We start from the raw sequence: 57,671 nt of genomic DNA on the forward strand, positions 1-57,671 counted from the left end.
CTGATGATGCAAAGTCAAACCTACTGAACAGCTTTGCCAGACTAAAAGATACAGGAAAGGCTTTCACAGCACTTTTTGAAAACTGGAAATCTGAGAAAATTACAGAATCTGAAGACCTTCAAATCCTATCATCGAAGGACTTAATCAGAAATGCAGGCGCATCTTCACTTCTGTACTTTTGGCTTCGCCCTTACGGATTCAATTCTGATCAAGCCCAGGATATTTTGGAAACCTGCCAATTCGGCGAATCTGGAAAGCTATTCGAAAGCAGCACTCATCTGCTCAATATTGATCGTGATCACCTGATATTAGCACCTATCCCGGCAGAATTTGATCCTATTTCTATCACTAAAAATGACATTGAGTTTTTCTTACCTGAAGGCAAGTATGACCTCCTTAAATTAGAAGCCCAAGAAGCTATAGACAAAAGCCGTCAAAACGCCATGCTTGACTTGGAACGTTTGAGTTTTCCACTTGAGGTTAGGACTTGGCAAGAGGGTGATAGATTTATTCCCTTGGGCATGAAAAATGCAAAGAAAATCTCTGACTTTTTGATAGATTTGAAGGTACCTGTGGTGAAAAAGCGGGGAATAAAAGTATTAATTTCAGAAGATCAAATAGTCTGGGTAATTGGGTATAGAATTGCTGATTGGGCAAAATCAACAGCAGCTACACGTAAATTACTTTATCTAAAAAAGCAATAAGCAATGCGGAATCCATTTTCTAAAACATACACTGAAGCTGAGGAAAATATGTTCCATTTTCTTGGACAGATCAAGTTTTTTGAAAATTTGAAGGATAAAGAAATGGCTCGATTTATCCCTGCTATGCATCATAGAAAGTATGTTAAAGATGAGGTGGTGTTCTTCAGCAAAGATCCAAGCCAAGCGCTTTATTTGGTCAAAAGCGGTGATATATCCTTAACCATCGACGTCAAGGATAATTTTGAAACTATTCTTGAAATCAAAAGAGGTGAGGCATTTGGAGAAAACTCATTAATTGAAAATGCAAAGAGAACTTATACTGCGCTAATTGTGTCAGATGAGGCTGAATTAATAGTTATCCCTCATTTTGCCATACAGGAAATTTTTGATAGTAACCCAAAGATCAAGGCAAAAATGATGACATCACTGGCGGAGTATTATAACCAAAACAATCAAAGACTTTTCCGCTCTTACAGAGAATCCTTTGGCTTCTTCAGCCTCCGTCAAATGTTTGAATAAGACAGTTCAAACATTAAGCTTACACTTTTGTCAAAAAACCTTAATTCCTTCCAAAGTATTTGAGTCTCAGTTTCGATTCCTAGGCATTGTTTAATAACTTAGCGCCGCTTTTTAACGCAATATATATTCATATAAAAATCTATAAATCTAATGAGCAAAGTAACCGTAGTAGGAGCTGGTAATGTAGGCGCAACTTGTGCAGACGTTTTAGCTTATCGCGAAATCGCTGAGGAAATCGTACTAGTTGATATCAAAGAAGGCGTTGCTGAAGGTAAAGCACTTGATATTTTCCAAAAAGCACCTATCAACCAGTACGATAGCCGTACCACTGGAAGCACGAATGATTACACCAAAACTGCTAATTCAGATGTAGTAGTGATCACTTCTGGACTTCCTCGTAAGCCAGGTATGACTCGTGATGATTTGATCGAAACCAATGCTGGCATCGTGAAGTCTGTGACTGAAAACGTGATCAAACATTCTCCTAATGCAATCATCATCGTGGTTTCTAACCCACTAGATGTAATGACTTATCAGGCACACATCACTGCAGGTACTTCTAGAAACAAGGTGATCGGTATGGCTGGTATCTTGGATACAGCTCGTTACAGAGCTTTCCTTGCTGAGGAGCTGAACGTATCTCCAAAAGAAATCCAGGCTATCCTAATGGGCGGACATGGTGACACCATGGTCCCACTTCCTCGTTACACTACAGTAGCTGGAATCCCGGTAACGGAATTGGTAGCTAAAGATAAGCTTGATGCAATCATCGAAAGAACCAAATTCGGTGGTGGTGAGCTAGTGAAGCTGATGGGTACTTCTGCTTGGTATGCTCCAGGATCTGCAGCTGCGCAAATGGTAGAAGCTATCTTGAAAAATCAAAGAAGAGTATTCCCAGTTTGTATCAAACTTGAAGGTGAATACGGAATCGATGATTGTTACCTTGGAGTACCAGTAATTCTTGGCAAAAACGGTGTTGAGAAAGTATTGGAACTAGACCTGAACGTTGAAGAAAAAGCGCTTCTTGAAACTTCTCGAGGTCATGTGAAGGAAGTAATGGAAGTTTTGAACAAACTAGGTAAGTAATACTAGTTCTTTTATATATCAGACCTGAGATTCTCTTGCTTGTGCAAAGGTTTCTTAGGTCTGATTTTTGTAATATGCCGTCTGAACCATCGCTGAGCCTGTGAAGATCTGGAAAAGCCTACTTATACTTTTTACCACCCTACTCCTCGCTGCTGGAGGTTTTTGGATTTACAAATCCTACTTTTCTTCTCGCAATGTCAATAGCCTAGAAGTAATCAGTCAGAATGCCGTTTTTGTGTTTGAAACCTACGAAGGTGCAAACCAATGGAATACCCTAGTAAATGACCCTGTTTGGGATATTTTAAAAGCATTTCCAGCTTTTCAAAGACTATCTGATCAACTCATCACCTTAGATAGCCTAAATGGAGGAACAGGCGAAATAGCAAAATCTCTAAACGGACAACAAGCCACCGTCAGCCTTCATTCCACAGGGATTGAGACATTCGAACTACTTTTTACTATAAATCTCACCCCATCCACCACTACAGATTTCATCGAAGAAATCAAATCACGTCTCCCTGCAGGGTCAAGATTCCAATCAAGAAAATACTCTGATCAAGATGTATTGGAATACTACAATGCAGATAATAACCGACTTTGGAGTATTTCACTTCTAGGAGATTTGGCAGTGGTATCATCTTCCTCCTTCTTAGTGGAAGAAGCCATTCGCTTTTATGTAAATGAGGATCAATTAAGTTTTTACTCGCTGGCAAAAGCTATCCCGTATAATTCTGATGCGCAAGGTCGACTGATCATCGATGGTAAAGGATTATCCAGCCTCCTGAAGGGTGTAGGTGGATTGAGAGAAAGCCCGACAATTGCTGCTTTGGAAATTATGCCTGGGGTAGCGTCTTTGGACCTTACTTTGGAAGAAAATCAGCTGGTTTTCAAAGGACCGGTAGTGTATGGAGAGGAGGTTAATTTCACCCCCTCTATTCAGGCAAATCTTGCATCTATTGAGGATGTTATCTCTATTAGAACGCTTGCGCTGACCCAGATTAACCTGGAGAGCATCTATGAAACACAGAAAATCACTAATCGCGCTTTTATAGCCAGAGCAACATTCAGTGGAGATATTCAGAGAAAACTGCTAGACAAGGGGTTTTTAGACTCATTTACAGGGGAATTATATTTATTGGATCTAGAAAATACTGGTGGGGCAGATCAAAATCTGGCTCTATTGGCTCGGACTAGAGATGCTGATCTTGCTATCCAGCAACTCAAAGAATTTCAAGAAAGCGAGAGCGACGAAGGTTCTGATTTCTATTCAGGTCATGAGATTCTTTATCTATCCGAGGAAGATTTTCCTGCACATTTATTTGGAGGAAAATTCCCGGGCTTTGGGCAGACGTTCATTACCTCAGACGAAGATGTGTTAATCTTTACCAATTCTCAGCAGGCAATGAAGCTAATGCTAGACGACATCAATTCTGGTAGTACCTGGGGAAAATCTTCTAGAGCCCCAGAAGCCAAAAAAGACTTGACCCCTACCGCTGGCTTTAGTCGCATTTATCTTACAGATAACATTTGGGATACTTGGACAAAAAAAGCAAATCCATCCTGAAGTTCATTCTTACAGAAATATTCAGAGGCATTTCTTTCCTTCCCTTGGGTTTCCTTCAAAATAAATCAGATACAGGACAAAACAGAAGCCACTCTTAGTTTTCCCTATGACGGTGAATCCAAGCCAAATATTGAAACAACTGATGCAATATCCTTGCAGCCAAGCAATAGAATTTCCTTTGACCACCAGTTAATCTATGGTCCAAAATCAATCATAAACTATCAGGACAATACGGAAGATTTATTGGTACAGGACCAGAATAATGTCCTCTATTTAATCAATTCTGCTGGCCAGGAGGTTTACTCAGAGCAACTTACTGGACCTATTGTTTCAGATGCATTTCAAATTGATTACTATAAAAATGGTAAGCTTCAACTGTTAGTCGCAACAGCTGATAAAATCTATGGAATTGATAGACTAGGAACTCCCCTACCTGAATATCCTTTTGGAGCAAATGCTGAGAAAATCACCCATCTCAACCTAGTCGATTATAGTAACTCTAAAGATTATCGCTTTTTCGTCAGCACAGAAGCTGGCAATTTATATTTAATTGACAAAACTGGTAACAAACTGGAAGGTTGGAATCCTAATCGCATTGGAGCCAAAACCATAGGTGCACCTGCGCATTACCGTGTTCCCGGAAAGGGGGATTACATGGTAGCATTAGCTGAAAATGGTGCACTTCACCTTTTTAACCGAAGGGGCGAAAGTCAAGCTGGTTCTTCAATCAAACTTGGTGAATCATTTACTTCTGGTTTGATATCTTGGAGGGATCCGAGCTCTAGATCCAGCCAGTTGGTGGGAATTACCGCAAATGGTGAGGTAATTCATACTAACTTCAATGGAGAAGTTGGCTATAGAAACCAACTGGTCAAAGATGATCGTGATAGTGAGTTTTTACTGATTCCTGATCAGAAACAGAACGATTTTGTATTTATCTCACGACAATATAACGAAGTAAGTGTCCTAGATAGAAGTGAAAAGAGGCTGTTCAGCACAAGAGTCTCGGACGAGAATCTACTCTATCAATACTTTGATTTCGGTTCTGACAGACAATTATTCGCAATCACTGATCTTAATCAAGGCTTTTGCTATCTGTATGATCTGAGTGGGAATCTACAAACCACCATGCCTCTAGAGAGTACTGGCACTATCCAAATTACCTATCAGGCATCTTTAGATCAATATTTAATCAGAACAGTGAGTCGTTCCACACTTACAGAATTTCAATTAGCTAATTAAGCAGAACCAAATTTTCTTTGGCTTGGGCTAGCGAATGGCTAACTTGCAAAAAATCACAGATTCTACTCATGCCGAAAAAGTATTTCCTTTCCTTATTCCTGCTTATTTGGGTTAGCACTCACTCTTTTTCCCAGCTTGTCTTAGATAATCAGGATGATTTAGAAGCTGCCAGCTCAGTAAATCTGAATTCTCCTTACCATACCACTCTCTCTTTTTTCTATAATCTGGAAGAAGGGAATTATCAGCCTGAAAATGCAGCTAAAACACTAGATCTCTCAGATGTTGAAGGTAAAAATGGAGAGCGCCTGGCAGTAAAACTGAAGCAGATTTTTGAGGGAAAAGGAATTCTCATTCGCACAAACGATATTCCAAACGAGCAAAACTATTCCGACAGCACCTCTGCAAAAAATGAGAACATTTATTATTTCGACAAGAAAAAACTACCGGGAATATTTCTTCAAAAAAATGGCGACACTTGGCAATACTCTGCTTTCAGCGTAAGTCAAATAGATAAACTTCACTCTGAGACCTATCCTTTCGGTACCGCAAAGCTTCTCAATATACTTCCCAAAATTGGAAATGAACAATATCTGGGTCTCCATCTTTGGCAATTAGTAGGCTTATTCGTCCTTCTTTTATTGGTATTTCTTGCGCATTGGTTGTTCACCTTGGTTGTTGACAAACTGATACTTTACCTATTTAAAAGATACGGCTACGGCAAGGTAGGTGAAGATTATATCCTGCCCGTCGCCCGGGTTATCAGCATCTATTTTATAGTGGTTTTACTTTCACTTTTTATCCGGGTATTGCAGTTGCCGATAGAGATTTGGTCTTGGATAGTGATTGTATTTAGAACACTTAAGCCTTTCCTGATCACTATCATTTTCTATAAATTGGCAGATGTGGTAGCTGCTTATTTCACCAAGTTGGCTACTAAAACAGAGTCTACTTTAGATGATCAGTTAGTGCCATTGATGCGGAAAACCCTTAAGGCTTTCGTCATCATTGTAGGAACCCTGTTCATTCTAAGAGATGGCCTAAATCTGGATATTATCCCATTCCTGACTGGTCTTTCCATTGGTGGTGTAGCCATTGCATTAGCAGCTCAGGATACGATCAAAAACTTTTTCGGTTCAGTTATGATTTTCATTGATAAACCTTTCCAGGTCGGGGATTGGATTACCTCTGGTGACATCGACGGTACCGTCGAAGAAGTTGGATTCAGATCTACCCGAATCAGGACGTTCAGAAATTCACTGATGTACGTGCCAAATGGCAAAATAGCAGATGCTATCTTAGACAATCATGGATTAAGACAATACAGAAGGTTTTATACCACCTTGACAGTCACTTATGACACTCCACCTGCACTCATTGATGAGTTTGTAAAAGGTCTAAGAGAAATTGTTTTGGCACATCCTGAAACTCGAAAGGATATGTTTCATGTGTATTTCAACAATTTATCCTCTTTTAGTCAAGACATCATGTTTTACATTTTCTTCGAAGTGCCAAACTGGGGTGAAGAATTGAGATGCCGACATGAAATTTTGGTTCAAATTGTAAAGCTTGCAAACTCACTTGGGGTGCGATTCGCATTCCCGACCCAAACCTTGCACATGGAGTCATTCCCCGAAAAGAAAACGCTAGTGCCCGAATATCATGGTCAATATGAAGCGAAGCTGAATGACTTCCTAAAGTCAGAGCTGAAACGAAAAGACGATTAAAAACCTATTTGACCTCAAAGGTTCTTGTGTACTCCTTAGTTTCTCCTTGAGGCGTTTTAGATTTCAGCGTGACCTTATACTTTCCTTTTAGATCAGGAAGTTTGATTTCCATTGAATTACTTACAGCAGCTGACTCAGGGGCATCAGACCAGTAAAGAACTGTTCTCCAATCCATGATTCGCTCTTCCTCTATTGGAGCTGAAAAGAGCCTTTCGGTAGATTTCACCTTCGGCTGAATACCTTCATAGTCCAGATAAATCGCATTTGACGGTATAGGGAATCCTCCAAAATCATTCTTATATGAACTGAAGCTCATTACCCCTGAAAATTTCTCTTCATTTAAGAAAAACGTCCGAGTCAACACGTCTAATTTTTTGAAATTAGCAGGATCGAAAGAAGCTAGTACATCCGAATCAAAAACAACCAATGCATCAATTAGCATTAGAGGATTGGAGTCAAAGACTGTAAACATAACATTATCCAAAACTCGAAACTCCTTCTTTTTCTTTACATTCCTTTGCGAAATCTCAGGGACATATTCCTTAATCACCGTACCAACCGTCTCAAACCTGGTATAGTCGTCTAGTAGGTAGGTACGATCTTCCAAAAACCCTGTTACCACCGGCATTTGGGTGGCATCATACTCATTGACGAAATAACCCTCTATCTGCCCACCTTTCAACAATTCCTGTAGGTAAATCTGATCTTCAGGACTTATTTCGAGTTGAGGGAAAATAAAATCCTTTTTAAAATGAGTCACTGGAGCAGGAGAAACTATACCAAAATCTAGTAAAGACTCATTTCCATCAGCTTGAGCAACTAAATATTTCCAATTTCGCATCCCTCCTGCATCGAAATACAAGCTACCGTTTGCATCAGGACGATCTGTAAAAAGCGCTGACTTTTCACCATGTAGGGACATGTAATACAATTTGGTAGTATCAATAGCTGTCTCTTCAAGATTCGCTTCAATGACGTGCCCAAAAAGCTCCGGAATCAAACTATGCTCATCTATAGACTCGTAGGCAGAGGTGGAAGAGATTATCCCTTGCTCAGCTATGAAAGGATTCAATGAGGCTATACTCACATTACTAATTTCAATATCTGTTGGAAAATCTATTTTTAGAGTTGTACCGGGGGCGCTCACCTGCTGAGACAGCACGATCTCACTTGACTCATGATTTCTAGAAACCACCTTTCGTTCAGCCACTACTGTAGGAGGAACGGTTCTATTAAATACGGTGATGAATTGTTGGACCAATCCTTCTTCCAAGTTTTGGTATGGGCTTATTCTGGTAAATACCCGAAGCAAGTAATTATCGGATGGCAGGTTTGTCGGAAGCTGAAGAAAGTTAAAACTCTGGCCATGCTCTAAGGGCATCTTGGCTATTGCAACTGACTCATTATAACGATTCAGCAATTCTGCATAAATAATCTTCGAGTCTGTAGGGATGTCTCCAATCATAGATTGGCTGTTAATCCAAACTCGTTCGCCTCCAAAATAGATCGTCTTTGGAATAGTAAAAGAGACAGTTTCATTCTCACTAGTCTGTCCTAAAGTCACTGTGATAAAACCCAGAGAAAAAATTAATACGGCGAGGCATTTATGTGATAAGTTCATATTAATCCTCCCAGAAATCAGGTTTTACATTCGTTCCTCTAAGCGTACAATCAGTACATGGTCTAGGCGATCCTCGATACCCAATTGGCTCCAATTCATTGAACTCAGAAAAAATTGGAAAAACAGGAACAAAGCTGCCACTAGCGAATGATTGGGCATATTCAGTTTTGGGTATGGTATCCGGTTCAACAAAACATCCTCCATAAGCGGGCTCATAGACAATCCAAGGTGCTACTTCTTGCACAGATATAAACAATCTCTTTTGTCTAATCGTACCCAAGCTTACGAATCCTACCACAGGTGCATCAGGATCCTGATCATTGTTGATGTTTCCTCCTATATTTGAAGGTAAGGGACTAAAAATCGAACCAATATCATCTGAGTTTTTACGAAGTATCTCCCAGAATTCTGACGCTTTTTTATCCAAGGCTTTCTGGGAAATCAAAATACTGTATTTTAATCCCAGTCGCTCATCATTTTTCAGAATTTGGGTTATTGACTGTCTGAAAACGAATTGATCTTCAAATCTTGAAGATGTTTCCAAGATCAAATCAGAGCTCACTGAACCTCGATAGCATAAGTCAGTTCTTTCATCTTGATCCCTATAAACTATATCTGCTGTCTCAGGATCAAATTTGTAATAAGACAGGAATTTAGGGCGGAAAGAATAGGTCTCCTCAAATGTCCACAAGAAATCATCCGCGTTTTCGTCTCCTTTAGTGGTCAAATAAACTTCAACTCCAAGCTCATTTTCCACAAAACCCACATCAATGATCTCAGGCGTGAGAATGGGCTGTAGCAAATCAGAAGTATAGCTTCTTCCTTCATTGGTTGAGATGTAGAGCCTGTAATTCTGATTTTCAGGAATATCATACGCAAACTCAAATTCTCCAGAGCCTAAATCTGTTAAAGGATATTGCTCGCCAGATTCTGATCTCAGAAAAACTACAGCAGATGGATAGCTAGGTAAATAAGAATCAGTAGTCTGAATATTCTGGGTATAACTTAGCTTTAACTTGCTAGGTAATCCCTCTGTATCCAAATACCCCTCCACTACCAAAACAGAAAGATCTGCGGGTTCAATTTCTGGATTGAATGGCTCTCTGCATCCACTAAGGAGCATCCCACAAAATAATATAAGTAGCACAAGTCTATTCATCAGAAACGGAAATTGTAGGTAATAAACGGAATAGGCTGAGCAAATATTGACAATTGATAACCTCTTAATTGACCTTCTACAGGAGTGTAATAAACGGAGTAAGGATTGCTTCTACCTAACAAATTATAGACTCCAAGTGACCAGGAGGAATGTGCCAATTTTTTAATCTTGTGACTCCCTTCCAGGTTGATGGAAAAGTCCACTCTAAAATAATCTGGTATTCTGTAGGCATTGCGATCCGAGAAATACACACGCTCTGATCCTGCATATTCAAACTTAGAAATAGGCAATGTGATTGGACGACCCGTGCTGTAATTAACATTTAAGGAAGTATTCACTCGCTTGCTCAATTCATAATTGGCGGTAACTACCAAGTGATGCGGCTGATCAAAATTACTGGAGTAAAAGTCTCCATTATTAATTTTCTCAATACTTGGGTCATCTGAGGTTCTCATCAACGAACGGGAATAAGTATAAGCAATAGATCCCTGTAGCAAGCCTGTGCTTTTCCTAAGCAAAAGCTCCACGCCGTAAGCTTTCCCATCAGAATTTAATACATCCTGTTCTATATTTTCATTAAGAATAATATTAGCTCCTGATCGATAATCCAGCAGGTTATTCATGTAGCGATAATAAACTTCTGTAGAAAACTCCAGCTTATTTTGCGCAAGATTTCTATAATAACCCACAGACGCCTGTCCTCCAGTTTGAGGCCTGATATAGGTATCGCTCAACTTCCAGGAATCAGTTGGCGCTATGGATGACGTGTTGGACAACAAATGTATATTCTGTCGCATGGTGTTGAACCCAGCTTTAACAGAAGACCTATTATCTAGGGTATACCTTGCGGAAACCCTGAATTCAGGTCCATGATAGGTTTTGACATTTTCGCCATCAGCAAAAGTCTCCTCTCCTATCACATTACTGTCGGTTATCGGAGCTCCTTCCACATATTGGTTCACGGTCATGGGCCCCAACAATTGATAGAACATATACCGACCTCCATAACTCACTGATAGCTTTTCTGAAACTGTAAATTCATCTCCAAAAAATAATGAGACCTCTCGGGCATTTTCCTCAGCCAGCTCTTTTTCCAGTACAATGGATTCGGAACCATAGGGACTATTCCTTCCAGGATTTAGCTTATACTGAATACCATGCACTCCAAAATTGAAAATATGTTTATCACTTTTTCGATATTCAAAATCAGCCTTTAAAAAGAGTTGATTAACATTAAATCCAAAATCGAAGGAATTAAGAGGGTTCTCTACTCCGATGATTCCAAATTCATAACTATCGCTCCCAACAGTAAATCTTCCTTCCAAGGCATCATTGAAGAAGTGCTTCCATCCTAATGCAACATTTACATTTTGGTAGGAGTAGGTAGTATCAGGGTCAAATCGAAAATCATCTTGACTCAAATAAGCGGTCAACTCCAACGTGTTTTGCTCATTAATAGAATGCTGAATATTTGCGTTAATGTCATAGAAGGTGATTTTGCTATCATTCAAATCAGCTTCCTCGTCCAACAGGTTTAAAGCCCAATCCGAGTAAGTTGTTCTTCCTCCAATCATAAAGGTCGTCTTATCACCGATCGGACCATCCAGACTCAATCTACTCGTAAGGATACCTATACCACCAGATCCACCAATTTTGTCTTTTCTTCCAAATTTTGGGTCCACTTGCAATACAGAAGAAAGTCGTCCACCATAGTTGACAGGAATAGACCCTTTGTAGAGTTCTACTCCATTTACAAGGTCTGCATTGAATGCAGAGAAAAAGCCGAAAGCATGCGTGGGGTTGAAAATCGTAGAGTTTCCATAAAGAATTAAGTTTTGATCAGCTGCCCCACCACGAACATTAAATCCAGAGGTAGCTTCACCAACTGTATTCACACCCGGCATTATCAGAATTCCCTTGAGCACATCCACCTCACCCAAGACCGCAGGAAGCTTTTTTACCTCTGCAATACTGATGGACTGAACCCCCAAATCCAGCTTATTCACGTTCGAAAGCGCCCCAGAACTTACTACTACTTCATCAAGGGAAAGTATGGTCTCCTCGATACTCATATTGAATACTCCATCTCCTTTCAAATCTATTTGACGCTGCTCTTGAAAGCCTCCAATATTTTGCACCCAGATGGTATGTCTTCCCTTTGGAAGGGTGAGCTGATATTTTCCATTCTGATCTGTAGCGACCTGATTGTAGTCTACTTTCTCCAAAACAATCGCTCCATTCATTGGCTTGCCAGATTCAATGCTGCTTACCACGCCACTCAATGTTGCTGTTTTAGACTGTGGATTATCCGCTGTCTTCCCAATCACAAATCGCTTGTTCTTATCAAATGCACCTAAGGAATCTCCAGGATTTGCCAGATTATCTTGGCGCTCTTGAACCAAAAAATAATCCTTTGGGAATTCAATCTGAATTTTTGCACCCTTTGTGATCCAAATTCTATTTGACATATCAACTGAATAGGTCAGGCCGGTCTCAGCAAGTGCTTGATTCAAAATCATCCTGATATCCGAATCGTTTGCCTGCAAATTGACTTGAAGATTCTCTATATCTCCCTTTTTGAAGAAAAATTTATAAGTAGATTCTGACTCGATCCGTTCTACAAATCTTTCAAATGGCACGCCTATATACATTCCTGTAAACTTAGGGTTGTATGTCTGAGCCTCTAAATCTGTAAAAAAGAAAACAACTAAAATCAGGAGTAGAATTTTTTTCATTCGGCAAAACCGTTAAATGCGTTTGTACTAGCTTCTCTTAGTTTTGCTAATTCCAGGATATACCTTTCTTTATCGGTAGAAAAATAAAGAGACTTGCCTTTGAAATATTTCCTCACTTCCTTCTTATTGACCCCCAAACTCTTAATGGCTTGTTTTTTTCTCCGAACAAGCACAAATTCACCATCATACCAATAGAAAAAATCCGAGAACTCTTCGAATTTGTGAGTGAATTTACCTACCTCTTTTATTGGGTCTTTAGTCTTGTAATATTTTTTCAATACTTTGATTTTGCCATCACTCTCCACCCTGTAAAACCCATTCTTATCGTGCAGATAGCTTTCATTTCCTTCATATTTCCGAAATACGCTTCCATCTTTGAGTTGGAATTCCTCCACCTTTTCGGCATTAATTAAAATCTTTTGTCGGTGAATTGGGTGGAAAGTAATTACTTCATCCGCATTTTCATCATATATTAATGGGACTTCTGTATACTTAATTTTATTGATGAACAGTGTACCTTCTCCAAAAGTCCTGTCCAGATAATAAGGGTCGCCTTCATAGTTTCTCGGCGATTCTTGATATTGACCTCCCGTGATGAGCTCTTGAAAATAGGGTAGCTGATCCTTGTATAAAGACAAATAATTCTGAGACTGAGCAAACGAGTTGGCAGCAATCAGAAAAAACAGAAGAAAAGGTGCGAAAAAATTTATTTTTACCATATGTTGGGCGCTATACTAGAACAGATTAATTTCTCTTTTGGCTAGAATAGTCTGAACGGTAGTTATAGTATTTGAATGGAATAAGCCTTCCATATTTTCAATAAACCTAAGATGAATAGAAGAAATTTACTTAAAACTATTACGCTAGGAGCCACTGCTCTTCCGATTTTACCCGCTTTTGCCTCTACTACGCAAAAAAAGAATGCAACGATACAATTTTCTCTAAACACGAGCACTTTGCGTGGGCATAAACTTGATCTACCAAAGATCATAGAAGTTGCCGCCAAGGCAGGTTATGATGGAATAGAACTCTGGATCTCAGAATTGGAAGCATATCTAGCGACAGGAAAATCACTGGCTTCGCTGAAAAAACTTTTCTCAGATGCAAACCTAATTCCAGTCAATGCCATTGGCTTTGCGCCATGGATGGCTCAGGATGTGGCCAAAAGCAAAGCGGGGTTTGAGCAGATGGAAAAGGAAATGGGAATGCTGGCTGAAATCGGATGCAAACGTGTAGCTGCTCCAGCTATCGGGGCAACAGATCCAATAGACTTGCTTGCAGCCGGCGAGCAATACGCCCGGTTGATCGCTCTGGAAGGAAAACAGGCGTCATGCCTCAACTGGAGTTTTGGGGTGCTTTCGAGCCCTTTCATCAGTTAGGTCAGGCTTTGGCCACCGCCGCAGCAGCCAATGACCCAGATGCCCGATTGCTCCCGGATGTCTATCATTTGTTCCGTGGCGGCTCTGGATTTGAAGGATTGAAACTTATCAATGGAAGTGCCATCGAGGTATTTCATATGAATGACTTTACTTCCAAACCGAGGCTAGACCAAAAGGACAGTGATCGGGTATATCCAGGAGATGGTATAGGCCCAATGAAAGAAATAGCTGCTACTCTCAAGGCAATGGGTGGTAATAAATTCCTGTCACTTGAGCTTTTCAATGAAACGTATTGGGCGCAGGATGCGCAGGAAGTAGCGAATACAGGCTTGAAGAAAATGAAGCAGTTTTTTTAGAATAAAAAATGATTATAATCAAAAACCCCTTTCAATTGAATGTGAAAGGGGTTTTCGTTTGTAGCTACTTTTCCATTTGATCAACCTCCTTCAAAAAACTTATCAAACCTGGGAAAAAATTCTCAGGATCATCGTATTGACTTAAGTGGCTCCCATTGGGACAAAGTAAAAATTGACCATTTGGCAACTCATTTGACATCCACTCTAAATGAGCTGGATCCATGGTGTCGTGAGTACCTGCTATGACTAACGTGGGAACAGTAATTTTCTTTAAATCTGCCTTTCGATCCCAGCCTGCCAATGATGCACCTGGAGTTATCCCAAATTCACTATACCCCTGCATATAGACATAAACCTCAGGATTCACTTCTCCCATCATTTTGTTTATTTCCGCAGGCCATTCATCAGCAGGCTTGCGAAGTACATGATAGGGATAATGATGCTCACCCAGCAATTCCATGTAGCGAGGATTTTCGAAGTCATTGTTCTTCTCTATTTCCATCAGCTCAGCAAATACTTCTTGAGGCATTTGAGGACCTAGAACTTCCTTAGCATATTTTTCATAGTCATCTAGGCTCGCCATCATATTGGAAATGATTAATCCTTTGAGATTCTCCTGATGTTGAAGTGCGTATTCTATCCCCAGCATTCCTCCCCAAGATTGGCCATAGAGGTAGAAATTATCTTTGTTAAGCCCCAGTGCAACTCGCACTTGCTCCACTTCATCCACAAAACGGTCGATTGTCCAAAGTGTGGAATCACTCGGCTGATCTGAAAATGCCGATCCCAACTGATCGTACCATATGAATTCGATTCCTTCTTGGGGTAGAAAGTCTATGAAATTCGAATATTGCTGATGAGTCATCCCTGGCTTACCATGAAGTAGCAAGACTTTAATGTCAGAATTTTCACCTACTCTCTGAGTATACACATTGAATTCTCCCTTTGGAGTTTGTATTGGGATCATCTTGATGCTTTCCTCAAACTCATCTAAAGTTGATTCTGACTCGATAGACTCAGTTTGATTTGATGCTTGACAGGACGAAAAGATAATTGCTGCTGAAAGAACTAGAAACCAACCCGTTTTCATAAGTAAGCCATTTTGTGAATTGTTAATCTACCAGAAAGAAATCATAGATTCAACTTGAAATGAGCTTGATTTCCTTCATAGGATACGGTAGCTTCTTAAAGCTACGACCATAAAAAAATCCAAGCCTCTCGACTTGGAATTTTTAGACTAATAATTCAGACTTCTGACTTTATATTTCAGACTTTTTCAATCCAATCTACTCCAGTATCCTTCCATGCTCTTGCATATGCTGAAACCGTATCAACTTCAATCAAAACCCATGTCCTCGCTTACCTAATACAATTATTGGTTCTTGAAATTGAATACAGTCTACCTTTTCAAACGTAATCATGGGAACCATACTTTTTATACCTTCAGAAAAATTATCCTCTAGATTTTCAGCACCAATCATTTTAAAAATTACGGGAAAAACTATCAAACAGCCTTTATAAGAAGTTAAATCAATATCATCCAAACTTTTTACAAAACTCAGTTCAAGCTCCTCCATGATTGGACGAATTTCACCATCTGCATTTTCAAATTTTGAAATTTCAATCTCTTCGTTTGTAGAAACATAAATCAATAGCGTATACCCCATATACTTTTTATTAGATTTTGCTGGCTCAATTTTTAAAACAAGATTCCTAATTACACTAGTATTGAAATCTTGACTGAAAACACTTTTTGAGATAGTTTGAGAATTACAGACCCAAGCAAAATTTAAAATGAAGGCGAAAGTTAAAAAGCTACGCACGGTATTAAGATGGTTTTTTAATTGATTAAATTATTAATAACAACAAGGTTATCTGCAAATAACACCTGGAAGAGTTCAGATTTATAAAAATTTTTACTGCAAATCATCAAATCTTCAATAGTAGCGCAGGCAAAGAGATTGTTAAACAACACATAATCAGGGTAAAACACTTTACTAAGCTCCATTAATTGTTGGGTTTTTTCTATTTGAATTTCAGAATGATTCGATTACTGCTTGAATCATAACCCTTTTAAATCCCTCTCCTACCTGATACAATTATTGGTTCTTGAAATTGAATAAAGTATAATTTTTCAAACGTAATCATGGGCATCAAACTTTACTGAAGTCATGTTCTTTGAGTCAATTTCACGATAGTAACTTTATCAGAAATTATACAATCGAAATCTTTGAATTTAATATTAGGATAAACACTCATAATTCCTTCTTCTAAATTATCCTCTAATTCAAAATATGAATTTGTCACCACTAAAACAGGAAATACATATAGGCAACCTGAAGGAAATTCAATTCCAAGATTTTGAAATTTTTCGTTCAACTTCGATGAAATAGTTTCATCAATTTCTTGCATGGAAAATCTTTCATCACTTTCAATTATCGCAGTCGAAATTTTTTTATCATCAGAGATAGATAAAACCAAAAAATAACCCCTACACTTTTTCTTAAATTGTTCATTTGGCCTAATTTCCAAGATCAAATTTTGAATGATTAACTTCTTGAAATCTTGAGGAATTGCATATTCTTCTATTTCCTGCCCAAAATTCTGGACAGGAAATAGAAATAAAATTAATATGGTTATTATAACGGATCGCATGCTGATATTTCACCTTTTTTAATATACTATTAAGTTGGTTCAAAACATGGGTCTTATTAAGTTATAATATAAATGGAGAAAAGGTTAGGAGTATTTTAAGAATGAATATCAGGCTCCTTTAAGCGTTATTCAAAGAGGTAGATTTTCATTTCTAGACTTACCTTAAATTCATGACAGAACCATTTTTGAAAGAAAATCAAGGTAAATATTTAGCCCGAAAATCAATAATGATATTTCAAAACTATATAGCACCAAATGAACTTTGACATGTTAGCCATTCAAAAAGAGTTCATAATTTCTTTATACAACAAATTCATAAAAGACTAAAAATAAAGAGGACTAGCTAATAATATGACATTCAGATCAGTTAAATATTCGTCAATTTACTACATCTTTTCCAAACTGACGACTGAAATTTTCTCCCAACCCTCCAAGACTCTTTCATAAAATGCCAATCCACGAGAACCATCCATCAAATCTAATGTACCAGTTTCGATGTAAATCACAACAAATTTGCCATTCTTGAAGAAAATAGGTTTTGAAATAATTTGGTATGACCTATACATATTCGAAAGATCAAATAAGCCAGACTGTTCAAATTTTTCTGGATGAGTAGATAAAATATTCTCAATTTCCTTTTGATTGATCAAATGGATGTGACTATCCAACATAGCTGAATCAAAAACAAACCTGTCAGTAGATTGAATTAAAATGGTCTCCCATTCAGTAGAACTCAAAAAACTATTTAGATTTTTAGAAGAAAGTCCCTTCAGCTCTATGAGATCTTCGATGTCAGAAGAATTTTCTAAATATTCAACGGCCCAAGTGCTATTGGCCTCTGATTGCAATAAAATTAGAGAGTCATTTAATATGTTCTCATAGGCAAACAACCAATTTACAAATTCATAGACATGGTGAGAATTATTATTAGAAGATGGACTTTGGTCACAACCTACCAAACAACTTAATACTATAAAAACACCAATAATTTTCATTTCATTCACAAGCTTTTTTACCAATTGAAACAACTCCTTTATGACTTCCAGTCAATTCTGAATAATACACACTATTAATCCTTACCTTTTTCGCACTACTCAATGAATTATAAACATCAGTATCAGTAAGTCCTGCCCACGCCATATCCATAAAGAAATCATTGTTGTCTAAGACTGACGATGGATACCCTAAAGATTCAGCAAAATAACGCAATTCTACTGCTATATCGTTCAAAAACATATTTTCAACAAATAAATTATGATGAATAGGGTTATAATTTATATTTCCAGAAACATTATATTTACTTATATAATAATTTAAAAGACTGTTCAAATCTTGATTTGCAGAAGGAAAATCCTCTAAAAAAAGAAAGTACGCATGTAGTATTTCATGCAGAATGGTCCGACCAATAGAAAGATCTGAAGCCCTTGATAAAATAGATTTATTCAAGGTAATTTTAGCCTCGTTATTAACCAAAAATGGTTGTGTACAACCAGCCGCAGAATTCGGGCAATCCCCGTACTCAAATTTTACATTAAAATTATAAGGCGGTAAAAGTGAACCTGAGAATTTTTCAAAAATTCTTTTAAACCCTTCTTGTGTTGAACCAATTAGTTGATTTACAATCAGCTTATGGCAAGTTGATAACTTAGCCAAATTTATTTTTTCATCCTCATCACAATCCACAGTAACTCCTTCCAGATTTCCTTCAGGAACTTCACATTCTTCATCAGTTGGAGTGGGATCACCTCCACCGCCTCCGCCCCCACCAGTATCACCAGGAGTGGGAGGAGCCATCACCAATTCACATTCCATTCCATTCGTAGTAGTACCAATTTCTTCCGGTGTTGTACACCCAATACCCTCAAAACAAGTATATTGGAACCAGGTGGTCTGAACTACGTAACAATAAAGTTGAAAGCTGGAGGTTCTTGCAGACGTACCTGCCCCCTTCTTTTCTTGGGTCTTTAAATCCTTAATCCTATGGGTTTTTACCCCATCTTTAATCCTCCAGCCACTGATGAAATCACCATTCCATCTGTGAAAACGATACACCCCAGAGAAATCCGTCGGATTTTTTTGATATCCGCCCTCCATAAAATCTTTCAATTTGAATTTCTTATCCGCGCTATCTGGATAAATATTCAAAAAATAAGGGACATAACTCCCATCTTGCTTTGGAAAGAGAATTAAGGTTTGGAGTACTGATGTTTTTTCCAGCTTAGCTGTTTTCAAATGCTTTGGAATGGCAATTTCCTCAAAATCAAATGAACCTCAATAACCTTCTTTCCATCCGATTGATGGTACACTTTGGATTTAGACCAGTCAGGCTTTCCTTTTCCATTGTTGACTTTTCTTGCATTTTCTTGACCTTGATTCTGATTTTCAAAGCCCTCATACCAAGATTTCGCCGCTACTATATCTGAGTTTTCAAGCTTAGAAACTCCCTCAAGTTCCTGCTCAATACAGGATGACGCAAGCAATCCCATAAAGACTGCCATCAAAATTCCAACTAACCTAAATAATGGTTTGGTTTGGTTTATATATCATATTATCAAAAATTTAATACCTCTTTTAAAACCTATAAACTACATTTTTCAAAGAAAAAAATTGAAAAACATTTAGTCACGAAACTAATGACAACTTTTCAATTACAAGTGGAGAGGTTTCAAGAATAAAAAATCCAAGCCTTTCGACTTGGATTTTTTAGACTAATAATTCAGACTTCTGACTTTATATTTCAGACTTTTTCAATCCAATCTACTCCTGTGTCCTTCCAAGCTCTCTCATTTGCAGAGTTGATTACAGCTTCGCAAACTTTCTGGGTCTCAAATGCATCTCTAAATGTAGGATGGCAAGCTTCGCCTGTTTCTAGGCTATGGAAGAAATCCGCCACTTGGTGAATAAACGAGTGCTCATACCCAATGGAAGTGCCAGGAATCCACCATCTATCCATGTATGGATGATCGCCATCAGTTACGTGAATAGATCTCCAGCCACGAACTTCTCCTTCGTCACTGTGATCAAAATACTCTAGACGAGTCAAATCATGTAAATCCCAGCGAATGGATGCATGCTCTCCGTTGATCTCAAAGGTATAAAGAGCCTTGTGTCCTCTCGCATAGCGAGTTGCCTCGAATAAGCCCAAGGAGCCGTTATCGAAATGACAATGGAATACACAGGCATCATCAATAGTTACTTTTTTCTTTTCTCCAGTGCCTTGATGTACGCGCTCTTTGATGAACGTTTCGGTCATAGCAGACACATCTTTAATTCCACCATTTAGCCACATGGCTGTATCAATGCAATGTGCAAGCAAATCGCCGGTAACACCTGAACCTGCAGCCTCTGCATCCAATCTCCAGAGCGCATCTCCACCTTGCGGCAGATCTGGGCTAATAGTCCAATCCTGAAGGAAGTTCGCGCGATAATGGAAGATCTGACCTAACTTACCAGAGGCAACGATTTTCTTAGCAAGTGTCACAGCTGGAACTCTTCTGTAATTGTACCAAACAGTGTTTTTCACACCAGCTTTCTCCACAGCTTCCACCATTCCTTTTGCCTCAGCAACAGTTCTAGCAAGGGGTTTTTCGCAAAGAATCATCTTACCAGCTTCGGCAGCTGCAATAGCAATCTCAGCATGCGTATCGTTTGGTGTACAAATGTCCACTGCATCGATATCGTCTCTTTTTAGGAGCTCTCTCCAGTCAGTTTCTACAGATTTGTAGCCCCACTGATCTGCAAAGGCTTGAGCTTTTTCTTCTCTTCTGGAGCAACAAGCCTGCAATACTGGAACGTATTCGTACTCTGGAAAAAAGTCAGGAACTCTTTTATAACCATTGGTATGTATTCTGCCCATTAGTCCAGTACCGATGAGTCCTATTCTTATTTGCTTTTTATTCATAATTGTAAAATTTTAAAATTGAAAGATTGGAAGATTGAGTTCACATGGGTTTAAAAGTACGATAGTGGTAAAGTTTAGACTGAGAGGAGTTATAGTTTTGAAATTATAGTCAAAACTATCTAAGCTCTCGTAAATCGTAATTCGTACTTCTCAAATCATTCTTACCATCCATGTGCATTTCTCACTTTCACCAATGCCGCAAGGATATCATTCCAGGTTTGCTGGTCGTTCATCACTGCATTTGGGAACATGCATCCATCCCAGCAGATATGCTTGAACGCTTTGGTTAATTCGCCTTTCTCATCGCGAAGCCAATAGCCAGCATCGTGAGCAATATCTAAAACTCCATTTGGATCAGTGGCTTGGCAATGTCGTCCTGTCTTATCATGAGACCCTGAACCGAAAACCGATCCGTCATTTTGAGCAACGTGGAAATCAATAGTCCAAGGTCTGAGTGCATCTGTAACAGTTCTCAAAGCTGCTTTTACAGCTTCACGATCTTTTAGATCTGCGTCTTTAGGAAGTATTCTGTGCTCTGGAGCATTGTAGCCCATAGTATACAGAAAGGTATGCGACATGTCTGCCTGGAAACCAATATTCGGTCGATCAACCATCTCTAGCAGCTCCACCATGTATTTCCAGCTATGCATAGCACCCCAGCAAATCTCACCTTCAGTCGCAAGTTTCTCGCCGTAGCCAGCCGCTACAGCACATGCCTCACGGAACGTCTCAGCTATTATTTTCGTATTTCCAGCTGGATCTTTAGCCCAATCTTCTACGCCAGCAGCCGAATCAATTCTAACTACACCGTAGCTTCGAACGCCAAGATCATTTAGCTCCTTACCGAATTCACATGCTTTGCGAACCATTTCTACAAAAGTCTTGCGCTGATCAGCAGTTCCCATCGCAGATCCAGCCCAAATCGGCGCGACTAAAGAGCCTGCAACTAAATTATGTTTTTGAAGCTTTTCCGCTAGAATCTTGGTTTCATCAGAATTATCCAATTTGAAATGAGGCTCAAGCAAACCTAAATCGACTCCGTCAAATTTCACCCCATCAACTTCAGCTGCTGCTGTCATCGCCAGAAGTGAATCGAATGGAATTACAGGTTCAGAATCTGCTCCTTTGCCCACGATTCCAGGCCAGGTAGCATTATGTAGTTTTGGAAAATTATTTTGACTCATTGTTAAGTGGGTTTTTAGTTATTAAATACGGACCGAAGCTGGGAGACAGAAGACGGAAGAAGTCCCCCTTTCAGTATTAAGCATTCGATGTTCTACATTCATTGTTTTCTAGTTTGCTAACTGAATACTGCGACTGAAATCTACTTTATTCCAGTACGTTCAAGTCCGGATTATCAGGACCAAAATGCTTCAGCATGACAATAGGATCAGTCTTGGAGTGGTTGGTGATTTTCACTCCTGCCTGCGCAGCCTTTTCAGAGACAAAATACTCATCATGTGTCAACTGTCCAAAGCGAATCAAAGCTGGAGTTTCAATATCCCAATCATTCATTTTGCCATAGCCTTGCATCATGATCATTCCGTATGCTGCAGAATCTTTGATGGTTACTGTTTGCCCAGGGAAAATTGTCAGCTCTTTAGCACTGTAATCATGTGAACGGTAGCAAATCCATTTATCATCGTACCCCTTGGCATTCATTTCTGCTCTATCTTCAACTGGAATTGGCTCCATGTAATGGTTATCCATAATGTTTGGATTGACATTCAAATCCCAATCAATCATCTCGACCAATAAGTCATAGTCACCCCAACGATCTTTTGGAGTGGCATTCCAAAGCAATTCATCTGGAATGATGGCTTCATTCACCAAAGACTGGTACATGGCAAAAATATCAGAAGCTTTCTGCGGCTCATAGGTACACAAAGAACCTGGAGCATGAAGCATTCCTGGAGGTACATTCCAACCCGTGCCTGGCTGAAGTCTAAAAGCCTGAGAATAGTTAGTGATTTTATTATCTCCTTTATTGAAATTCTTCAGGCACTCAAGAATAGTTTCTTTGGATGTTCCTGGAGCAATTCCAAAGAAAGTGTATGGGAAATCTCCCCCATGATTATTGACTTGAGGAGGAAAATAATATGCTTCTGGCTTCCCGTTTTGCCCAGTCAGCTTACCAAACTCATCACTCGGGTGAATGTGGTGTGGAAGTGGGCCCATGTTATCAAAAAACTTGGAGTACATAGGCCAGGACTCTGTATTTGTCCCAAAGTCTGCGACCTATAATTTCCCCTCCTAATTCGTCTATTGCATCTTTCAAGAGAAATAACTCCGTCTTGCCGCCTTCTTCGAAAGCAACATGACTCAAGCCTTCGTTCTTGCTAGTCAGCGGGCCATTTTCAGCTGGCGTGGTAGATGAAAACCAACGTTCATCAATACCTCCTCGCTCACCGCCTAAACTATAATAATCATCTGGATGAAGCTTGATTCTTCTGCCTGGCACACAAAAAGACCGAGGCACCCAAGTTGGGGTTAATCTAAGGATTCCTTCTCCCTGTTCGAGAGCTTTTTTTGCTAAACTCATGGGTTTATTAATTTGAAATTTGAGATTCTTTATTTGAAATTGAATTGGAAGACTGAAACATTGAAAAATTAGAAAATCCTTCAGAGCATTTCATCTCTTCACATATTTTACATTTTAAATTCTTTGACTGAGGCCCCCTTTAGCACTTCCATCTTGATTTCGTAGGTCCTGCTTTCTCCGGGTTCAAGCAAAATCAATGTTCCATTTTCACGAGCAGCGGCTTGACCGATTGGAGGATTTGTAGCTGGTTCTAGTGCGGTTACATATTCATTTTTACCCCAGTGCTGCCAGTTGATGAGCCAAGGCATTTGCTTTTTGGAGAATGAAATACTTAAGCCAAGCTCTAATTCGTCATTCATATATCCACAAGTGACCTGATCATTTTGGTCCGCTTTTGGAATTATGAAAGCCACATCTTCACCAAAAGCCGAGTGCTCGTCTAATGGCGCTGCGCACTTGGTAAACTTGTTTTGCTTATTAAAATCCGACATAGAATCATCATTATCCCTAGGTTGGATGTCGCCTCTCCATACTATTCGTGTACCCTCATTGATCAAGGGCCAGCCGCAATTGATATGGTATAACACCATGTGAGGAGCAGGAGAATTTCCCCGATTGAAGACCTGGTCTTTGATGTTGATTTCTGCCCTACCTAAAGTTCCTGAAATGGTTCTTTTCAATTCCAGGCTTGGACCAAAAGTCGTTGTCTCACGAATGACGCCTACGATTTCAAAATCCAGATTTCCAGAATAAATATCCGGCTGCTTGATAGAGATCAGTTCGGCAGGTGTATTACTGTAATTGCCATGCAATCCGCGACTTCCAGTATCATCTTCATTAGGAGGACCCATAGAGGAAATCCCGCAGGTAGTCAGCAATCCACCACCGAATGTTCTTAACCAATCAATTCCTTGATTGGAAAAAGGTTGGGAAGCCACATGTCCCGCATTGCTGATCCAAGATAGGCTATGTTCATTGTGAAAGGCATCCAGAATATCCATACCGCGATCCAGCACCACTTTATAGCGGAGTCCTGTGCCAGTATTAATCCAAGCAATACGGGTCCCACGCCCTGCACCGTTATCAAGAATGGAAGTTTCTATTCCGCCTACCTGACGAAAATTGGACAATTTACCTTTCCAATTGGATGGATCTGAGAGGTTCATTATTGGGTCTTTGACTAGTCTGTAATCTATTAAAAAGGCCTTCCGACACTGTCCTGCCCTATATGGGTCAGGTTTGAAAGATCGGGAATAAGTTATGCAACTTATGAGAGAGAAATTAGCCGTTAATAAAAAAATGGGCCCAAGTTTTTCAACGTAGGCCAATTGATTATTACGTATGGTTCAAGGGTTCAGACTTGGACCTAAAACATTGCAGTCTTTAAACTGCTCTTTTACTCAACTTGAAATATATCAAACAGCCATTAAATCCAACTAGTTAATGAGTAAAAAGTGACTAGCGTTTTTTTGCAGTCCGGAGACTGCATAATGATGAGTCCAAGACTGAAGGCTTGAACTAGACGCGTGTAGCAATTCCGAGTCAGGATAAACAAAAAATGCCCCATACTTTTCAGCAGGGGCATTTATACTATTAATCTTAATATTCTACTTATTGCTTCAGCATAATATCCTTGTATTGAACTTTCATCGGTGGTCCGACATGCACCTGCACACCGAGGTATCCGGATTCCATTCTGTTTTTAGGGTCTTCATCATGTACCTCAGACATCAATTGACCATTGACGTAGTGCTTTAAAACATTGCCTTTAGCCACAATGTGAATACTATTCCATTCACCTGCCTTGATCAATGCCCCAAGCTCTGCGCGATCTCCTATTTCCTTTTCTACATTAAGGCCTTTCCAGGCATTCCGCTCTACAAATTCACGGACTCCTACACCTTCAGGCTGAGAGGTGATTTTTGTCTCCTGACCTCTATAGGCCAAGGTAGCTCTCTTGCGTTCTTCGTAGTTTTGACCGGTATAATTATTCTTCCCGTCAATATCTGCTTGGTAACCTTTCAAAGCATAAGGCACATCTTCTACCAGTTCACTTCGGTAATTAATGCCAGAGTTTCCACTTTCAGAAATCATAAACTCAGCTTTCAGCTCAAAATCTCCTGGCTGTCCCCCTTGCCAAATCAGGAAGGTATTAGCTTTCAATAGCGTTTCTGGAGTGATAGTACCAGTAATCGCTCCGTCTTGCACAGACCAATACACCGGATCCCCGTCCCAGCCAGCCAGCGATTCCCCATCAAAAATAGACTTGAATTCAGCCTCTGCACTGATCATTGGTTCTACAGCAATAGTTTTCTCCGATGGCTGCTGGCAATTCACCAATCCAATAACCATCATTGCACCAAAGCCTAAGGCTTCAATTCTTAACCATTTAGACGTAAATAGATTTTTCATTCTTCTGCTTGGGCTTTAGTTTGATATACCTCATGATTAGGATTGCCACCGGACACTAAGTAAGCCATCAAATCTTTCAGCTCTTCCTCATTCAATCTGTTGATCATTCCTGGCATCATGATAGAGATTTTGGAATCTTTGACTAGGACCACATTACTTTTCTCCACTTTACGCAAAATATCAGGAGAGAATGGATTCTGGGAAACTGAGTAACTAGTTCCATCTTCATTGATTATTCTACCCATCACAGAGCTTCCATCTTTCAGTTCAATCACGCTTGCTACATATTGCTCAGAAATCTCATCACTTGGGTTGATCGTAGCTTCCAAGATATCTTTTGTAGAGAACCGTGTTCCCAACTGAGATAAATCAGGCCCAATGATTCCACCTTGACCACCCATAGTATGGCAAGAAAGACACTGAGATGCTGCAAACATTGCTTTTCCTTTAGCTAAATCTCTACCATGTAGATCTGCCATTAAAGGCTCTGCTTCTTCCACTGTCCATCTTCTACCTGGGCCTTCTGGTTGAATATCCGTATTGACTAGGTCGTTTCCATTTCCCGTTAATAGTGCAGCACCAGAAAGTTCATTGTATTTATCAAAATCACTTTTTGCTACATGGGACAATGCCATTTTTCTAGCTCTATCAATAAAGCCAACATAGCTACGACCTCCTTTATACTTGAACGCATCCTGAATCCAAGTAAAATATTTCTCATGAAGTTCTGGGGTCCAACCAGCGTCTGCCCCACCAAGAACGGTAGCAAGATATGTCTGCTGTGCTGGTGGAACATTTGCCAACATATTTGCTATGTCCAATCCGTACTGCGGATTTCTCATGATTAAATCTGAAGAAGAAGTAAACGTCTTCTGATAATCAGGATCATCTTTCGCATTTTCAAGAAGTGCCAAAGTTTTCTCAACTGCATCAGGAGCATCCAAATACACTAGAAGCACAGCCAATGCACGGTCAAGATTATTATTATTTGCTGGGTAATTCGAATCCAAATAAGCTACTAAATCAGATTTGAGCGAACCTGTTGGCTCACCTTGTCTAGCTAATATCAGTTCAAAAGCACGCAATAAATCTTGCTTACCTTTTTCATTCAAACTCTTGTAATCAATCCCCATCAACGCCTGAATCATTGGGGCTCCAGCTCCTTTTTCTGAATGTCTCGCTAAAGCAATCATTGCCTGAGTCAAAACTACCGGATCTTTCTCTGCCAGTGCTTTGGCTTTCCATGAGCTTATTGGCTGATGTTCTACTGCTATTCTGGCAGCATACTGTACAAATCTATCTGGGCTATTCAGGTGTGACCAAGCCAAATCAAGGCCTGAAGCTGGAGCTCCTTCTACGTGAAGGGCTTCTAGTTCACGACGGGTTTTGGCCTCAGCAGGAAGATCGTCCATAGTCAATGAGCCTTCATTTCCTTCTATGTCTCCTTCATAATAAACTCTATAAAGATCTGATTCCAATCTCCTACCCCCAGTCATAAAGTACATCGCTCCGTCAGGACCGATTACCCCATCTGTCAAAGGCAATGGAGAACCAGAGATAAATTCTTCCGCATTGGCTTCATACGTACCTCCTTTTGGAGTCAAAGTCATAGAATAAATAATTCCAAAACTCCAATCAAATGCAAAAAGTGAGTTTCTGTACTTAGCAGGGAATTTAGCACCTGTTCCAAACATTACATTGGTAGGCGATCCTTGTCCTATGTTCTGTGTAGCGGGTAGGTTATCGGGATAGTTTGGTGACCACTTCTGGTTACCTGTTCTCCATCCATACTCACTTCCTGAAGTTACGTGACAGATTCTAGTTGGGCGGTACCAAGGCATTCCAAAGTCCCACTCCATATCAGAATCATAGGTAAATAAATCTCCAACTTCGTTGAATGCAATATCAAAAGGGTTTCGGTATCCAGCTGAGATTAACTCCCAATTCTTTCCTTCGGGGTCAATGTTCGCTACCCATCCACCTGGAGCCATTCTGCTGTTTGCATGCCCTCTTGGATCTTTGATTTCCGGGAAAAGATTGTCTTCCTGCCATACTTTAGGAAGTCTGTAAGAATCCATTTCTGGCACATCTGTATGATTTCCGGCTACAATGTAAAGTGACTTACCATCTGGCGAGAGCTTGATGCTATGAGGTCCATGCTCACCTGGCTGACCAGTAAAACCTTTGATCTTAGTTACCGACTCATATTGATCATCGCCATCCAAATCCTGAATTCTATATAAACCTGTGCTTTCTTCAAAAATCTCATTCCCATTGTGATTTACCATCACATATAGACTGTTAAACGCATACAACAATCCTTGAGCATAACCCATTCCTACCTGCGGCTCAGCGACATTACCGATGATCAGTTTTTCCACTTTTGGCTCCAGAGATGCAGCACCAATCTCAGGGATTTCTAATCTGTATAGAAAACCATATTGATCAGCTGTGATCAGTCTGTTTTTATCATCAAAGGTCATCGCGACCCAAGAGCCTTCATCCTTTTCTCCTGGACTTAGAAGGTGTTCTGCCACAAATCCATCTGGCAGGTTTAGCTTATCTAATTTTGGGTTTCCAGTAAGCTGTCTTGTTTTGGATTCTTCCTCGTTATCAGATGCACAGGACACTGAAAAGAGGGCCAGCACTGATAAGAGAAATAAATTCCTTATTGAATAATTTAATCTCATAGGACAAGTGTTAATTGATAGCAATAGTTAGATTTTTAAATTGGCGAATAATTTCTCAACTCAGAAACCACTCATGAAATATACTGTCTATTTTTTTGCTTAGTATTCTTTCAGAAAGTAACAAAAGCAAAAATCAGAAAACCCAACAGTATAGATATAAACATACCTATTTGTTGGGTTATCCTAATCTTTTAATATTAGAAATAAGGACTCAAGTCAGACTCTGCTGCTGGATAAGCATAAAACTTCTTGATGTTGGTAAATGCATTACTTCTTGGAACTGCTCCAGCGATTGGTGGGTAGTAGTAATCAAGAGGGTTTGCAATGATTCGCTGTCCATAAGGCACGATTATTTCCTCGATCCTATCGGTTCTCACTATATCAAACCAACGTTTGTTTTCAAAAGCAAGCTCTACTCTCCTCTCTTTGAAAATAGCCTCTCGCATCTCTGCTTGACTAGTTGCAGTAGTAGGCAAAAGTCCTGCTCTCTCTCTAACATCATTTAAGTATGGCGCAGCCTCACCTGGTTTACCTTGTTCATTAAGCGCTTCTGCCATAAACAATAGAACCTCTGCATAGCGATAGATCACCCAGTTAGTTCCTGTGTTATTATGCTGAGAGTGGTGTTTTGCATGCTTTTTAATGTAGGGATAGTTCTTGTCATCTCTGAAGCTACCCGCAAGGAAAACATTACCGATAGAAGCTTCTTTTCTCAAATCACCTGCCTCGTAAGCAGCAATAATATCTGGCGTAGGAATATTGTTTCCTTCTCCATCAATATTTTGAGGATTGCTTGTTCCCATGATAGGTTGAAGCTCAGCTGCACTGATAGGCCTTGGCATAAATTGATAAATAAAATTACCATTCAATCCAGCTGCCCCTTCAATAAACTGAACTTCAAACACAGACTCCATATTATTCTTGTTTGAGGTATTCCCAGGAAAAGCCATTTCATAACTTGGCATCAATTGATACCCATGAGTTAATACAGGAGATAAGATCTGTTCTGCTGCAGACCATTTCTTTTGATGGATATATACATTTGCTAAAAGGGTTCTTGCCGCCCCTTCAGTTGCTCTGCCTGGTTCCTGATTCGCTTTTTTTGGCAATAAAGGAACTGCCGCTACCAAATCTTGCTCAATCTGAGTATAAATTTCTGCCTCAGTAGCTAAAGGAAGTGCTGCCTCTTCTCTGGTAGCAACCGGAGTCAAATGAAGTGGAACAGATCCAAAATACCTGACTAATTCAAAATAGGCATAAGCTCTTAGAAAAAGCGCTTGACCCTTCACATTTGCTTTTGCCGCAGCATCAAAATCAACGTCATCTATTAAAGAAAGTATTTGATTCGTTCTTGAAATAATGAGGTAATCCTGTCTCCATTGGTTCAATACGTGTGTATTAGCAGTGGTACCATTAGATTCAGGCACTGAGAAATCAGCTAAATCCTCTTGGTTATCCGTGGCACCAAAGAGTACATTTCTTGCATAGTAGGTATTATCGGAGTGCATCTCTGATAGTAGCCAGGAACGGTCATTTGTAATTGTCCTCAGCGGAACGTAAGCTGCATTTACAGCCTGTTCAAAGTCAGTTTGGTTTTTGAAAAAGGTAGCCGAACTCAATTGAGTTTCTGGGACTACCGTAAGAAAGTCGTCGCAGCCTGTGAGTGCTATAGTTGACACTAAGAAGGCTAAGATATATTTTTTCATTTTTTTTCTTTTTTAGGTGAATGAATGAGGTGAACTACTTTCGATTAGAAAGTAACATTAACACCAAAAGTGATTGTACGAGGCACTGGGTATCCAGCCAAATCCACACCTGGACTTAGGTTTCCTCCATCTCCATTTCCGTTGTTCTGCATACTAACCTCTGGGTTTGATCCACCCCAATAATCCGTAAATACCCACACATTCTGAGCAGAACCATAAATTCTTGCTGATTTGAATGTTTTTGGTAGATTCTTGAATGTATATCCTACAGTGATATTTCTAATGGTGAAATAAGAGGCATCATACACGAAGTTGCTATTTGCCCAGTCACGTTCTATACCAGTCACGTTACCGCCACCTACTGTAGTTCCAAAAATACCTTCACCAGGATTCTCTGGAGATCTAAAGCGATCAGCTACCTTAGCTACCATATTAAACACCCCATCTAGATTCGCAGTAGAATACAAGTGTCTCATATACAACTGATTTCCCTGAGACCCTGAAGCTGTGATGCTTGCATCCCAATTTTTATAAGCGAAATTATTGATGATACCATAGGTGAAATCCGGGAATGGATTTCCAATAATAGTTCTATCATCATTATCCCCACCGTTTGTAATAACTCCATCACCGTTAATATCTGCAAGTTTAATACTTCCTACAGTAGATCTGCCTGGGACTTTTGGAGAGTTTGCCAAATCTTCTTCATTGGCATAATTTCCTAATTTTTTCAGTCCATAAAATTGTCCGAAAGGCTCTCCGACTTTAGTGATGTGATAATCTCCATAAACTCTATCAATACCGTCTGCAAGCTCAAGCACTTCATTTCTATTAAATGAGATGTTTGCATTGGTAGTCCATCTAAAAGCTCCTGTTGTATTTACCGAAGTAACTGAAAACTCATGGCCCCAGAATTTAATCTCTCCGATATTATCATTGAAATTGGTGAATCCTGATTCTTGTGGCACCTGCACTGCATACAGCAAGTTTGTAGTATTCTTGGTATAATAATCATACACGAAGGTGATTCTATCTTCCCATAAGCCTAGGTCCAAACCTATATCAAATTGGGTGGTAGTCTCCCACCCTAAGTTCCTATTGCTCAATGAGGTAACCGCTGCACCAGGGAATACGGTATTCCCAAAAGCAGCATTAATCGTATTATTAACCAATGCATATTGAGTATAGTTACCAATATTATTGTTACCCGTAACTCCGTAGCTAGCTCTCAATTTGGTAAAGGAAACTGTAGAACTAGTATTTAGGAATCCTTCATCAGAAAGTACCCAACCCAACGAAGTGGATGGGAATATCCCCCAACGGTTATCTTCTCCAAAACGTGATGAACCATCACCTCTAACAGATGCAGTGAATAGATACTTCCCTTTAAAATTATAAGTAAGACGAGAGAAAATTGAAGTCAAAGCCCACTCGTTTACATCTGAAATCGTTCCACCTCTGTTAATATTAATCGCTCCTTGAATAGTAGGAAGTCGATCGTCAGCATAGGTATCTGCTGCTATTCTCGTACGATCTTGTCTAAATTTCTGATTGGAAAAACCTAACAACATTTGAAAATTATGATCTCCTATAGAGTTGCCATAGGTGGCAATATTTTCATTCAGCCATGATAAATTTTGATATTCATCTCTCACTGACCTTGCCACAGTTGGGATGGCCACATTGATTTGATTAGTGGCAGTGGAAGGGTTGAAGAAGAAGTAGTTGGAGTTGTTGAGTTCCGTATTAAAAGTGGTCTTAAGTGATAAACCTTTAATTGGCTTCCATTCAAAATATGTGTTTGCTAATACATTGATGACTTTCGTCTCATTTGTGATCTCATCTGCCGATCTCAACCAGTTTGGATAAGCAAAGATATTTCCTGTATTGGCAGGGAATCTATTAAACGAGGTCAATTCTCCATTTTCCTCATAAATCGGCATCACCGGCCATGTGTGGAGTGCATTGAACAAAATACCTGTTCCTCTTGATCCATCGGTTTGCGGCGTGTTGTCATACACATAACTAGGAGCAACATTGATTCCCATGTTTACTTTTTCAGAAACGGCATAATCTGTATTTAATCGAAGTGAATACCTTTGGTAGTCAGTATTTCTTACGACTCCTTTCTGATCAAAAAATCCGGCAATAACTGCCGTATTAACCTTCTCCTTATTAGAAGTTACTGTCAAGTTGTATGAAGTAACAGGAGCTGTTTCTAGCATCGCACCATACCAATCATTATCATTATTTCGATAATCAGCAGGATTTTGGAAAATCTCAGGTACAGGCTGACCGGCATCTGTATAATATTCCTTCTTGAATTGAGCAAATTCTTCAGCATTAAGCATTTCCAAACGGCCATTTTCAGGAACTGTCTGCCAGCCTGTAAAAACATTTAGATTTACATTAGTCTGTCCCGCCACACCTTTTTTAGTAGTAATCAGAACCACACCATTTGCAGCTCTAGATCCATACAGCGATGTGGATGCCGCATCTTTCAATACAGTGATCTCCTGGATTTTCGTCAGGATTCAAGGCATTAATATCACCTGTGATCGGAAAACCATCCACAACATATAAAGGCGAACTACCACCTGAAACTGACAATTGGCCCCGAATACGAACATTCATCCCTTGACCCGGCTTTCCTGTAGTCTGATTAATTTGAACTCCAGCCAATCTACCCTGAAGCTTTTGGGCTACAGAAGAAACTGGAAGATCTTTTAATTCCTTTTCGCTGACGGATTGAATTGCACCTGTAAGCTCTTTCTTGATTTGGCTACCATAACCTACTACTACTACTTCAGAGAGGTCAGAGGTAGAATATTTAAGCGTCACTAAAATATCAGTTGAATTTTGGGTAACTACCACTTCATTCGTGGTAAATCCAATAAAGCTGACTACCAACGTCTCGCCAACTGAGGCTTGGATGGTAAATCCACCGTCAATGTCTGTTACGGTTCCTGATTGTGTGCCTTTTACGGAAACTAGAGCTCCTGAAACAGGCTCATTATCATCTTCAGACACAACTTTTCCTTTCACTGTTATCGACTGTGCAAATGATGAGGACACAGATACGATAAACAAGGCTAATAAAAACCCAACAAACCGGGTTTTTATTAATAATTGATAATTGTTTAGCATAGGATTGGGTTTAATTATTAATTATAAAACACAACCAATTAACCTCTCTAATACCCCTTTCCTATCCTGCACTATCCTGAAACAAACCATCTTAAAACATATTTAAAAAAATATGCTATACAACAGCACTGTACAGGATAGTTATATAAATTAAATTATATAATAGAATAAAAAACAGCATAAGTAAATAATAGAAATATAATAACAAACGCTACCACACATAAAATAAAAACTAGGCATTAGCCCTAATAAATTGAATATCCCGAGCTTTATCCCTATTATTAGACTCCTAATGCTTATCCTAATATTATGCTTAAAAAATCCTCAACTAACCTCTTCCTCCTCGCTCTAATAGGGCTCATCAGCTTTCAATGCTCTCAAAAAGAAACCATTGAATTAAAACCAAACGCCAGAATTGCCCTGATTGGAAACAACTTAGCGTCTAGAATGATGGACTATGGAAGTTTCGAGACAGAAATGCAACTCCGCCATCCTGAGAAAAACCTTTACATCAGGAACCTTGCTGACCCAGGTGACACTCCTGGCTTTAGACCTAGATCTGGCACTAACGATCCTTGGGCTTTTCCTGGCGCTGAGGCCTTTCAGGTAGAATATGCTACTCCTTCCGGGAGCATAGGCCATCTGGAAAAGCCTGATGAATGGCTGACAAGACTTCAGGCAGATATCATCATTTCTTTTTTTGGATACAATGAATCCTTCCAAGGTGTAGATGGATTAGAAAACTATAAAGCAGAGTTGGATGCTTTTATCAAGCACACCCTGCGCCAGAAATACCACGATACGCTTTCTCCCAAGCTGGTCATCGTGTCCCCTATAGCTTTTGAGGACTTGTCAGAGAAAATTGATGTCCCAGACGGCAAAACAGAAAACGAAAATCTGAATCTCTACACTGTAGCAATGCAGGAAATCGCAGAGAAAAATGAAGTAATGTTTGTAGACGCATTTAATCCAAGCAAACAATGGTATCTGGAATCTGAGGAAGACCTGACAATTGACGGTTCACAGTTGAATGAAGCTGGCTATAAAAAATTAGCCGTTCTTCTTTCGGATGAGATTTTTGGAGAAACACCGATCAAGAACGAAGCAAATCGAGAACTAGTGCATGAAGCTGTGCAGGAGAAAAACTGGTTTTGGAGAAATGACTATAAAATCCCCAATGGAGTCCATGTTTTCGGAAGAAGATACGATCCTTTTGGTCCAGATAATTACCCATTTGAATTAGAAAAAATCCGTCAACTAACTGCAATTAGGGACACAGCAATCTGGATGGCTAATCAGGGAGAAAAGAAAGATCTAGCTGAGGCAGATTCACATACCAACGTACTTCCAGAAGTAGAGACAAACTACAACCCTGAAAAAAATGGCGACCTAACCTACCTATATGGTGAGGAAGCACTTGCCAAGTTAAAAGTTGCGCCTGGCGTATAAAATCGAACTTTTTGCATCTGAGGAAGAATGGCCAAACCTTGCCAACCCAGTTCAGCTTTCCTTTGACAACAAAGGAAGACTTTGGGTGGCGACTATGCCAAGTTATCCTCATTACAAGCCCGGAGATTCAAGACCAGCAGATAAATTGTTGATCTATGAAGATACCGACAATGACGGTAAGGCAGACAAGGAAACTGTTTTCGCGGATGATCTTCATATTCCAGTTGGGTTTGAACTGGCAGCAGAAGGAGTTTATGTTTCTCAGGGAAACAATCTCGTGATTCTGTATGATGATAATAATGACGACAAGGCAGATCGTAAGGAAGTTTTGCTGAGCGGTTTTGACGATCACGATACCCACCATGCCATTTCGGCCTTTACTACTGATGAGTCTGGAGCTATTTATATGGCGGAGGGAGTTTTCCTTCATTCCAATGTGGAAACCTCCTATGGCCCAGTCCGAGCGACAAATGGGGGATTCTACCGATATACCCCAAGCAGACATAAACTGGAACGCGTGGCTCAGGTAAGCATCCCAAACCCTTGGGGTATTGCCTTCGACGAATGGGGACAAAACTTCTATGCTGAGACCTGCTGGCCCAAATGTAATTTACATGATGCCAGCTTCCTTACTTCCTCGCTATGGAAATGCAAACAATAAAGGAAGAAACCTGATTCAAAAAGACCAGATGGTTCGTCCTACCTCTGGTTTGGAATTTATCTCAAGTAGACATTTCCCAGATGATGTGCAGGGAGACATGATCATCAATAACACGATCGGTTTCCTAGGAGACAAAACAGCATCAGATGATCGATGAAGAAATCGGTTTTTCTACCAAATGGAGACAGGATTTACTTTCATCAACTGATCGAAATTTCCGTCCGGTTGATATGGAGATTGCTCCCGATGGTTCGCTTTACGTAGTTGATTGGCATAACATCCTTATTGGTCACATGCAACACAATGCCCGTGATCCATTGAGAGATCATCAGCATGGCAGAATCTACAGAATCACCTACCCTTCCAGACCTTTGGTCACCCCAGCCAAAATCGACGGCGCGAGTATACCTGAGTTATTGGAAAATCTCAAAATTACCAGAATACAGAACCAGATACAGAACTCGCCGGGAACTGCGTGGAAGAGATCAGCAGGAAGTGTATGATGCTGTGGCTGAGTGGGCTGAGAAATTGGACAAAAGCGATCCAAGATATGAGCACAATGTGCTTGAAGCACTTTGGGTAAGCTGGGGTATCAATAAAGTAAATAAAGATCTTTTGGAGCAAATGCTGAAAGCTAAAGACTACAGAGCTAGAGCTGCTGCCGTGCGAGTGCTACGCTATACTGGCCATCAGGTTTCCAACCAAAAAGAGCTGATGACTGAGGCTATCAAAGATGAAAATGGTAGAGTTAGACTTGAAGCAATCGTAGCTGCATCTTGGATGCCAAGAGAAGCAGGTCTCGAAGTACTGTCAGCCGGAGAAGATACAGAAATGGAAGAATGGATCACTCCAGCTTATGAGGCAGCAGTTGCACATATTTCCGGACTGTCTGTGAAAGAGAAAAAAGAAGAGGACATCAAGTCTTCTCTGACCGGATCGGATAGAGAACTATTTGTGCTTGGTAAGGAGATCTACGCCAGAGAAGGCTTCTGTAGCACCTGTCACCAGCCCGACGGCCAAGGGCTTTCTGCTTCAGGTTTTCCTCCACTTGCTGGCACTCCTTGGGTAACAGGCAATGAAGAGCGTCTGATCAAAATTGTACTCAAGGGGATGATGGGACCGATTACTGTGAAAGGAAAAGATTATCCTGGACAAGTACCAATGACTCCTTTCGAAGGTATGCTGGATGACTCGCAGGTAGCAGCAGTGCTTACCTTCGTGAGAAATTCCTTTGGGAATCAAGCTTCTGCCATTTCACCTGACTTAGTGAAAAAAGTACGAGAAGAGGTCAAAGATCACACAGGGTTCTTCCAGCCTGCTGATTTGCTGAAAGCACATCCTATGGAAAAATAGTTGGCAGTTGGCAGTTGGCAGTTGGCAGTTGGCAGTTGGCAGTTGGCAGTTAAGAATATTTGGGTCAGAGGGATTGAGTTCCTTTTGGCCCATTTATTTTTAAATAAATTAAAAGAGAGATTACTCATTTAACTAATATTACCTCATGAATTTACTAAACCAAATCACCTCGAATCCGGATACAATTGCCTTTGAAGATGTCATCGCATATATCGACACAAATTTCAATTTCACTCCAACCTGTTTTACCAATGGCGACACCGTAAATGAAGCTGGGCAAAACAATGGGAGCTGCAAGATTTTCTTCTTTGCAAAGCTCCATAACCTTAGCCAAGATCAAACGCTGGCACTTTTTGGAGATTATTACAGAAAAGATGTAATAGAAAATCCAGAAGGAACAGATCATCAAAATATCCGCAACTTTATGCAATCCGGATGGGATGGGATCAAGTTTGAGGGAGAGGCTTTGGGGGAGAAGTAAGGCTCAGTGGTCAGTGGTCAGATTTCAGTATTCAGTATTCAGTCTCAGTGTTCTGCACACTGCGACTGTTTACTAATTAATCTTCTCCGCTTCCAGCCTTTTCACAGTATTATTAAAAATTTCCCGCATTTCAATAAGCGTATTTTCATAGCCTTTCTTTCCAGCTAAATTCTTTTTCTCTAAAGGATCTTTGTTCAGATCATACAACTCTTCGTGAGCCAAGTCATCCTGATATCGGAAATATTTCCAATCCTTGGTTCTGATCCCTTCACTGGCCGCAATGATGTTGACTTTCCATAGGTGCTCTGCTATAAATTCCTTTCGCTGGATACCTGGATTATCTCCAATTACATAATCAGCCAAGCTAATCCCCTGATATTCCTGTGGCAAAATGCCATTTGCAAACTCAAGCACAGTGGGCGCGATATCAATGTTTAGCGCAAAGTCAGAAATCACTCTATGTCCAGGATTTCTTGGGTCATAGATAATCATAGGTACTCGTAGTGAATTATCATACATCAGCCATTTCCCTGCAAGTTGACGCTCGCCCTGGAAGTAGCCGTTATCACCCATAAAGATGATTACCGTGTTTTTATCCATGCCTTTTTCGGCTAGCGTCTTGCGGATTTTCCCGATTTCCAGGTCTACTTCAGAGATCATTCGGTAATAGCCCTTCATACTCTTCTGATATTTCTCCTGAGTATCATATCTCCAATACCAGCGTGTACGATTCTCCCCTGTTTTTACATATTCTGGCTGCTGATCAAAGTATTTTTCCTTTGATAAAAGCAGCTTGGGAAACTTGACATCAGTATATAAATCATCCACATCCGTAGACCAGAAATATTGCTCTTCTGCAGGATCATGAGCATGCGGAGCAGAGAAACTCAGCGAAAGCATAAATGGTTTACCTGCAGATTGATTCTTGATAAATTCCTGAGCTTGGTGGGAAGTGTACTTTGTTAGATGAACAGTATCCCCATCGATAGTTTTATAGAAATACCCACGTCGATCAGCAAATTTCCCATTTCTATCGTAACTATCACTCACGTCAAAAAGCTTCGAGAACCCTGGGTAATTCACTCCAAACTTTCCAAAAAAACCGGTTTCATAGCCTAACTTTTTCAAATGAGCCGGATAGGAATTCTGAGCGTATCCTTCATTTAGCTCCTGACCAAAAGTATAGCCATGCGTCCTCTCATAAAGTCCAGTTAAAACACTTGCTCTACTGGTTGCGCAAATTGGAGTCGTCACAAAGGCATTTTTAAAGTAAACTCCTTCTGCCGCCAATTTGTCCATTTCCGGAGTTTGGATAATCTCATTTCCAGAAAAACCTAAAGCATCCCAACGCTGATCATCCGTAAGAATAAAGATGATATTGGGTTTTCCCTGCTGTGCAAAAGCTGTGGTATTAAGTAGTATAAAGAGGCAAAAAATGAATTTTTGAAGGGTTAGCTTATTTTCCATAGATTCTAAAATAGAGAGAAAAGGTCTACTTAGGTATCCTGTCGCATCCTAATTTTATTTGGAATAACAGTATTTCCATCAATCAAAAAAGAAAGCGCTTCCAAAAGAACCTTACTAAATTACTTTCTCAAAAAACAGATTCAATGCTAATCCTAATGAAGCTTTTTTACATATTCCTGCTTTCAATCCTACTCTTACCTTTTCAAGACAGTGAGGATAAATCTGAATATTTGCGTGAGGTGAAAACCGAGCTTCAAAAAAAATGGCCGGGCAACAGAACGGTTAATTTGGTTTTTCATGGACACTCTGTGCCATCAGGTTATTTCAAAACTCCAGTTGTGAATACACTGGAATCCTATCCATTTTTAGCCTACAAGGAAATCACTGCTCTGTATCCATTTGCGGTAATTAACTTGATCAATACTGCCATTGGGGGTGAAGACTCCAAATCTGGTGCTCTCCGCTTTGAGTCAGATGTGCTAACTCACAAACCTGACGTACTCTTTATCGACTATGCGCTAAATGACAGAAGGATCGGACTTGATAGTGCGAAAATGGCCTGGGAATCAATGATCCAAAAAGCGCTGAAAAAGGACATTAAAATCATCCTATTGACACCTTCTCCTGATCAAAAACTAGATCTGAAAGAAGATAACACCATTTTGGATCAGCATTCAAATCAGATTCGACAACTTGCTAAGAAATATAATATCGGCCCTGGTCGATAGCTATGAACTTTTCAAAAAGGAAGTGGCCTCTGGAGATAGTTTACCTAACTTAATGTCCCAAGGAAATCACCCAAACGAAAAAGGCCATGCCCTAATCGCTAAGGGGATTTTGGAGTATTTTTAGTAACATAGACTTGAACTCTGGAAATATGAACCTATATCGCCTAACCTTAGCTTTATTCAGCATAGTTTTAGTCAGTTGCACTGGCCAAAAAAACATCCCCACCAATACTTTAGACAAAAGCTCTACCGAAGAGAATTTTCACCTTTATCTCCTGATGGGCCAATCCAACATGGCTGGCAGAGGGGAAGTGGAAGCTATCGACACGCTCAGCCATCCACGCGTATTGATGCTGGATAAGGCAGAAAACTGGGTATTGGCAAAAGATCCCATGCACTTTGACAAGCCTGCTGCAGGCACTGGTCTTGGGCTGACTTTTTGGGAAAATAATGGCTAACGAAAACACAAATCTCAAAATAGGCCTCATTCCTACCGCAGTAGGCGGAAGTTCTGTAAACGCCTGGTTTGCAGATTCTATCCACAGACAAACCAACACCTATCCATACGACGACATGATTCGCCGGGCAAAAAAAGCAATGGAATCTGGCACTTTGAAAGGTATCATCTGGCATCAGGGAGAATCAGACTCCAATACGGAAGCTGGCGTTACCGAATACACACAAAAATTTGAGGCTATGTTGAATGCTCTCAAATCAGATTTGGGAATAGCTGACATTCCTGTAGTCATTGGTGAACTAGGCTACTTCTTCTATCCCAAAGCACCTTTTGCTGAAGCTATGAACGGAGTAATTCGTGAAATTGCTGCTTCAAATGATTGTATAGGCTTAGTCACCGCCCAAGGGCTTAATCACAAGGGAGATGACACCCATTTTGACTCGGATTCTTACCATGCTCTTGGGATTCGCTACGCTGCAGAAATGCTAAAAATGCAAACAAACTGTACTACCATTTACAAATAAAAACACCCTATAATTCAACCCAAATGAGTTACCTCAAACACTATTTAAGCTTCGCTTTCCTATTAGTTTCTACAAGTATTTTTGCGCAGCAGGATCTTAAAGCATCATACAATTATGGGAAGTCTGTGGCCGTTTTTGGAGGCTCTGTCTCTGTCATACCAGAAAGTGAAGTTGCCAAAAATATGTGGAAAGAAAAGCTGGGAATGACGGTTACAAATTTTGGTGTTGGAGGAGCTGGCTTCTCTTCTCTTCAAGGCAAATCATTACAGCAGCAAGTGGATGAGGCTGGAGTTTTCGACATTTATATACTTTGGGCCTCCACCAATGATTACACCAATAAAAGAGAAATTGGCAGCTATACTGACTACTCGGAGTTCGATGGTTTTGATGAAGAGAAGCTGGTAACTCAAGCTGGAGGGATTAATTACTGCATCAAGAAAATCTACGAAATCAACCCGAAAGCCCAGATTTACTTCTTCACGTCCAGCAAGGCATTTAATGATAGAGGTGCTTATGACCCATTTACCGAAAATGGAATGGCCGAGCACGTAAACATGCAAAAGAAAATCTGCCAACTACATGGCATACCTTACTTGGATCAGTTTACTTTGGGAGGTTATAATTTGTATAACAAGGATCTCTACTATACCGATCCTATCCACATGAATGAAGCTGGTTATAAGAAAATAGGCGAGCTTCAGGTGGCATTTTTAGCGTTTCCAGATTGAGAATCTCAACAAAAAATTGAATAATTGCGACTAATCATTCAGTCCCTTTCCACTGAGAATCTGTGGTATCAACTTTTCCACTCTAGCCTCTCTAGTTTTAGCCTGCTTTGCTGCCGAAAAATGCAATAGATAGCCTCGTTGTCTTCCAGGTGTCAGGGAATAAAAAGCCTCTTTCAACCCTGGATAAGCATCTAATTTGACTTGAAACTCCTCGGGAATGTCATATTCTTTAGTCTTTTTCAATTCTACTTTCAATCCAGCTTTCTCTACCTCAATCGCTTCAAAAACATAAGACTTCAATACCTTACTCAATTCTATTATCTCTTGAAGATTCGTAAATCGAATCTGCCGTGCACTCTGTACATTCTCGGTTTGCTGGATCAGGACACCCTCTGCGTCATTAAGTAAAGCTCCCTTGTGAAAAAGCAGCGCACAGTATTCCTTAAAGCCATGAATCAACACCACATTACTTCCTTGAAAGGTATAGCAAGGCACTCCCCATTTCAATTCCTCGATCAACCCACAGTCAAGAATTAATTCTCTCAATTGCTTGTATTCCTTTTGCCATTTAGAAGCTTTGTCAAAAAAGAAGTCAACTTTTGGATTCATTTTAAAACAATTATTTAGCGGAAGATCAATTTAAACTATAATCCCAACATCGGAAGTTGCTTTACTTGGTGATAGGTTAAAGCAGCTTTGATGCAGTTTTTTAATTCAGTTTCCGGAATTTCTTCATCCATTTTAAAGACAATCGCCCTATTCCCTTCATAGGCAAACACCTCATCGTATGCCAGGCGCAAACTGGGCACCAGTTTACTCGTACATTTGAAATACATCGCATATTGATCAGGATTTTTGGCTTTCCAGTCCATACGAATGGTACTTCCTTTTTTAGCAAGAAAGCTTGGCTCTCCCCATTTGAGCGTTTCCTCCAAGCTCGACAACCCAATTTCCTCAGCAACCTCCAACACCAAGCGACGAAGGTTTAACATTTTATCACGAACCGAGTCGGGATACTTCGAAAAAACTGCTGCTACTTCTGGTTCTGTCTTTAATTCCATCTTCCATCTAATTTAAAGCTCACAATGCAGCCTACATTTTATAATTCAAAAACATCTCTAATCCTGGCTATTCGAAATCCCTTTTCCAACACCAATTTTGTCTCTTCGCTATTCGGATCTATCACCGGATTGGTATGATTGAAATGAATGAATACAACCTTGGTTTTTTCTTCAGCTGCTAAGCCAGCAAACTTCTCCATACTTTCCATGATAAATGGATGAGGAATTTCTGACATATCCCGATTATCAAGCTCCTTCCCACTGAAAAATGTCGCATCTACAAAAGCATAATCCACCTTCCTGATTTCATCTACAATATCCTTCTCCCACTTTTCCCATTTATCAATATCAGGGATAAACAAAGCACTCTTTTCCGGACCAACAATCCTATAACCAACAGTTTCGGAGAATTCATCCCTATGTGGAACTTGCAGCGGTATCACTTGTAATTGCTCGGATAGGATAACTGGTTTTTCATTTTCAATTGGGACTAGGGAAATATTTTCATTGTTCACCAACTGGCTCCAAGGCCCATCATTCTGTAAGAATTCCCTCATTCTTGGCATGGCAAATACGGGTACTCTTTTGGCATCCCGAGCTTCTTTTCCCAAAAACATCAAACCCGCGTAATGGCCAATATGCGCATGTGTCAAGAAAATTCCATCTGGCATTTCGCCTTCACTTTCCGAACCTAAACTCTTCAATGTTTTCACCTGTCTAGTGATGTCCGGTGTGGCCTCGAAAAGGTATTTCTTCTCGGTTTCCGCATCATATAACCCAAGGGAAACGACTTGTCTATCTTTGTCGGGATTTTCGAAAAGATCCTTGCAGCATTCGTTGAGTGCAGCCAATATGCGGAGACCCTCCATCTTGGATTGTGCCGAGTATGACAATGGAAGTGCCTTGTGAGTTAGTTATGGCGTCTTCTTTAGCTAAATCCCCACTTGAGGATTTGCTTTCGCAAGCGGAAAAAATAATTAAGAGAAGACAAAAAGAAAAAAAACTCCTACGCATGAGTCGTTGGTTGTATTGGGAATTTCAAGAAAACTGAGCTTTAAGATAAGCATGAAATACCAAATCAACTGAAGGTAAAAGGCATAAATAAATTAAGGCTACTTCGAAATCTCCAGATGCAAAATCGGATAGGGTTTCCCAGTTCCATCCAATTCAGATCGGCGAATGATTTCAAATCCATTTTTCAGATAGAATGCTAACGCTTTCGGGTTTTGCTCATTGACATCCACTTTTGTAACCTGAAGATTCTGAATCGCATGAGATAACAAGGATTTACCTATTCCCTTCTCCACGTGATTCGGAAGTACAAAGAGCATTTCCAGGTTGCCTTCTGCCACGCCAGAAAAACCTAAAATCTGGCCTGAATCATTTCTTACACAATTCAACTCCACCGCTTTCAAATATTCGTTCAAAATCAACGGTTTGAAAAACAGGATATCCTCCTCTTTCAAAAAATCATGGGTTGCCCTAACGGAAGCTTCCCAGAGTTCAACAACTTCAGGGAATTCCGATGGATTTATATTACTGATTGGGTAAGTCATAAACTTTTGGATTTTGTCGCATTGCGAATAAGACTTTAATGGCAAAGGAGCGATATATTTAATACCGAGCAGTGTTAGGTAAAAAAACCTACACCAATTCTGCGTTTCCGATTTGCTTAGCAATCCCATCCCAAAGCGAGATTCTTTGCTGAAGTGCTTGCTTGGCAACTTCCAGAGTCTCCTCCCATTTCTGCTCATCATTACCACAGAGTTCCGAGATCATTTTTAAGGACAAAGGGCCATGCTCATCGCCATCCAACTCTATATGTCGCTCCAGATAATATCTTCAGTTTATTGTAGTGAACATTCTCTACATCCGCCTGCTTTAAGATCGAAATAAACATATCCGGTATCACATCTTCCTTTCCAAAAGTAAATGCTGAAGCAATTAGATGAGGTTTTTGGCTTGCAATCACTGCAAAAGAAAACTTCACAAATTCTTCTACGCTCTCATGTACCTCGACTTCTTCAAATCCTTCAGCAATGCTCATTCCTTCCTGAATTTGTTGGACAAATCTTTGGATCTGATTTGTACCTGCTCCAAGTTGAATCGTGGCATCTGAGTCAGTTCATAATGACTTTTAGGCTCGCCCAATTCATTAATGTCACTTTCCTCTCCGTGAACAATTTCATTGATAAATCTGGCCAGAGTAGGATTTTGGCTAGGAGTCCAAGGGATCTGCACAGTGGTCAATTTCATTTGAAGCGCCTTCAGCAATGACATGAAATCCCAAACTGCAAAGGCATGGTTTTCCATGAAAAGTCTAATATCATCAAGATTCTGAAGGTTACTATAAAGCGGGTGATGCTGCAATTGGCTTCTCAAGCCAGAGATTTCTTGCTCTATATGAGCAATTCTATTCGTGTTAATCATGTTTTCCTTTTCGGTGAGAAATTCGATTTGGCATCAAACCATACGAAGCAACTCATCTATTTGGATGCAGAACTGAAAAAATACAGGAAGAGTTTTATACTTTATTTAATTTTTTACCCTTTTATTAAAACACTTCTGAATTAACAAAAAGGAAAATCCGTGCCTATTCCCATCCTGAAATCACTGTGATAAAAAAGTCATCGTAATAATAAACCTGAATTGACCTAAACCTTCTTTCGAAGTGACAAGCCTCCCACCAATATGGAAATTCCTGCCACCACCAGTCCAAAAACAATTAAGAAAGAGTCACCAGTATTGAGAATTCCAGTGTAAGTACCAATCGTGATACCGGCACCTATAAAAGTTAAAACGGCTCCAATCCGAATCATTTCCTTTGATTTTATCCCGATGTGACTTTTGAATTAGACCCCGATGGATCTGATTATCCAACAATCTAATGATGACCTTTATTTCCTCTTCCTCAATGTTATTCTTTTCCATCTCCTTCCTGGCGTCATAAAGATCAAAGTCCTTATCATTGATCTTCTGAAGGTAGTAACTCCGACAATTTTTGCTCTTTCCATTGGGCAGATAAGAAAAACTAAACAGTAAGCTAAAACTAATAATTTTTCAAATCTCATTTCGACCTCAGATTTCAAAAATTATCAATTAGAAAAGACTCCCGAAAAGCCAGCGGAGAAAGATTGGTTTTGCTTTTTAATATCACACTGAAAGGTTGTGGAAGAAATGGGCTTTAAGAAAAGGTAACTTTCCCAAAAACTCAACAACCCTAAATTTGTACCTTAGCAAACACTCCTTTAAGTCTCAATTCAATAAAATGCAAAAACCTAGACTGACTTCATTCCTTGCAACCTATTCGTTGCTAGTTATTTTATCGATTGCCTGTACCACCAAGGAAAAAGCTATTTCTCCACCCAATATCATTGTGTTTCTGGTAGATGATATGGGCTTAATGGATACCACAGTTCCCTTTCTTACTGACTCAGAGGGCAACCCGGTCAGTTACAATTTGAATGAATTTTATACCACTCCAAACATGGAGAAGTTGGCAAGTCAAGGCATCCGTTTTTCCAATTTTTATGCACACTCGGTTTGCTCGCCTTCACGAACTTCCATTCTCACAGGTCAAAATTCCGCCCGTCACGGCGTCACCAATTGGATCAGGTCTGAGGAAAATAACCGAACAGAATTTGGTCCAACTGATTGGAACTGGAATGGACTGACCAAAACCTCCCTGACTCTTCCTAAGCTTTTGCAGCAAAATGGCTACAAGACAATCCATGTTGGTAAAGCCCATTTTGGACCATTCAACAGCGAAGGTGAAGACCCACTGAATCTTGGTTTTGATATCAATATTGCAGGAAGTTCTATAGGTCAGCCAGGCAGTTATTTGGGTACAGAAGCCTTTGGACATACAGGTGGAAATAAATCAAGGGCAGTTCCCGGTTTGGAAAAGTACCATGGTCAGGACATTTTTCTAACTGAGGCATTGACGCTAGAAGCAAATTCAGCTATCACACAAGCGAAGGAAGAAGAAAAACCTTTCTTTCTTAACATGGCGCATTATGCAGTACATGCTCCATTCTATTCTGATCCCCGCTTTGCGGAAAAGTATAAAGACTCCGGCATGTCGGAAAAAGCTCAAGCCTACGCCACGCTGATAGAAGGAATTGACAAATCTCTGGGCGACATCATGCAGCATGTGAAGGAGCTAGGATTAGGAGAAAACACACTGATACTATTTTTGGGAGATAACGGTTCGGATGCACCCCTGCCAATAGAAAATGACTACAGCAGTTCCACTCCGCTAAAAGGCAAAAAAGGAAATCACTGGGAAGGCGGAATGCGGGTTCCTTTCATCGCTGCTTGGGTCAGTCCAGATAACAATTCTCCATGGCAGCTAAAACTACCTATCGCCCAAAATGCAATTCAGGAACAAGTTGGAACTATCATAGATCTGTTTCCTACCCTTTTAACATTGGCAGACATTCCAAATCCCGAAGGACATATCTTGGATGGTTTCCCGCTTCAAACTCAACTAAATGCTGAGCAAAACACGAGTAGAGACGAGGTGTTTTTGAATCATTTCCCACATGGAAATCACCGCTCCAATTACTTTACCAGTTTGGTAAAATCAGATTGGAAAGTAATCTATCATTATCCTGTAGATGGAGAAGCTACTTATGAGCTTTTTAACCTAAAAGCGGATCCATTTGAAATGGAAAATCTTGCTGAAAGCAATCCAGCCCAGCTAAGGATTATGATGGAAGCTATGGCAAATGAAATGAAAGATAAAAGTGCTAAGTTTCCTGAGAAAGATGGTAAGATATTAGAGTTGATCGTGCCTGAGCAGGTCAAATCCCTATAATAGTTTCGGTATATTAGTTCACCATCTCTTCTATTACTTTCCCAGCTTTTTCATCTGGATAATCCATTCCTAGCAATTTGAAAATAGTACGTGCGATCATGGCTGATTGCCATTGACCCTGTGATTTCATTTCCCCTGTAGCAGGCGTGTCTGGCCCAATAGCCGCCATCCAGATTTGTCCTGCATCTGGAATAGATGAGCCGTGACCTCTCCAAGAAGTTTTGCTCGTACCACGCCCATGATCTGTAGTGATGATCAAGGTAGTCTTGTCTTTGTATTGAGGATCTGATTGCACGAAATCCCAGATTTCTTTGATATAGGCATCTGTTTGTTTGGCTGACCAAAGGTACTGATCGTAGTGATTTTCGTGCGCCCAATCATCCGTCTCTCCATAGGATATATATAGTACTCTTGGCTTCTGATTTTTCAAAGCCCCCATAGCATAATTCTGCGTGAAGACATCCAATCTCACCCCTCCCCATGGACCACGGATTTCGGATTGCATTTTATTGGTCAGCAATTCTTCAGGGCTTAGGTTATCACCTTCTGCAATATCAAAACCAGCATTTACTGGTACTCCGCTACGCTCTTCATTTATTATGTAAGGAAAAACATCCCATGACCCAAAGGCCAGTACTTTTCCTTTGAACTCAGGTTTCTGGTTTAAATACTCCAGAAAAGTCACATTTGGATTGTTGATTTTATCGTTGCTCGTAATTCGTTTATCATCCGCAAAACCACTTAACACTTCATTGTAACCCGGATAGGAAAACCATAAAGCATTACTGTTATTTACCATATTACCATAAGCTCGGTTACCATAGATTTGACCGTGATGAGCAATGGTATTCCATAAAAAGGGAAATAGCATCTCCCTGCGCTTATTTGGATTCACTTCCCAAAAATCGGGTAATAAGGAACCCGGCGTCTCAATCATTCCAGTATCATCCACCAGCAAGGAATCCGCACCTGTGAATACTTCCTGCCATCTCATTCCATCCAAGGTGATCAAAATAACATTTTCAGTTTTGTATTCCTGAGCCTCCACCTTCGCTGTTTGAATAATGAGTAATGCAAAAGCAGCCCATATGATTGATTTCTTAAACATGGTTTTCTTTGAGATTTTGAAAATTGATATGTGAAAAGACAAGTTACTAAAAGTAATCTTAAGCAGGCGGAAGGGGGATTACTAGAAGATTATCATAGAATGAATTTGCCTATTTTGAGATGGTTTTGAATAAAATCCCGTCCGTAAAAATTAAGCCCGGTAATAGGCATCGCTATTACCGGGCTTACCAGCTCACAAAAGGTTTATCTATTCCGACGTAATCCAGCTAAGCCATGAATTATTGTTCACCAAAAGCAAAACTATTCGAACTAAATCAACTCTGAGGTTATAAACCTAAGGCAACAAATTGAATCCTCCTTTGGTAAGAATCACTGTATTGGCATCAAATGAAGCATTTGGCAAAAGCTCTATCATCCCATCGCTTTCCAAGCCTGTCTCCACCGGGACTTTTTCCAGTCTATACCCAGCTTCAGACTTTTCCCGTTGTACCAGCACATAGCTTTCTCCTTCCGACACCACCACAGCAGTGACCGGAACAACCCAAGCTTCTTTTGGATCCTGAATTAATTTCGCCTCCAAGAACATTCCTGGAAAAAGTAAAGCTTCCTCTTTTTCATCCGGCAAATGCGCATGCACATTGATCTGACGCTCATTATTGATCGACTGACCTACGACAAATACTTCAGCTTCCAAGGTCTTGCCTGGAAGATCTGGAATGGTAACGAGTACTTTTTGACCTTTACGGATATTTGCAGCATCTTTTTCGAACACCACCAATTCTATATGCAAATGCTCTTTACTGATAATAGTCATTGCTTTCCCTCCCACCGACAAAAATGAGCCCTGCACCAAATGAATCCCATCAACAAAACCTGCAATTGGTGATAAAACGGGAACTTTAGAACGAATATTCTCTGGCTTCAACTGATCAGCGTTGATATTAATTAAAGCCAATTGACGTTTCAAGCTTTCTGCCTTGGCTTTGGTAGCCTGAAAATCAGCTTCAGCTTTAAGGAAGTTTTTCTGTGAAGCGATTTTCTCCCCAAATAAGGTCTCTTGTCGTTCGTATTCTGCTTTTAGGTAATTCAGTTGACTGCTTGTCTCCAAATAATCCTGCTGCAAACGGATGAAGTCTGTGTTTTCCAAGTAGAAAAGCACTTCTCCTTTTCTTACAGGCTCACCTTCGAGTTTATTCAAACCACTTACGTAGCCACCGAAATAAGCCGAAATCTCCTGAATACCCTCTACCGGAACTTTTACCATGCCTTGCACGGAAATTCCCTCTGAAAACTCCTCGAGTTTAGGACTTCCCCATGCCATCTTCATCGTCTCAAATTGCTTTTCAGAAACAGTAATAAAAGGTCCTGAAGTTGTTCCCGCCTCCACTTCCACTCCTTCGGATTCGGATGTACCAGATCCTGTGCATTGAAAGAAAAACAAGCTACTCGCCAAAAGGGAAGCAGAAAAGATTGATTTTAAGGTGTGATTCTTCATCAGTTCAGAAGGTAGTTGATTTCCAAAATAGTTTGTTGATAAGCAAATTTGCTCTGCAGGTATTGCAAGGTGATCGTCCTAGAGTTCTCCATTAACTGCACATACTGGAGAAAATCAATTTCTCCCTCTTGATAGGATCTCCGGGCCTGTTCTAGGATCTGAAGCGAAAGCGTTTTGCCTTCTTCCTCGTAATAGGTAATCACTCGGATGTTCTGATCCAGCTGTCTGTGCAATTGCTGAGCACGGTTTTCCAGGTGGTTTCTGTATTGCTCCGCTTCCAATTGGATCTTTTGCTGCTGGAATTCACTGCTTTGCACATTTGCTTTTTGAGCTCCATAAAAGAGCGGAATTGACAATCCAGCCTGAAAGCCAGGGTAGACTTTAGCATTCGCTCCTGGGTTTGTCCCGCGAAACACATCCAAGTTAATGTCAGGGAGAAGCTTTCGCTTTTCGGTCTGAATCTGATACCCGGATTGAGTCACAGCACTTTCATAATAGGCCACGCCTGGGTGTGAGGACCAGTCCTGCATCAAAGAAGTATCAAAGTCAATCGCTTCCTCAGCTAGCACCAACTCGCCCTCCCAATTCAGTAGAAGCTTTAACTCATCCATGGCCATCAGGTAATTCTCGTTGGCCTCAGATTTCTTCAGACTGATCTCCTGACGCTTTCCTTCAGCAGTCAGCTTCTCCAGGTAATTGCTTTCTCCGGTTTCAAATTTTCGCGAGGCAGCTCGGGAAAACTCCGCATAAAGTGAATCTAAGTAGTCGTAGTTTTGGATCAAATCCTGCCAATACCTCACTTCAATGAAGGCTTTGCTTATTTGACCTTCCAGCTTTCTCTTTTGCAGCTCAAACTGACTGAGCTGCATCTCGGCCCCTGCTTCCAAGGCGTTTTTCTGAGCGCCATAAAGCGTAGGAAAAGCAAGGGTTTGACTTATCCCCCACTTTCTGTTGTAAACCCCGTTTTCAGCGATGTCATTTTTATCTTCGGAATAATACACATTAGTCTTATCCAGATTCCAGCCTTGGCCGATCTTGGCATTCGCCATCTCCAGGGATTTGTTGGCAGCCTGAAGGTTGAGATTTTGCTCCATCCCTATTTCAATTGCCCGTTCCAATGTCATCGGAGTTTCCTGCCCAGTAGCAGTAAAAGAAAACACTGAAATCAGTACCAAGGAAGCCAAGACTTTTTTGGAAGTAGATGAGGGACCTCCTGTTTTAGTTTTGAATAAAACGTACAATACAGGAAGTACAATTAGGGTTAGGAAGGTGGCTGAAATCAGACCTCCAACTACCACCGTTGCTAGTGGACGCTGAACTTCTGCACCTGCGGAATTGGAGATTGCCATTGGCAAAAAGCCAAGTGCAGCCGCTGAGGCAGTAAGCAAAACCGGTCTCAACCGCTCTTTGGCTCCTCTAATCACCAAGTCTTTGATATTGGTATAATGTGATTCCATGGATTTGAAATGTTCGATAAGTACGATTCCATTCAGTACAGCTATGCCGAAAAGTGCGATAAATCCTACGCCTGCAGAAATACTGAATGGCATATCCCGCGCCCAAAGCAAAAGCACTCCTCCTATGGCAGAAAGTGGAATGGCCGAGTAAATCATCAGCGCGTCCCTTGAAGACGAAAAAGCAAAATATAAGAGAATGAAAATCAGGAGAAGCGCCACTGGAACAGCAACCATGAGTCTGTTTCTGGCTTTCTGAAGGTTTTCAAACTGCCCGCCATAATCCACCAGATAGCCTTCCGGCAACTCAATCTGATTATTTACAATAGCCTGAATATCATCTACTACAGATTGTAAGTCACGATTTCGCACATTCACGCCGATTACTACTCGGCGTTGGGTATTATCCCGGGAGATTTTCGCAGGTCCTTTGGTATAGCTGATAGTCGCTAATTCTGAAAGAGGTACAGAACCCCCATTGGGAAGCTGAATGGAAGCTTGTTCCAGATTTTTGATATCCTTGCGGAAAGGCTCCGCAAATCTCACCACCAGGTCAAATTGCTTTTCACCTTCGAAAACCGTCCCAGCCGTCATCCCCGCAAATCCCATAGTAACGACTTCATTCAGGTCTGAAATATTCAATCCAAACTTGGCAATTTTACCACGGTTGTATTCGATTTTCATTTGTGGCAAACCATCCACTTTTTCCAGAATAATATCCGCTGCACCTTCTACACCCTGTATTGCAGCTTCGATTTCCTGAGCTGTAGAAAGCAACACATCCAAGTCTTCCCCAAAAACTTTGATCGCCAAATCAGCTCGCACACCTGTGATCAATTCATTGAATCGCATCTCTATGGGCTGGGTAAATTCATATTCCATTCCTGGAATCACTTCCAGCGCTTCTTTGAATTTCTCTGCCAACTCATCTTTGGTTTCCACAGTGGTCCATTCCGAACGGGACTTCAACGTCACGATTACATCACTTTCTTCCATGGACATGGGATCAGTCGGGATTTCCGCCGCACCAATCCTAGTCACTACCTGCTTTACCTCAGGAAATTGTTTGAGAATGTTTTCAATCTCCGTGATCGTTTCCACTGTATTGGTGAGCGTAGTTCCAGTTTTCAAAAATGGCTGAATCACAAAATCCCCCTCATCCAGTGTAGGCACAAATTCGGACCCCATGGTGGCAAAAATCATGATTGCTCCCACCAAAAGCCCAAAAGCAGAAATCAGTACTACTTTGGTATGATCCAAGGCCCAGGTAATCGCTGGTTCATACACCTTGTTTATTGCATTAATAATTCGTGTAGAAATATTCTTTGGGCCCGGAGGAGTGGTCTTTAGGAATAGGGCTGAAACGACTGGAACATAAGTCAATCCCAAAATCATAGCGCCAACCAAAGCAAAGGAAAACACTTCCGCCATAGGTCGGAACATTTTTCCCTCCACCCCGGTAAGTGATAAAATCGGGATAAATACGATGATGATAATGATCTGTCCAAAAATGGCAGAATGCATCATTTTCGAAGCTCCATTGAAGGATATTTCATCCTTTGCTTGCTGCTTTTTGAGGGCAGAAACTCCAGCAAGTTGGTGATCGGCACGGGTAAATTGATAGGCAATGTATTCCACAATAATCACCGCTCCATCGATGATAATCCCGAAGTCAATCGCCCCCAAACTCATCAGGTTGGCATCTACACCGAAGAGATACATCATGGACAGGGCAAAAAGTAACGCCAATGGAATCACGGAGGCAACTACCAATCCCGACCTGAGATTACCAAGCAACAATACCACCACAAAGACTACAATCAAGCAACCTAGAATCAGGTTTTCCGCAATTGTAAAAGTGGTTCTTCCTATTAGTTCAGAACGATCTAGAAACCCGTTTATCACCACACCTTCAGGAAGAGAGTTCTTCATTTCTTCCAAGCGTTCTTTCACACGGTCTATGGTCCCTTTGGAATCAGCACCTTTCAGCATCATCACCTGACCAAGCACTTTTTCTCCTTCTCCGTTTGCTGTGATAGCACCAAATCTATTCGCATGGCCAAACCCCACTTCAGCAATATCCTTTATATAAACTGGCGCGCCGTTTCTTACTTCAACTACTATATTCCCAATATCTTCTAAACTGGTAACGAGGCCTTCACCACGAATGAAAAAGCTTTCATTGGTCTTTTCAATATAGCCACCACCTGCGATAGAGTTATTTTTTTCCATGGCATGAAACACATCAGCGATGTCGATTTGCATGCCTTTCAATCGCTCAGGGTTGATCGCTACTTCGTATTGCTTGAGGAATCCTCCCCAGGTATTTACTTCTACAACACCTTCGATTCCAGAAAGCTGCCTTCTGACTACCCAATCCTGAATAGTTCTAAGATCTGTCGTGCTATACTCATTTTCGTAGCCAGGTTCTACATCAATCACATATTGATAAATCTCACCGAGACCAGTAGAAATAGGCCCCATTGTCGGAGTCCCAAAGCCAGCCGGAATACTTTTTTCAGCCATTTTGATCCGCTCAGCGATCAACTGCCTCGGGAGGTAAGTCCCCATTTTATCTTCGAATACAATGGTAACTACTGACAATCCAAACTTAGAAACGGAACGGATTTCTATAGATACCAGGGAGATTGGCCATTTCCAACTCCACTGGGTAGGTCAGGTATTTTTCCACATCCTCTGTCGCAAGATTTCGAGAGGTGGTAATCACCTGTACTTGATTTGTAGTCACATCTGGGACTGCTCCTATGGGAAGATTGCTCAGCGCAAAAACCCCAAAACCTATCCAGGCGGCTATAAAAATGAATATGATGAGCTTATGCCCTATGCTCCATTGAATGATTCTATCTAACATACGGGAGGTAATAATTGAATCACAAAAATGTACTATTACCTTCTCAATGCCCTAAAATCTCTCTTAAGATTGCCTTAAACTTGATTACTAAAAAATCAATCTGAAGATGCTTCCTCTACCTTTTTCACTTTCTACCTCCACTTGTATTTCGGATTCGAGAGCGAGTTTTTTTACTATTGCAAGACCTAGGCCTGTGCCTGGAACCGCGGCGCCAGTTTCATCAAGTTCCCTATAAAATGGATCAAAAATCTTTGCTAAAGAATCACTTGTAATACCTTTTCCTTCATCTTTTACCAAAATAAATGGAGCCCCTTCATGACTTCCTACTTGCATAATAATTTTAGAAGAGGAGGAAGAGTATTTGATGGCATTTTGTAGGAGATTGTTCAAAATCATCTGAAGTGACTTTTCATTGACAAGCCGGAAAATCGGTTTAGAAAGGTTTGTTTCAAATAGGATTTCTCGACCAGACTCCTCTGCTGATTGCTGTGCAAAAGCTTGTGTAAACGAAGTTAACTCAACCTCATCCCGCACCATTTTCCCTTTTCCAACTCTAGCCAGAGAAAGTAACTGATCGATCATCTCTGACATGCGATCTATGCTTTCTAAAGCCAATTTGACTTTTTCCACATACTCCTCGGAAGTTCTTGGCTTGCGAATAAGCACTTCTAATGTCCCCCGCATCACTGCCAAGGGAGTTCTCAACTCATGCGATGCATCTGAGGTGAATTGCTTCTCCCGAGTCAAAGCTTGCTCCAATCTAGCCAGCAAATCATTAATCGATCTGGTAAGCTGGGCAATCTCATCATTGGGTTCGGCTACAGGAATTCTCTCATTTAAATTGCTCTGCGAAATAAGATTGGTCTTCTGAATGATTTTTTGAATAGGCTGGATACTTTTCCCTGCTAGAAACCTCATCGACAAAAAGAGGGAAATGAGTATGCCCGGATAAAGTATGAGTAGGATATTTCTAAGGTTGGTAAGCAACTGCCTGGCATCCTCAAATGACTTTGCCACCAACATAAACCCCTCTCTTTTCCCCGAATGATTAAGGGGGATTTGCATCTGTCGAACTTCCCTGCCCCCGGTTTTTAAAGTCCAGGCTTCATTTTTCTCTCTTTTATCTCCAGAGAAACTCAGGTGATTCTCACCAAGATTCGGCGATTTATCCATGGAATTCCCTTGCATATCTACAATCTCAATGAAAATCGGATTGAGCTGAATCTGGCTATGCTCCTGCTCCTGCCACTCATCCTTGTGCACAAAACGAATCTCGCCATCCACCAGGAAAATCTGCCCTACGTGCTTATCAGTCTCCAGCTTGAGCTCACGATCTATACTTTGGACCACAGTAAAATCCACCACCAAATAGATAATCGCAAACACAACCAATACGATCATGGCTATGACTAAAGTTAACCTACTCGCTATGCGTTCCTTATATGAAATAATCATAAATCCTTCGCAATATATCCTACCCCACGTATAGTCTGTATGTAATCTTCATTGGTGGTAAAGTGGAGCTTTTTCCGTAGGGAATTCATAAAAACGTCAATCACACCTGTATTATAATCGAAGTGAATATCCCAAACATCCTCGATAATCTGGGTGCGTCGGCAAACCTGATTCTTGTTTTTCATCAGGTATTCCAGCAATGTAAATTCTTTTTGTGTCAGCTGAATCTCTTCTTCATACTTAAAAACTTGATGCCTGTCCGTAAAAAGAGTAATTGGTCCAAGGACATATTTTTCTTCAGAAACCACCTTTGTTCTCAATTGTACCCGTATTCGTTCCAATAATTCGTCGAAATGAAAGGGTTTCTTGATGTAATCGTTCGCTCCGGATTGCAAACCAGTAATGGTCTCATCAACGGTGTCTTTTGCCGTAAGAAAAATAACAGGGGTACTTGGAAATTGCTTTCGAAATTCGCGACAAACTTCAACACCACTTTTTAAGGGTAGCATCCAATCCAAAAGCAACAGGTCATAATCGCCGCTTAGCGCAAGCTGAAGTCCTTTGTCTCCGTTTTCAGCTATATCCACCGCATAGGATTCTTCTTCCAAGCCTTGTTTTAAGAAACTGGAGATTCCTGGTTCATCTTCTACAACTAAGATTCGCATGATCGAATGTATTTTAACCACCAAGAGCACAAAGCTTACCCAAAGGTCACTTCTGATTTCTGCTTTGTGATTGATTTTGCTTCGCAAAAGTTACCAAATCAATCTATGTCAAGTAATTCTATTGCTTAAGATTGTCTTAAAGTTTTTCCAATAGCTCCATAATTGGTATTTATAGAGCGACGACTGAGGATCATTTTTGGCGATTACCCCTTTTTTAAAGGGGAAAATGGGATTTTCAAAATATCAATCCCCACATTACATCCAGCTTCTGAAGGTGCAGGAAAATATTAAGTAGCACCCTCAGCGAAACCTCCGTGCACACTGTGGTAAAAAACAAAAAAGACCTTCCATTCTCAGAAGGTCTTCATTAGCTTATGCCATTTCAGCAACTCTTGGTTGAGCCGGCTTTTTCTTGGATGGTTTTTTCTTTCGCTTATTCCACCAGATCAAGGTTCCTGTAATTGGAAGCGAGGTTGCAATCAAACAAGCTACAAACCATAGAAATTTCGAAAATTGACCAAAGATATCTCCTACATGCAGGGATTTCACAGATCGTCCCACCTGCTGACGCCATGGCAAATCTGAAAATAAATTGGCCTCTGTCACCGATAAATCTGCAGCTGATAGTTTCAACTGATCTGCACCTGCTCTGGCAAAAAAACCTGTTCTATACTTACTTACAGAGATAGGATCAGAAGGTTTTGAAGGTAACGAAACTCGGATATTTCCGGGATAAGGAAGCTCGGTGTTAGTTTTTACAAAAATATCCTCCAAGGACAAAATTTGGGCAACAGCACTTTCAATCTCCGCTTCTTTTCGAGGCTCATTTCCGCCACGCCCTTCTGCTCCTCTTCCGGCACCAGCAGCCTGACCTTTGGCAGGGGGCTCCTGATAGATATCCCAAGTCTTTTGCCATCCTTCTCTATACCATTCATAGGACCAGAAAGGACCGGTAGCTCCCATAATAAAAAGAAAGATCAGTGAATAAAATGCCAGTGTATTATGAAGGTCATGATTTACACGCTTCCAGTTAGCCGACCATTTGATTTTTAATCCTTGCTTCCAGCTTTTCACTTTATTAGGCACCCAGATCACAATTCCAGTAATTACACCAAGGAGAAAGAGCAAGGTTGCCACACCATTAATAAACCTGCCCAGGTCACGATTACCCATACTTTCCAAAATGGGTTCCTCTATCCTATCCAGCAACAACCATCTGTGAAGACTGAACATATAGCCCATAAATTCCGAAGTAGCAGTTTTATCCGAACTGTTACCCAAAATCTCTGCTGTATATGGATTTACATAGAAAGTACTTCCTCTACCCTCTTCCCCCTCTTTTTTCAAAGTAAACTGTACACTGCGATCTGCATCTTCATTCCACATCAATCCCACGACGTTGGACGCAGAGTTGGCTTCAACCGCGCTTTTCAATTCATCTGCAGACAAACGGTCACCAGCTTGCTCCACAAAGTACAGCTCTGAATCCATGAACTCCCGGATTTCAGTATTGTACACATAAATAGTACCGCTAAGACACACTGCAATCACTACCAATCCGGAAATCAATCCGGCGTACAGGTGAACTTGATCAAAAATATTACGGATACTTTTCAGGCAGAAGATTTTTTTGCTTGCATAAAATGGTGCGTTCTAAGGAAGTAAGTCTTGATTCTGTGGCAAAAATAAAAAAAGAATTTTATTATTTAGATTTAATCTAAAGAAAACACAAGAATATTTTTCAGGATTTATCTCCTAAAGGCAAGCAATTGAGATAACCTAAGTCTCAAGG

Annotated in this window: 46 protein-coding genes and 3 pseudogenes (1 of these 49 only partly in view); 15 read left to right on the forward strand and 34 right to left on the reverse strand. The window is 40.4% G+C overall.

What is annotated here, in order from left to right; all coding sequences use genetic code 11:
* From tilS to AC0L6R_RS18105, 6 genes are all read left to right on the forward strand, one after another.
* On the forward strand, positions 1 to 704 hold the 3' portion of the coding sequence (tilS, locus tag AC0L6R_RS18080) for a tRNA lysidine(34) synthetase TilS (protein ID WP_473272449.1). The gene continues 616 nt to the left of window position 1, outside the view; only the last 704 of its 1,320 coding nucleotides appear in the window; its start codon lies beyond the left edge, outside the window; it ends in the stop codon at positions 702 to 704.
* A gap of 3 nt (positions 705 to 707) precedes the next feature.
* Positions 708 to 1,223 carry a Crp/Fnr family transcriptional regulator gene (locus tag AC0L6R_RS18085; RefSeq protein ID WP_283413990.1) on the forward strand — a complete coding sequence of 172 codons (516 nt, stop codon included), beginning with the start codon at positions 708 to 710 and terminating at the stop codon, positions 1,221 to 1,223.
* A 150-nt stretch (positions 1,224 to 1,373) separates the two neighbouring features.
* Positions 1,374 to 2,309 carry a malate dehydrogenase gene (gene mdh / locus AC0L6R_RS18090; protein WP_473272450.1) on the forward strand — a complete coding sequence of 312 codons (936 nt, stop codon included), beginning with the start codon at positions 1,374 to 1,376 and terminating at the stop codon, positions 2,307 to 2,309.
* Between the two features lie 100 nt (positions 2,310 to 2,409).
* The gene (locus AC0L6R_RS18095; RefSeq protein WP_473272453.1) at positions 2,410 to 3,873 is read left to right on the forward strand and encodes a hypothetical protein; all 1,464 of its coding nucleotides are present in this window, start codon (positions 2,410 to 2,412) and stop codon (positions 3,871 to 3,873) included.
* Between the two features lie 153 nt (positions 3,874 to 4,026).
* Positions 4,027 to 5,115: a hypothetical protein gene (locus AC0L6R_RS18100; protein WP_473272454.1), complete on the forward strand. Its 1,089-nt coding sequence runs from the start codon at positions 4,027 to 4,029 to the stop codon at positions 5,113 to 5,115.
* Between the two features lie 68 nt (positions 5,116 to 5,183).
* On the forward strand, positions 5,184 to 6,839 hold the full coding sequence (locus AC0L6R_RS18105; protein ID WP_283413987.1) for a mechanosensitive ion channel family protein: 1,656 nt from the start codon (positions 5,184 to 5,186) through the stop codon (positions 6,837 to 6,839).
* A gap of 4 nt (positions 6,840 to 6,843) precedes the next feature.
* Here the strand turns inward: AC0L6R_RS18105 and AC0L6R_RS18110 are convergent, their stop codons facing one another.
* Genes AC0L6R_RS18110 through AC0L6R_RS18125 form a run of 4 tightly spaced genes read right to left on the reverse strand, consistent with a single transcriptional unit; the run spans position 6,844 to position 13,073 of the window.
* Positions 6,844 to 8,460 carry a hypothetical protein gene (locus AC0L6R_RS18110; RefSeq protein ID WP_473272455.1) on the reverse strand — a complete coding sequence of 539 codons (1,617 nt, stop codon included), beginning with the start codon at positions 8,458 to 8,460 and terminating at the stop codon, positions 6,844 to 6,846.
* Position 8,461: 1 nt separating this feature from the next.
* Positions 8,462 to 9,619 (reverse strand): DUF4249 domain-containing protein, encoded by a 1,158-nt coding sequence (locus tag AC0L6R_RS18115; protein ID WP_473272456.1) that lies wholly within the window; start codon positions 9,617 to 9,619, stop codon positions 8,462 to 8,464.
* Complete coding sequence (locus AC0L6R_RS18120) at positions 9,619 to 12,354, reverse strand: carboxypeptidase-like regulatory domain-containing protein (protein ID WP_473272457.1); 2,736 nt, start codon at positions 12,352 to 12,354, stop codon at positions 9,619 to 9,621. Before AC0L6R_RS18120 ends, AC0L6R_RS18115 begins: the two co-directional genes overlap by 1 nt.
* On the reverse strand, positions 12,351 to 13,073 hold the full coding sequence (locus AC0L6R_RS18125; protein WP_473272458.1) for a hypothetical protein: 723 nt from the start codon (positions 13,071 to 13,073) through the stop codon (positions 12,351 to 12,353). The genes AC0L6R_RS18120 and AC0L6R_RS18125 overlap by 4 nt, the downstream gene beginning before the upstream one ends.
* A 111-nt stretch (positions 13,074 to 13,184) precedes the next feature.
* On the opposite strand from AC0L6R_RS18125, the gene AC0L6R_RS18130 reads away from it, so the two are divergent.
* A complete protein-coding gene (locus AC0L6R_RS18130; protein WP_473272460.1) occupies positions 13,185 to 13,733 on the forward strand; it encodes a sugar phosphate isomerase/epimerase family protein in 549 nt (182 codons plus the stop codon).
* Positions 13,685 to 14,089, forward strand: a complete 405-nt coding sequence (locus AC0L6R_RS18135; protein WP_473272461.1) for a sugar phosphate isomerase/epimerase family protein — start codon at positions 13,685 to 13,687, stop codon at positions 14,087 to 14,089. Before AC0L6R_RS18130 ends, AC0L6R_RS18135 begins: the two co-directional genes overlap by 49 nt.
* Before the next feature lie 64 nt (positions 14,090 to 14,153).
* Here AC0L6R_RS18135 and AC0L6R_RS18140 read toward each other — a convergent pair whose 3' ends face one another.
* The 14 genes and pseudogenes from AC0L6R_RS18140 to AC0L6R_RS18205 all read right to left on the reverse strand — a co-directional run bounded on the left by AC0L6R_RS18140 (position 14,154) and on the right by AC0L6R_RS18205 (position 33,142).
* Complete coding sequence (locus AC0L6R_RS18140) at positions 14,154 to 15,179, reverse strand: proline iminopeptidase-family hydrolase (RefSeq protein WP_473272463.1); 1,026 nt, start codon at positions 15,177 to 15,179, stop codon at positions 14,154 to 14,156.
* A gap of 250 nt (positions 15,180 to 15,429) precedes the next feature.
* Positions 15,430 to 15,912, reverse strand: a complete 483-nt coding sequence (locus AC0L6R_RS18145; protein ID WP_473272464.1) for a hypothetical protein — start codon at positions 15,910 to 15,912, stop codon at positions 15,430 to 15,432.
* 346 nt (positions 15,913 to 16,258) lie between these two features.
* The gene (locus tag AC0L6R_RS18150) at positions 16,259 to 16,744 is read right to left on the reverse strand and encodes a hypothetical protein (protein ID WP_473272466.1); all 486 of its coding nucleotides are present in this window, start codon (positions 16,742 to 16,744) and stop codon (positions 16,259 to 16,261) included.
* 386 nt (positions 16,745 to 17,130) lie between these two features.
* Entirely contained in the window at positions 17,131 to 17,739 is a 609-nt protein-coding gene (locus tag AC0L6R_RS18155; RefSeq protein WP_473272467.1) for a hypothetical protein, read from the reverse strand.
* A gap of 1 nt (position 17,740) precedes the next feature.
* On the reverse strand, positions 17,741 to 18,976 hold the full coding sequence (locus AC0L6R_RS18160; protein WP_473272468.1) for a hypothetical protein: 1,236 nt from the start codon (positions 18,974 to 18,976) through the stop codon (positions 17,741 to 17,743).
* Positions 18,973 to 19,242: a hypothetical protein gene (locus AC0L6R_RS18165; RefSeq protein WP_473272470.1), complete on the reverse strand. Its 270-nt coding sequence runs from the start codon at positions 19,240 to 19,242 to the stop codon at positions 18,973 to 18,975. The genes AC0L6R_RS18160 and AC0L6R_RS18165 overlap by 4 nt, the downstream gene beginning before the upstream one ends.
* A 239-nt stretch (positions 19,243 to 19,481) precedes the next feature.
* On the reverse strand, positions 19,482 to 20,648 hold the full coding sequence (locus AC0L6R_RS18170) for a Gfo/Idh/MocA family protein (protein ID WP_473272511.1): 1,167 nt from the start codon (positions 20,646 to 20,648) through the stop codon (positions 19,482 to 19,484).
* Between the two features lie 158 nt (positions 20,649 to 20,806).
* Positions 20,807 to 21,829, reverse strand: coding sequence for a sugar phosphate isomerase/epimerase family protein (locus AC0L6R_RS18175; RefSeq protein ID WP_473272471.1), 1,023 nt, complete (start codon positions 21,827 to 21,829; stop codon positions 20,807 to 20,809).
* 145 nt (positions 21,830 to 21,974) lie between these two features.
* Positions 21,975 to 23,187: pseudogene (locus AC0L6R_RS18180) on the reverse strand (hypothetical protein).
* A gap of 107 nt (positions 23,188 to 23,294) precedes the next feature.
* Positions 23,295 to 24,353, reverse strand: coding sequence for an aldose 1-epimerase family protein (locus AC0L6R_RS18185; RefSeq protein ID WP_473272473.1), 1,059 nt, complete (start codon positions 24,351 to 24,353; stop codon positions 23,295 to 23,297).
* Between the two features lie 445 nt (positions 24,354 to 24,798).
* Positions 24,799 to 25,479, reverse strand: coding sequence for a 3-keto-disaccharide hydrolase (locus tag AC0L6R_RS18190; protein WP_283414046.1), 681 nt, complete (start codon positions 25,477 to 25,479; stop codon positions 24,799 to 24,801).
* Positions 25,480 to 25,595: 116 nt separating this feature from the next.
* Positions 25,596 to 28,289, reverse strand: coding sequence for a c-type cytochrome (locus AC0L6R_RS18195; RefSeq protein ID WP_473272474.1), 2,694 nt, complete (start codon positions 28,287 to 28,289; stop codon positions 25,596 to 25,598).
* A gap of 197 nt (positions 28,290 to 28,486) precedes the next feature.
* Positions 28,487 to 29,995: a RagB/SusD family nutrient uptake outer membrane protein gene (locus tag AC0L6R_RS18200; protein ID WP_283413971.1), complete on the reverse strand. Its 1,509-nt coding sequence runs from the start codon at positions 29,993 to 29,995 to the stop codon at positions 28,487 to 28,489.
* Positions 29,996 to 30,039: 44 nt separating this feature from the next.
* Positions 30,040 to 33,142 (reverse strand): annotated as a pseudogene (locus tag AC0L6R_RS18205) (SusC/RagA family TonB-linked outer membrane protein).
* 309 nt (positions 33,143 to 33,451) lie between these two features.
* Between AC0L6R_RS18205 and AC0L6R_RS18210 the strand changes: the two are divergent.
* Together AC0L6R_RS18210 and AC0L6R_RS18215 are read left to right on the forward strand one after the other, a co-directional pair.
* Positions 33,452 to 36,605 (forward strand): annotated as a pseudogene (locus tag AC0L6R_RS18210) (PVC-type heme-binding CxxCH protein).
* Between the two features lie 145 nt (positions 36,606 to 36,750).
* Entirely contained in the window at positions 36,751 to 37,086 is a 336-nt protein-coding gene (locus tag AC0L6R_RS18215; RefSeq protein WP_473272477.1) for a HopJ type III effector protein, read from the forward strand.
* Between the two features lie 72 nt (positions 37,087 to 37,158).
* Here AC0L6R_RS18215 and AC0L6R_RS18220 read toward each other — a convergent pair whose 3' ends face one another.
* Positions 37,159 to 38,553: a sulfatase family protein gene (locus AC0L6R_RS18220; RefSeq protein ID WP_473272478.1), complete on the reverse strand. Its 1,395-nt coding sequence runs from the start codon at positions 38,551 to 38,553 to the stop codon at positions 37,159 to 37,161.
* Between the two features lie 155 nt (positions 38,554 to 38,708).
* On the opposite strand from AC0L6R_RS18220, the gene AC0L6R_RS18225 reads away from it, so the two are divergent.
* From AC0L6R_RS18225 to AC0L6R_RS18240, 4 genes are all read left to right on the forward strand, one after another.
* On the forward strand, positions 38,709 to 39,281 hold the full coding sequence (locus AC0L6R_RS18225) for an SGNH/GDSL hydrolase family protein (protein WP_473272479.1): 573 nt from the start codon (positions 38,709 to 38,711) through the stop codon (positions 39,279 to 39,281).
* Positions 39,282 to 39,430: 149 nt separating this feature from the next.
* Positions 39,431 to 39,739: a sialate O-acetylesterase gene (locus AC0L6R_RS18230; RefSeq protein WP_473272480.1), complete on the forward strand. Its 309-nt coding sequence runs from the start codon at positions 39,431 to 39,433 to the stop codon at positions 39,737 to 39,739.
* The gene (locus AC0L6R_RS18235; protein WP_473272481.1) at positions 39,732 to 40,262 is read left to right on the forward strand and encodes a sialate O-acetylesterase; all 531 of its coding nucleotides are present in this window, start codon (positions 39,732 to 39,734) and stop codon (positions 40,260 to 40,262) included. Before AC0L6R_RS18230 ends, AC0L6R_RS18235 begins: the two co-directional genes overlap by 8 nt.
* A gap of 23 nt (positions 40,263 to 40,285) precedes the next feature.
* Positions 40,286 to 40,990, forward strand: a complete 705-nt coding sequence (locus tag AC0L6R_RS18240) for an SGNH/GDSL hydrolase family protein (protein ID WP_473272482.1) — start codon at positions 40,286 to 40,288, stop codon at positions 40,988 to 40,990.
* A 30-nt stretch (positions 40,991 to 41,020) separates the two neighbouring features.
* Here AC0L6R_RS18240 and AC0L6R_RS18245 read toward each other — a convergent pair whose 3' ends face one another.
* The 8 genes from AC0L6R_RS18245 to AC0L6R_RS18280 all read right to left on the reverse strand — a co-directional run bounded on the left by AC0L6R_RS18245 (position 41,021) and on the right by AC0L6R_RS18280 (position 44,870).
* Positions 41,021 to 41,599 carry a YdeI/OmpD-associated family protein gene (locus tag AC0L6R_RS18245; protein WP_473272483.1) on the reverse strand — a complete coding sequence of 193 codons (579 nt, stop codon included), beginning with the start codon at positions 41,597 to 41,599 and terminating at the stop codon, positions 41,021 to 41,023.
* 35 nt (positions 41,600 to 41,634) lie between these two features.
* A complete protein-coding gene (locus AC0L6R_RS18250; RefSeq protein ID WP_473272484.1) occupies positions 41,635 to 42,051 on the reverse strand; it encodes a DUF1801 domain-containing protein in 417 nt (138 codons plus the stop codon).
* A 38-nt stretch (positions 42,052 to 42,089) separates the two neighbouring features.
* Entirely contained in the window at positions 42,090 to 42,920 is an 831-nt protein-coding gene (locus AC0L6R_RS18255; protein ID WP_473272486.1) for an MBL fold metallo-hydrolase, read from the reverse strand.
* A gap of 243 nt (positions 42,921 to 43,163) precedes the next feature.
* Positions 43,164 to 43,607, reverse strand: a complete 444-nt coding sequence (locus AC0L6R_RS18260; RefSeq protein WP_473272487.1) for a GNAT family N-acetyltransferase — start codon at positions 43,605 to 43,607, stop codon at positions 43,164 to 43,166.
* 88 nt (positions 43,608 to 43,695) lie between these two features.
* Entirely contained in the window at positions 43,696 to 43,866 is a 171-nt protein-coding gene (locus tag AC0L6R_RS18265) for a DUF3050 domain-containing protein (RefSeq protein ID WP_473272489.1), read from the reverse strand.
* The gene (locus tag AC0L6R_RS18270; RefSeq protein WP_473272512.1) at positions 43,853 to 44,158 is read right to left on the reverse strand and encodes a DUF3050 domain-containing protein; all 306 of its coding nucleotides are present in this window, start codon (positions 44,156 to 44,158) and stop codon (positions 43,853 to 43,855) included. Before AC0L6R_RS18270 ends, AC0L6R_RS18265 begins: the two co-directional genes overlap by 14 nt.
* A complete protein-coding gene (locus tag AC0L6R_RS18275) occupies positions 44,095 to 44,481 on the reverse strand; it encodes a DUF3050 domain-containing protein (RefSeq protein WP_473272490.1) in 387 nt (128 codons plus the stop codon). Before AC0L6R_RS18275 ends, AC0L6R_RS18270 begins: the two co-directional genes overlap by 64 nt.
* A gap of 224 nt (positions 44,482 to 44,705) precedes the next feature.
* Positions 44,706 to 44,870: a hypothetical protein gene (locus AC0L6R_RS18280; protein WP_473272492.1), complete on the reverse strand. Its 165-nt coding sequence runs from the start codon at positions 44,868 to 44,870 to the stop codon at positions 44,706 to 44,708.
* A gap of 449 nt (positions 44,871 to 45,319) precedes the next feature.
* Here AC0L6R_RS18280 and AC0L6R_RS18285 point away from each other — a divergent pair, with 449 nt between their 5' ends.
* The gene (locus tag AC0L6R_RS18285; RefSeq protein WP_473272493.1) at positions 45,320 to 46,870 is read left to right on the forward strand and encodes a sulfatase; all 1,551 of its coding nucleotides are present in this window, start codon (positions 45,320 to 45,322) and stop codon (positions 46,868 to 46,870) included.
* Between the two features lie 13 nt (positions 46,871 to 46,883).
* Here the strand turns inward: AC0L6R_RS18285 and AC0L6R_RS18290 are convergent, their stop codons facing one another.
* The 7 genes from AC0L6R_RS18290 to AC0L6R_RS18320 form a co-directional block, all read right to left on the reverse strand.
* On the reverse strand, positions 46,884 to 47,978 hold the full coding sequence (locus tag AC0L6R_RS18290; RefSeq protein ID WP_473272494.1) for an alkaline phosphatase family protein: 1,095 nt from the start codon (positions 47,976 to 47,978) through the stop codon (positions 46,884 to 46,886).
* 294 nt (positions 47,979 to 48,272) lie between these two features.
* Entirely contained in the window at positions 48,273 to 49,433 is a 1,161-nt protein-coding gene (locus tag AC0L6R_RS18295; protein ID WP_473272495.1) for an efflux RND transporter periplasmic adaptor subunit, read from the reverse strand.
* On the reverse strand, positions 49,433 to 53,491 hold the full coding sequence (locus AC0L6R_RS18300) for a CusA/CzcA family heavy metal efflux RND transporter (protein WP_473272496.1): 4,059 nt from the start codon (positions 53,489 to 53,491) through the stop codon (positions 49,433 to 49,435). The genes AC0L6R_RS18295 and AC0L6R_RS18300 overlap by 1 nt, the downstream gene beginning before the upstream one ends.
* Positions 53,492 to 53,498: 7 nt before the next feature.
* Entirely contained in the window at positions 53,499 to 53,759 is a 261-nt protein-coding gene (locus AC0L6R_RS18305) for an efflux RND transporter permease subunit (RefSeq protein WP_473272497.1), read from the reverse strand.
* Positions 53,760 to 53,846: 87 nt separating this feature from the next.
* Positions 53,847 to 55,160: a sensor histidine kinase gene (locus AC0L6R_RS18310; protein WP_473272498.1), complete on the reverse strand. Its 1,314-nt coding sequence runs from the start codon at positions 55,158 to 55,160 to the stop codon at positions 53,847 to 53,849.
* Positions 55,161 to 55,210: 50 nt separating this feature from the next.
* A complete protein-coding gene (locus AC0L6R_RS18315) occupies positions 55,211 to 55,879 on the reverse strand; it encodes a response regulator transcription factor (protein ID WP_473272499.1) in 669 nt (222 codons plus the stop codon).
* 372 nt (positions 55,880 to 56,251) lie between these two features.
* Entirely contained in the window at positions 56,252 to 57,505 is a 1,254-nt protein-coding gene (locus AC0L6R_RS18320) for a PepSY-associated TM helix domain-containing protein (protein WP_473272513.1), read from the reverse strand.
* Between the last annotated feature and the right edge of the window lie 166 nt (positions 57,506 to 57,671).

Source organism: Algoriphagus sp. 10J20-15, assembly GCF_055809615.1.

Coding starts and splice junctions, on each gene's coding strand:
- AC0L6R_RS18255 (WP_473272486.1), bottom strand. CDS start 42,920: ATGGAGGGTCTCCGCATATTGGCTGCACTCAACGAATGCTGCAAGGAT.
- AC0L6R_RS18120 (WP_473272457.1), bottom strand. CDS start 12,354: ATGAAAAAAATTCTACTCCTGATTTTAGTTGTTTTCTTTTTTACAGAT.
- AC0L6R_RS18085 (WP_283413990.1), top strand. CDS start 708: ATGCGGAATCCATTTTCTAAAACATACACTGAAGCTGAGGAAAATATG.
- AC0L6R_RS18250 (WP_473272484.1), bottom strand. CDS start 42,051: ATGGAATTAAAGACAGAACCAGAAGTAGCAGCAGTTTTTTCGAAGTAT.
- AC0L6R_RS18215 (WP_473272477.1), top strand. CDS start 36,751: ATGAATTTACTAAACCAAATCACCTCGAATCCGGATACAATTGCCTTT.
- AC0L6R_RS18305 (WP_473272497.1), bottom strand. CDS start 53,759: ATGTTAGATAGAATCATTCAATGGAGCATAGGGCATAAGCTCATCATA.
- AC0L6R_RS18140 (WP_473272463.1), bottom strand. CDS start 15,179: ATGAAAACGGGTTGGTTTCTAGTTCTTTCAGCAGCAATTATCTTTTCG.
- AC0L6R_RS18260 (WP_473272487.1), bottom strand. CDS start 43,607: ATGACTTACCCAATCAGTAATATAAATCCATCGGAATTCCCTGAAGTT.
- AC0L6R_RS18310 (WP_473272498.1), bottom strand. CDS start 55,160: ATGATCGTATTGGTTGTGTTTGCGATTATCTATTTGGTGGTGGATTTT.
- AC0L6R_RS18225 (WP_473272479.1), top strand. CDS start 38,709: ATGAAGCTTTTTTACATATTCCTGCTTTCAATCCTACTCTTACCTTTT.
- AC0L6R_RS18200 (WP_283413971.1), bottom strand. CDS start 29,995: ATGAAAAAATATATCTTAGCCTTCTTAGTGTCAACTATAGCACTCACA.
- AC0L6R_RS18185 (WP_473272473.1), bottom strand. CDS start 24,353: ATGAACCTCTCAGATCCATCCAATTGGAAAGGTAAATTGTCCAATTTT.
- AC0L6R_RS18105 (WP_283413987.1), top strand. CDS start 5,184: ATGCCGAAAAAGTATTTCCTTTCCTTATTCCTGCTTATTTGGGTTAGC.
- AC0L6R_RS18295 (WP_473272495.1), bottom strand. CDS start 49,433: ATGAAGAATCACACCTTAAAATCAATCTTTTCTGCTTCCCTTTTGGCG.
- AC0L6R_RS18315 (WP_473272499.1), bottom strand. CDS start 55,879: ATGCGAATCTTAGTTGTAGAAGATGAACCAGGAATCTCCAGTTTCTTA.
- AC0L6R_RS18115 (WP_473272456.1), bottom strand. CDS start 9,619: ATGAATAGACTTGTGCTACTTATATTATTTTGTGGGATGCTCCTTAGT.
- AC0L6R_RS18285 (WP_473272493.1), top strand. CDS start 45,320: ATGCAAAAACCTAGACTGACTTCATTCCTTGCAACCTATTCGTTGCTA.
- AC0L6R_RS18165 (WP_473272470.1), bottom strand. CDS start 19,242: ATGGCAGTCTTTATGGGATTGCTTGCGTCATCCTGTATTGAGCAGGAA.
- AC0L6R_RS18125 (WP_473272458.1), bottom strand. CDS start 13,073: ATGGTAAAAATAAATTTTTTCGCACCTTTTCTTCTGTTTTTTCTGATT.
- AC0L6R_RS18190 (WP_283414046.1), bottom strand. CDS start 25,479: ATGATCAGTGCAGAGGCTGAATTCAAGTCTATTTTTGATGGGGAATCG.
- AC0L6R_RS18175 (WP_473272471.1), bottom strand. CDS start 21,829: ATGAGTCAAAATAATTTTCCAAAACTACATAATGCTACCTGGCCTGGA.
- AC0L6R_RS18230 (WP_473272480.1), top strand. CDS start 39,431: ATGAACCTATATCGCCTAACCTTAGCTTTATTCAGCATAGTTTTAGTC.
- AC0L6R_RS18275 (WP_473272490.1), bottom strand. CDS start 44,481: ATGATTAACACGAATAGAATTGCTCATATAGAGCAAGAAATCTCTGGC.
- AC0L6R_RS18150 (WP_473272466.1), bottom strand. CDS start 16,744: ATGCGATCCGTTATAATAACCATATTAATTTTATTTCTATTTCCTGTC.
- AC0L6R_RS18240 (WP_473272482.1), top strand. CDS start 40,286: ATGAGTTACCTCAAACACTATTTAAGCTTCGCTTTCCTATTAGTTTCT.
- AC0L6R_RS18155 (WP_473272467.1), bottom strand. CDS start 17,739: ATGAAAATTATTGGTGTTTTTATAGTATTAAGTTGTTTGGTAGGTTGT.
- AC0L6R_RS18235 (WP_473272481.1), top strand. CDS start 39,732: ATGGCTAACGAAAACACAAATCTCAAAATAGGCCTCATTCCTACCGCA.
- AC0L6R_RS18130 (WP_473272460.1), top strand. CDS start 13,185: ATGAATAGAAGAAATTTACTTAAAACTATTACGCTAGGAGCCACTGCT.
- AC0L6R_RS18220 (WP_473272478.1), bottom strand. CDS start 38,553: ATGGAAAATAAGCTAACCCTTCAAAAATTCATTTTTTGCCTCTTTATA.
- mdh (WP_473272450.1), top strand. CDS start 1,374: ATGAGCAAAGTAACCGTAGTAGGAGCTGGTAATGTAGGCGCAACTTGT.
- AC0L6R_RS18195 (WP_473272474.1), bottom strand. CDS start 28,289: ATGAGATTAAATTATTCAATAAGGAATTTATTTCTCTTATCAGTGCTG.
- AC0L6R_RS18245 (WP_473272483.1), bottom strand. CDS start 41,599: ATGAATCCAAAAGTTGACTTCTTTTTTGACAAAGCTTCTAAATGGCAA.
- AC0L6R_RS18290 (WP_473272494.1), bottom strand. CDS start 47,978: ATGTTTAAGAAATCAATCATATGGGCTGCTTTTGCATTACTCATTATT.
- AC0L6R_RS18135 (WP_473272461.1), top strand. CDS start 13,685: ATGCCTCAACTGGAGTTTTGGGGTGCTTTCGAGCCCTTTCATCAGTTA.
- AC0L6R_RS18280 (WP_473272492.1), bottom strand. CDS start 44,870: ATGATTCGGATTGGAGCCGTTTTAACTTTTATAGGTGCCGGTATCACG.
- AC0L6R_RS18110 (WP_473272455.1), bottom strand. CDS start 8,460: ATGAACTTATCACATAAATGCCTCGCCGTATTAATTTTTTCTCTGGGT.